Origin of the sequence: Paenibacillus wenxiniae (genome assembly GCF_039822605.1) — a bacterium.
GTDB lineage: Bacteria > Bacillota > Bacilli > Paenibacillales > Paenibacillaceae > Saccharibacillus > Saccharibacillus wenxiniae.
In genome coordinates, this window is sequence record NZ_JBCGUH010000002.1 from 288,358 (window position 1) to 346,028 (window position 57,671).

The window sequence follows — 57,671 nt, forward strand, 5'->3', positions numbered from 1 at the left end:
CCGATAATCGTACCTGCACCAGCCGCAGCTCCGATCCAGCCAAAATAACGTGTACGTTGTTCGGCAGACGTAATGTCGGCAAAATAAGCAAACATCGTTGCAATCGTACCGCCTGTAATCCCTTCAATGATGCGTCCGACAAATAAAATCCATAACGCACCGCCGATGCCAAATAATAGATAGCCAGCGACAGAACCAAGCAAGCAAAGTAGCAATACCGGACGCCGTCCGTACCGATCACTTAACGCACCAAGCCCCGGAGAAGCGATAAATACACAAATGGCATACACCGAAGTAAGCCAGGCGACGATGACAGCTTGTTGAGACGCATCGTGCACATAAGGCTGTACGAGAAAAGGCACGACCGGTATAACGATACCAAAGCCGATGGCACACAAAAACACAGATACAAATCCGAACAGTAAAGCTTTGCGATTCATGCTTGGATGGGATGGAGCAGGGGAAGAGGAAGAATGAATAGTCAATAGTAGTTCTCCTTTCAGAAGAAGGCGGATGGGTGAGTCTAGTCAAGCACAAACGCATGATCCATGATGCGAAGTAAAGCAGTCGCGAAGGAAAGAAGTTGCTAGGAAAAAAGTTCCTTTCTATTATTTGTATCGATCATTTGTATCGATCCGTGCTTTTTTGTTTTGCACCTATAGGCTCTTGCAGGATGGAGCAAAGCAAGATACAAGATATAGGTGTTTCTTTTTTTGTTTCCTAGTTGACAATAATATAAAGTTATTTTGTTTCCTTGTCAACAAAAATAAAAAAGACGCTTGCTCCCATCCGACATCGATTCGGAAGAGCAAGCGTCTGGCTATAGTGGATTGTACTAGGACGTATACGAGTTTGGGTATACCCCCTAGCTGTCGCTGTACATAGAGTACATAAACTGTGAATAGAGCAAATATACTGTACACAAAGACATAAACTGTGAATAGAGCAGATATACTGTACACAAAGACATAAACTGTGATTAGAGCAGATATACTGTACACAAAGACATAAACTGTGATTAGAGCAAATATATTAGGAATAGAGTACAGAGATTGCAAATAGAGTACATATATTGTGCATAAAGTACAGAGACTACGAAATAGAAATTTTTTATTTAACAAAGGATAGTCAGCGAAGCAAGGCAATAGATTCGTTCAGTATGACTGGCATCATCACAATTCATAGAGCAGCCTATATCGTATTGGTTATGCAACAAGTCATAATGGATTATTCATCGCGACCGATTTTTTTAATATGCTCATCCAGATGCTGGCTATAACTGTCGATAAATGTGAGCATGCGATCATACTGCTGATCGGTGATTGAAGCAAATACAGCTGCATCGCGCTCTTGAAACTCAAGGTGTAGCCGCTCATGAATATGTTCAATTTCTTTGCCCTGTTCTGTGAGCTGGAAGTAAATTTCTTTTTTATTGTCCGGCTTTTGATAACTTTTGATTAAGCCTTTTTCCAGCAACTTTTTCGTCATTTTACTAATCGCGCTTCGGGTCATGTAAAAGTGTTCTGCGAGTCGTGTTACATTGCAATCGGGATGCTTGCCGATATATTCGAGGCAGTGTACTTCAGACGGCTTATGATCTCGTAGTTGATCTTCCATTTTGATACGATTCAGCCATGCCATCTTCGTAAATAACTGTCTGAACTCCAGCATCACTTGCTCCTGTTTGTTCATCTACATGCTCCTTTACCGTGCGATTTGGATTGCTTTCAGTATAGATATATTTTGTGTCCTTTTCAACAATCGTGTCGATGGATAGTAACGTATGTATGTATAATGTGTCGATCTATAACTATTGATCTCTTTCTATAAAATATTCACCTCTATACATATCCGTACATATAAAACGATTGCTAACTGAAACGATCGCTAACGATACCCATGTATACGTATTAAAAAGGCTCCACCTATCCGCAACGACTGAATACCAGTCGAAAGGAAAGATGAAGCCTGGGAAGTAGCAATTTCCACCTGACGATTTCTATCCAACGATTAGCTTTGTCAGCTAATCAGCTATTACGTATTGCTGATCATTACCTACAACACTCTAAAGCAATCTAAAGCAATCTAAAGCAATCATTCCAACTGCATCCTTGCTTACCCAAACAAACGATTCAAACCCTATATATTCAACCGCTATATAAGTTTACAAAAATGACTCAAGCTCGATTTTTATTTTTGCTGTTGTTTTTACTCATCTTACTGATCACTTTCCATTTTTGCTTTTCCTGACGCTGAAGCTGGCTATTTTGTTTGCGCTCATTAAAGGCGATCTCGCGTTTGAGCTTTTGCCAGTTGATGTAATGCTTGCGAGACAATGTACCATTTTCCAGTGCTTCCTGTACCGCACAACCAGGCTCATCTTCATGCGTACAATCGCTGAAACGACAATGCTCACCTAGCTCATCGATATCGCTAAACGTTTCATCCAGGCCATCCGAAGCCGTACCTACGCCAAGTCCGCGCATCCCCGGTGTATCGATAACGATCACGCCATTAGGCAGCAGATGCAGTTCACGATGTGTGGTCGTATGTCGACCGCGTGCATCATCTTCACGGATGCCAGCGGTACGCATACGTTCTTCGCCTGCCAGTGCATTGACGAGCGATGATTTGCCCACACCGGACGAACCGAGTAGAACTATCGTCTGTCCCGGTTGAATGAGACTGCGCAGCTCAGCCAGACCGTTACCGCTGATGCTATCTACCGCATAAAAGGGGACGCCGAATCCGGCTGCTTCCAGTTCATTGCGATACATATCCAGTTGATCTGTCAGATCTGCCTTTGTGAGTACGATCACAGGCATAGCACCACTATTCCAGGCGACTGTCAAATAACGCTCCATCCGATTAATATTAAAATCATCATTCGCTGAGCTTACCAGAAAACAGTAGTCAAAATTAGCTGCAACAACCTGTTGACCGGCATTCGGATCCGGGTCATCCCGGACGAACAAGCTCGTCCGCTCCAGCACGGCATGAATAAGTGACGTATCGCCTGGATGACTTTCCAGTGCGACAAAGTCGCCAATTGCCGGACGCTCCATCCGATCGACATCGCGGAAGGAAGACGTTTTGGGACGGGCGAGACCTTCGCCATCCGCTGATACGACGCGAAGCACATGTTTGAATACAGCGGTAACGCGTGCAGGAATAAGATGTGGGGGCAGCTCCAATTCAGCAAAATGCCCTGCAAAATGATCATTATATCCGTATTTATTTAGTTCCAATGAAATTAGCTCCTTTTGTATACGGGAGCTGATGAATGTTTATCCGTTCATTACTCCCGATTTTGAAATGGTCACGAGTGTCAGACGGCTGCGAAAAAAAGTAATGGCTCTCATATTCATCATCCTTTCTTGTCGGGATTTCATGTACAGCATACCAGAAGCAGGAAAAAAAGTCATGAATAATTTGTCTCACACTGGAACGTAAACGCTATGTTAACCAAATGTGATCAAAAAGTACCAAATTTACCGCATATGCAAACTTAACCCTTTTCAGATAGCGAAAATAAGCTACAATTGATGTAATCATGTTCTCGTTTTGTAAAATAGATCAACGATAGGCAGCATCAAATGTAATGGTCTATGTTAACCTCACTTATGGATTCCATACCAATCGATCCCATTTTCAGCCTAAATCTGTACAACCCTATCAACATATGTGGATTTCGCAGCCTGTCTGTTCCTTTCAATGCAGAGTAGAAGGTCCGTAGAATGACGCAGTCCAAGTTGGATAGCATGTCATTGAAATTACGTTGTTACGTGTTCCATAATTCATAAGCATCGATATCGAAGGTTGCAGTCTAGGCGTATGCAGCATAGCCTATTTTGTGCTATGTGCTATGTGCTATGTGCTATGTGCTATGTGCTTTGCAACATAAAGGCAGTGTATGCTGTTCACTTAGGTCATCTACCGTGTACGTGTCGATTGGTGATGGAACTGCTATTTTGATTCCATTGACGATGACGATTATGTATGTATCGCTTACGACACATGATGTAATACGATATGACATATTATGTACAACTTACAGCCTGTTTGTTCTGCACAGCCACCGATCATCGTTATGCCTGAGGAGGAAGCGGATGATATTCAAGCGTACAGGTTCCAAGTTGCAGCGAAGCTATATGGTGTCGTATTTGTTGATTTTCCTCATTCCGTTGATCGTGATTACGATCTTTATTTATCAAAGTGCAGTGAAAAGTTTGCGTATGGAAATTGAGCAATCAAATGTGAATCAGCTCAATCAGGTGCGTATGACGATTGATGGACGGATGACGGAGTTACGTGATATTGCGATTCGTATGAGTTACGATAACAGCCTGACACGTTATATGGTCAAGCATCCGTATTACAGCAGCGAAGCGATTCGCAGGCTGGATCAGTATCGGGCGAATAGTGCCATTATTGACGATCTGTTGCTGTATTTTCATAATGATTCCGTCATTTATTCATCTGAAGGACTCAGTGGCTTGAACGTTGTGTTTGGTAAAACGTATACGTTTAATAGCTGGGATCAGCAGCAAATTAAGCGTGATCTGAATGAAATTAAGTATCCGTTTACAAGACCGGCAGATCAGGTGACTGTGAACTCGCGTCAATCCTCGATGCTAGTGCATATGGTGCCGATCAAGCCGACAGATGCGTATCCTTATGCCACCGTTGTGTATTTGATTAACGAGTCCAAATTGACCGGAATGATGGATTCTGTATTGAGTGATTTTAAAGGAAACAGTTATATTTTTGATAACAATGGGCATGTGCTCACCGCAAATAGTCATGATACGCCGCCTACACCGCTTGAGCTGGGAACATTATCGGAGCTAAAATCAGGTATTCACAGTATGGAGCTAGGCGGTAAACAACAATCGGTTGTGGCGGTAGAGTCTCAGGAAAATGGCTGGACGTATGTGACGGTGATGCCAAGCGATCAATTTTTTAGCCGCATCTTCCATATTCAAACATTAATTGTGCTGATTTTTGCACTGGTAGCGCTGGCAGGTATTCCGGTTGCATTGATGCTGGCGCGGCGTCAATATGGACCGCTGCGCGATCTGGTGGAGTTTGCACAGAGCCGCAATGCAGGAGTCGCAGCACAGGCTGAACGTCATTCAGCAGTCGGTCAGCCGCTCCATAACGAGTGGACATGGATTCGTGAGACACTGCTTCATTATCGGGATCAGGTAGGCTTGCAGCAGCCGTATGTGCGTCATCAATGTTTGCTGATGTTGATGAAGCATGGACAGCCAGACGACCCGGAAACCGCTCGCTTGATCGATGGACTTGGACTTCGTGGTCACGGATTGCAGTACTTTGTCATGATTGTATCGGGCGATACTTTGGTTCATCATGCTACAGATACAGTGACATCAAGTAATGTGGAACTGTTGGACGAGACGGTTAGTCCTTATCTGAGCTTGCCGGATGTGTTAAGCGAAGTGGCATTGCCGGAATTTGGGGCACAGCTGTATGGGGTAGAGTATTCGTCCAGCAATCGATTGGCCGTTGCTGTTTGCTGGCAGCTACAGCCAGGTCATGAGGCGGAGGAAAGCATGTCTGGCATTGTCGAGACCGTACGGAAGCTTGTGCATCAACATTATGGTACGGTTCCAACCGTTGGAGTGGGAACAAGCTATGCACAGCTGGAAATGATTAATCAATCCTTTATTGAGGCAGCTACGGCGATGGAATATCGCGTGATCGGAGAAACATCCAGTGTGACGTATTTCGATCAGCTGCATCAGGAGGAGCATCGTTCTGCTAGCAGTCAATTCTGGATTAGCAATGAATCGCTGCTCAAGCTGTCTCAAAGTCTCAAACAAGGGAATATTCAAGTAGCCAGTCATATGATTCATACGATTACAGCAGGCGTACATGCCCAGTCATTACCGCTACCACTTATGCGCTGTATTTTATTCGATCTGCTGAATACGGTACTGCGTGCGGCGTCAGATGCTGGACTGCTAGGCAGTTTGCGTGATATGCCGCAGGTGTCAGCCTTTGAGACCGCAGAAGAACTGGAAGGGCAATTGCAAATGCTCGCGATCCGCATTTGCGAATGTGCCGAGCACAAGCAAGAAACGGAACACGTATCGCTGCTGGATCAAATTGTCGCTTATGTAGAAGGGCAATATGCCGATTATGCTCTTAGCCTGGAAGGCATGGCCCAGCAATTTTCTATTTCCAGTTCGTACTTAAGCCGCACGTTCAAGGATAAAACCGGCTTAACCTTTTCTCAATACATCTGGCAATTAAGGCGAGATGAAGTGATTCGTCAGATTACGGAGTCCGATGAGCCGCTTAAAGATATTATCGTGCGGGTCGGTTATCTGGATACGGCTAATTTTATTCGTAAATTTAAAAAGGAAATGGGCTGTACACCAGGGCAATACCGCAAACTGCATCGTGGGGAAGAGCAGCAGGCAGCGCTGGAAGTTCGCGATTCGATCTCATAGCGTATAAAAAACCACCTTCAAGAGGTCAATACCAGCGGCGAATATGCTGGATGTTCTCGAAGGTGGTTTTTGTTAACTTTCTTTTCGCTTATACAATGTTACCTTATTTCAATTCCTTTATTTCAGCATTTCAATTCCTTTATTTCAGCGAGTAGGAGTTGGAAGCTTCCATAATATCTGCATAAGCCCAGTGGCTGGATGGTACATCTTTCCACGGTGTTGGACGAGCAGATAGTACCGCTGTTTTTTCCAAAATTTTATTAAGGATCGTGACTGCCTGTGCACGAGTTAACGGTGCATTCGGCTGGAAGCTGGATGGGCTAATACCTTGCATCAGACCTGCGGTGAGTACGAGCTTAATATCGCGCTCTGCCCAGTGTCCATTAATATCAGTTGCGAATGTCGTACCACCTTGACCGCTTAAACCTTGCCAGCGGCTCAAAATGATCGCCATTTCCGCACGTGTGATCGGTTTGGACGGTGCAAATGTACCGTTTGGCAAACCGCTCATCAGTCCAGCAGACTGCATCGCTTGAATCGCTTGATTTGCCCAGAAGCTAGATGATACATCTTTAAAGCTTTTTACTGCGCCTGTATTGCTGCTTGTTGCTTGCAGACGATAAAGCAGGGAAGCGAGTTCTGCACGAGTCAGACTGTTGTTTGGACGGAATGTACCGTCTGGATAACCTTCAATATACGCTGGTTTGACGACACCGCCTGTATTGGCAGGGTTTGTGCCTGTTACAGGTGTTGTCCCTGCATTCGTCGTTGTTGCACCACTTACACTCATAACGGTAAATGTACTGAATTTAGTCGTTGGGAATGTTACGGTCGCCTGGCCATCGTCACCGATCGTGATTTTTGGCTGTTGAATCACTTCTTTGGTGCCATCGCTGTGTTCTACATAAACGATAAGCTTGTTCACCACGGATACCGATGATTCAATTGCCGTGTTAGGAACCAAAATCGACATATCCACAAGCTTATTTTGGAAGTTTGTTGTAATATCGATTGGATTACCTACTACAGAAAGGGAGCCATTACCTACGATTTTTTGAATCGCCAGTAGATTTTCTGCGTTGGCTTTTTGCTGTTGAACATCTATTTTCGACGTGATTTTGTTAATACTGAAGGTTACATATTGATTCACATTTTGCAGTGAAGAAGGTGGAATAATCATCTGAACATTATCGGTGTTCATTTGAAGATTCATATTGTTGCTGCTAATCAGATTCGATACGCTAGTTGGCAACGTAATATTTGTTTGGACGTTAGCATTGCTAATCGTCGGAATGTTCAGACGTACATTCGTTTCATTCAAGCTTTTCAGCAGGTTGATTGCGCCGGGCATTTTGTCGGTATCCAGCGTAATATTACGTTGGATTTTGCCGTCGAATTGAATCGTGCGGGACTCCGTTGCTGTAGAAGGCACATACATTTTACCTGCTCCGCCATCTACACCAAGCGTTGGTGCGTTGTCGGTTTTCTTTTTGTCCTCTTTTTCAACGATCACCACATCAGGTTTGGCTGTTACTGTCACGGTAGCTGTAGCCGAAATTTCAGGCTGGTCGCTCACATACACATTGATGATCGCGCTACCCGGTCCGACTGGAGTGACCAGACCATTTTGCACAGTGGCTACTTCTTCATTGCTACTTTTCCATACGAGCTGCTGGTTTGTAGCATTTTGTGGCGAAATAGCAGTGGATAATTGTTTAGCCGCATCGCCCTGTGTAAAGCTCAGTGTAGTCTGGCTCAGCATCATGCTTAAAGCAGACACCGAATCCAGGAAACTCAGCTTGTCTAATGTTCCTGTAGATTGTACAGAGCTAGTGTAGCCTGTGCGATCCGGCAGGAAAATGACACCATAGGCGGAATTGGTTTTGCCCAGTTGCTTAAAGTTTAACGGTGACATCGGCAAGTTTTCCAGCTGGTAAGGCTCTGCTTTAGCCATGATAAACTGACCTACATTCACATATAGATTGCCTAATGGACTAATCGTCAGACCGTACACACGAGTCGGGTACGTAGCTACCAGCTCAGGATTTGTTGCCGAATCGGCAGGGAAACGCAAGATTTTGGAAACTACTTGCAGTTCATTGTCCATTTGCAAACCTATATACAGACGGTCGTTCTGATCAAAAGCTAAACCAGTAATCGATGTCCAATACGAATTATTGGTTGTATCTTGCGGTGCTTCATAATAAACCGTACTCGATTTGATCAGATTGCTTTCCGAATAAGGTAAGAACTCCGAATCATTCAGATACGAATGATCTAATTTGTAAATTTTGCGCTGATCGCTAAATGAGTAAAATAGATCGCCATTTTTGTTCAGCGCCACTGCGACCATACTATAGTCATCGCTTTTGGAAATACGGGTGACTTTAAATGTTTTGGTCGAAATTTTGTAAATACCACGATCGTAATCTGCATAATAGACATCGCCATCATGATAAGCGAGTCCGAAAGGACGTTTAACCAAAACATCGCTCAATTGCGATGGTCCAGGTTTAACGATCACGTCACGTGTTACTTCTTTGGCCACATACTGTGATGAAATCGAAGCATTATAATGAATAGTGTACGTACCCGGTACACTTGTATCCACACCTGGAACCGGGGAACCATTCAATGTATACGTCGTGACGGTTTGAAGATTCGTGTATTGACTTGGCGTAACGGTTACACCTGGATCATAGAAGCTATCATTTTGATTAACTGTAGTCGGTGAAGACCCATTCAGCGTAATGACTGGAATCAACGTAGATTTTGGATTCTTTTCAAAATAGGAACCGATATACGATGTACCATCTGGGGTAAAGAACATGCCATAACCGCCATTGTAATCATCGCCGCTAATATTCACGACATTGTTAGCATTGATAGGTAACGATTGAAGCGTGCTGGAATCGACACGATATACTTTGCTATTATCACCACTCGTATACAAGTTGCCCAGCGGATCAATGGTGAAGCTGGTAAAGTAGGTCGAGAAACCGCTCAATACGACCTGTGGAGTAAGTGAATTGGCTGGCAACTTGAGAATACCTTTGGAACTGTAATCTGAGAAGTAGATATTGTCTTTGCTGTCAAAAGCTAAACCATAAAAGAAGTTGTATTGATTAGAAGAGAAATACGCACTCTTTTTAGCCGTAAAATCACTCTGGCTTAGAGGTAGATTGTTCAAATCATTGTGATTCAATTTGTAGATGGTTGAGTCGCTATCAATGGTATAAAAAAGATTACCGGACGAATCGAGCGCTACCGCCATAAACGATTGGCTGGAGCTAACAATCGTTTCGATTTTGCCACTGTACAGGTTGACGCGGGCTAATCCTGTGTCACGCTGTGCAACATACACATAATCTCCGTAATAAGCCATTCCGTAAGCATTAGGCACGTTAACACTGGACAGGTCGGTATAATCGCCAGCATTTACAATCGTTACGGTACGTGTAGCTTCATTAGCAACACGATTGTCTGATGTTGTCACATTATAATGAATAACATAGGTGCCTATTGCATTCGTGTCGATGGAATTAACCGGCTGGCTATTAAGTGTATACGTCACCTTTGCGGAGAGGTCATTATATACATCATCCTGTACCGTTGTGCCTGGATCAGCAAATGTTGTACCGATCTTCATGCGCACATTGCTGTCGCCGATCAGATTGATAACTGGTTTGTTCGTTGTAGAATTTGTGTTTACTGTACTACCGCCTCCGGAAGTCGAAGTATTCGTGTTGTCGGTGGACGTTGTAGAATTGTTTGTTGAGTACGTATCCGATGAAACGGTACTGTTGTTGCTAGTTGTATTACTGTTTGTCGTATTCGCCGTATTGTCATCGGCATAGACAGGTGTAGCCACTGCGCTCGGCAAAGCGATCATGATCGCCAAACACCAGATCATCCATTTTTTCATGTGCTGTCCCCTTTGCTGAATATTTAATCTTTTTCCCGCAAATCTATTATCGGTTGTTAAGTGAGTTTCAGTTAATGAATTAAACTATTTTTTTGCACTGTTCCATATTGGTATGTTGGGACGGCACATCGGATCGATTTTTTTATGTAAATAGAGTCATTGGATCATCGTCTGTCCATTGGTTAAAGCTTCTTTAAATAAGGCGTTAAGACAAGGCGATAAGCACAGCGAAAGGCAGTCCGATTACGGACTGCCTTTCGATGAATATGCCGATACATCATTGTACGTATCGTTGCTTCATGGGCACAATACGGAATCCATTGGATAATTTATTTGGCTTTTTTGCATGTTTATGCAAATCGATAGCTAGTATTAGGTAAGGCTAGTGAAGCTGTAATACAAAAATTAACTATTTTTCCAACGATCATAGGCGGTCTGGTAAATCTCAATCATGCGGTCGCTACCCATTTGCTTAACGGTGGCCAAATAATTATCCCAGCCGGTTAAAGGTTCCTGACCGGTGACGAATTTGGCTTCCATTTGTTGAATGTACGTATCCATATCGGCACGCAGGCTAGAGATTTCCGCCTGTTCTTCCTGTGTTAGATATAGGATGGGGAATGGCGGCTGCGGATCGTATGCGAGAATCTTTTCTTCATTTTGCTTGTCGACCCACAGGTCGAAATCTTCTTTCAAGCCCTTTTGCAAATCTGGACTGAGCAGTGTAGGAGCCGGTGTACCGTAGTTTGGCGTCAACGTACCACGATAATCTTCACGGCTGTTATACTGGCTCGGTAACGGTTTCCATTTTTTCGTATGATCTTCTTTGTTAACGGTTTCGTACATCAGGCCTTCAGGTCCTTTGTCAAACAACATGGCGCCATCATAACTGTACATATAATCGACCCAGCGCAGGGAAGCTTCCGGTGCCGGATTGCTTTCCGTAATCGCAAATGCGCCCGTCGATAACCCTGGATGCACAGCTACAGCAGGTTTGTCGACCGCATCGCTTTTCACCGGAACAAACATCGGATCTTTGGTCGTCGGTTTGCCACCGTGCGTAAAGTACGCATGCCAGTCCTGGAACAGACCGAGCTGATTGTTCGCACCTTTAGCTTTTTTCTGATCCGGTGTTTGCGAGAACGTTTCATGATCAAGCAAATTGTCCTTCCATAGACGGTTCATGTAGGTTAAAAATTCACGATAACCCTCTTCGGTACGGGCAAAATGAACGTTGCCGTTCGCATCATTGTAAATATCTTCCCCGTAGATGCCCCATGCACCGAGCAGCCATGAACGAATATCGTCCAGCTTGACGGAAGCGAGCGGAATTTCATCCTTTTTGCCATTGCCGTTCGGATCTTCGTCACGGAAACGGACAAGCAGATCGTACAGCTGTTCAGTCGTCTTCGGCAGATCGGTATCTTTCACTTTTAACGCTTCCAGGAAGTCACCGTTATACCACATCGGGCTGCGATACCAGATACTTTGCTGATTAATAACGGGCAGGGAGTAAATATGACCATCCGGTGTAGTGATCGATTTGCGAATTTCCGGGTGTTCATCAAGTAGCTTTTTCAAATTAGGCGCATAGCCATTATCGATTAGCTTCTCTAGCGGCAGCAAAATGCCCTGACTGCCGTAGTTGACTTCGTCTGCCTGTGTTAGCGAAGAAGCGTAGAAGATGTCGGGATATTCACCGCTAGCGAACACGAGATTCTTTTTCGTTTCAAAGCTGTCTAGCGGTGGGTTTTCAAACTTGAACGAAATATTGCTTAGCTTTTCCATTTCTTGAAAAGCAGGCATGTCTTTCCAGTTTTGCATGCCCACATCAGGACCCATCATACTAAGTGTGATCTTTTCTTTTACGATGGGGAAGCCTTCTTTGTTCACATTCGCTGCGGATTCAGCGCTGCCTACCTGCGGTTCTGTGGAGCCGGAAGAACAGCCAGCCAAAATCGATGTACCGAGCACAACAGATAACACGAGCGCGGCGGTACGGTGCGCCTTCAAACGACGTAAAAATGAAGTGGACGAGCCAGAACCGGTACGGAATGAACCTTTCATAGTAAGCCTCCTTCAAATTAGGAACTAACAAACCCCAACTAAGCCAGACTGTGACGTCTACGTACGGCGCGATATCTACATTGCCATTCGTAGCCTGCCCGATGACAGCTTAACCTTTTACTGAACCAATCATGACGCCCTGTACAAAATAGCGTTGCAGGAATGGATAGATCGCAATGATCGGCAATGTTGATACGATAATGACTGCGTATTTCAGTAGTGCTGCCGAATCGGCGCGTGCATTCATCGCCATTGCCGATTCACCGCTAGTAGCAGCGCCGATACCGCTACCCGTCATTTCTTGCAACACAAGAATTTGACGCAGTACCATTTGCAGCGGATACTTGGACTCATCATTCAAGTAGACCAATGCATTAAAATAGCTATTCCAATGTCCTACGCCGTAAAAGAGTGCCATCACAGCGATAATTGGAGCAGACAGTGGAATGACAATTTTCCAGAACAGACGCAAGTTTGTACAGCCATCAATATGCGCGGCTTCCTGCAATTCTTTTGGAATCGTCGATTGGAAAAAGGTACGAGCAACGATAATATTCCACACCGAGGCGGCACCCGGTAAAATCAAAGCCCACATCGTATTGACCAGACCGAGATTTTTCACAAGCAGATAAGTCGGAATCAGGCCTCCGCTGAAAAACATCGTGACCAGAAACATCGCCATAAAAAATCCGCGTCCGACAAAGTCTGAACGACTGAGCGCATAAGCAGCCGGAATCGTAACGAGCAAATTGACCAGCGTACCGACAACGGTGTACAAAATCGTATTTGCATACCCCTGCCAGATCGATTGATTTTCAAATACGCGCTGGTAGCCTTCAAATGTAATGCCTTTTGGCAGGAGCCACATTTCACCTGAGCTGACATAGGTAGGTGAACTGATCGAGGCGCTTACGATATACACAAGCGGATACAGTACGCAGATGAGCGCAATTGCCAGGTACACATAATTTAGCAGTAAAAAGATGCGGTCGGATCGACTTTCTTTGATTACAGCAGCCATTCATCCATCTCCTTTCTAAAGTTCATCCTATAACTCATGCGTCAAAATAAGATGGGTCAGATCATCTTTGCAGATAGGCACATCGTAAAGAAGAATCGGCGATAATGAAAGTGAAGTGACTATGATTGATCGATTATTGCATACACATATAGACATATTGCATCGGTAACGACTGTGTTCTCGATTGGAATCTGATTTTTGAAGGAGCCGACGTATTTTACGCTAGCGATATCGATGCTTTACCACAAACTATGCTCACTCGTCTTACGAGCAACCTGATTGACGGCGACGAGCAACGCGGCGTTCACAACCGAGTTGAACAACCCGACTGCGGTAGAGAAGCTATACTGTACATTGAGTAGACCGGTGCGATATACAAACGTGTCGATTACATCGGATGAACTCATATTGAGCGGATTTTGCAGCAACAAAATCTTTTCAAAGCCTACGCCCAGAATGCTGCCGACATTCAAAATGAGCAAAATCGTGATCGTTGGAATGATCGTTGGAATATTAATGCACCAAATACGTCGCCAGCGACTGGCACCGTCTACAATGGCAGCTTCATGTAGCTGTGGATCGACAGCTGACAGGGCGGCCAGATAAATAATCGTTCCCCAGCCTGTACTTTGCCAGACGCCGGATAATACATACATCGTTTTGAACCATGCGGGATCGGTCAAAAAGGCAGGTGAACTAAAGCCCATCCATTCAATCATTTTGACGATAATTCCGGTTGAGGGAGATAGGAACGTAACGATAATCCCTGCCATAACGACCACCGATATAAAATGCGGTGCATAGGTGACTGTCTGCACCGTGCGCTTGAACCAGCCGTTCCGAATTTCGTTAAAAGCAAGTGCGAGCAAAATCGGTAGTGGAAATCCGACAATCAGTTGATAAAGTGAGATCGTTAATGTGTTACGAATCAAATCCCAGAAATAATAAGAATTAAAAAAACGAATAAAGTGATCGAAGCCGACCCAGGGACTGTCGGTAATGCCGCGAGCAGGCAAAAAGTTTTTGAAAGCGATCTGGATGCCATACATCGGTCCATAATGAAAGATTAGAAAGTATAGGAAGGCGGGAGCAATGAGCAGATACAGTTCCCAGTTACGGGAGATTCGTTTCCAGAATGAATGTCGTTTGTCTCCGGCTGACACTTTGGACAGCCCTTCCACTTGCACTGAATCGGACATATTCTTTTGCATCCTATTCCTCCTTTAGTGCTTCTCATCCAAGCAGCTTGCATTAAGGCTTCAACGTTATTGTAGCGAGCGAGGATTGAGCTTTATTCGTTGTACACGTACAAGCGCTTATCGCTTTTCAAATGGTATAAAAAGGCGGATAGCTAGATTAGCTATAAGCAATAGCAGTAGCGCGATGTCTGTATTGTAAAAAGGTTCAACAGCTACGTAAATATGTAGAATGTGCTTTACCATTTGAAGGAGTAAAGCAGTGGCGAGGTAGACTTTTCAAGCTATAGCAATAGATGTGAGCTTAATGCTACAAAAAGAGTCGAAGATTGCCTGATCCGAACAGTAATATGTCAAATATGAGGTCATAATTGGCTTATTATGAACTATCCACAAAGCCGAATAACAACCACACTTAAAATGAAAACGCTATCATAAACAGCATATTTATCATGATGTTAGTTGTATGCGTTTACACATGTTAGGTCTACATCATAAATAACACAAATAAAAGATTAAAATGATGGACGTACAGTAAAACAAAAGTAGAAAATCGGTCGTTCCGTTTAAGCAAGCAGGCATTACGTCTAAGTATAGGTTATACACATGCACATTCGCATGAGCAGGTTCAACTACGATATTACAGCGAAAGTGAGTAGATCCTATGAACGATCCTTATAACAAAGTCATGGAAAAGATTATCGGTGTATTTGTAGATGAGAATCACGCGTTGCAAACGGTGCGTGATTTACGACAGGCTGGTTTTGAAGGTAGAGATATTTCGGTACTGGCAAAAAATCCAGGCGATGCCGCTGCGATCGAGCGCGAGACCGGTGTTGATATTGAGGCACAGCGACAGGCAGGCATGTCTGAAACAACCGTATTCGGCGGATTAGCCGGATTGTTGGCTGGATTTGCTACATTTGCTATTCCGGGTGTAGGTCCTATGTTAGCGATTGGTCCTATTGCCAGTATGTTCACAGGCGCTCTATTTGGAGCAGGAGCAGGCGGTCTAATTGGGGCGCTGATTGGCTACGGTTTATCGGAAGAAGAAGCTGGACATTATGAGGAGCAACTTGGACAGGGGAATATTCTTATTCTTGTCTCCGAAGCAACCGGACGAACAGAGGAAATTTACGATATTTTGCGCCGTAATGAGGCGGTTAATGTGAATAATCCGTGGAGCGAAGGTGCGGAAAGAAATCGTGAATAGTGTAGTATGCGAGTGCGGTATGATTTTGCAGGCAAAATTGATGTAGTAGACCACTGTTACACGGTCACACTAGTAGATGCAATTTTATTTCACATCAACGTATATCATTCGCAAGTATGGTTTTACGGTTAATTTTTCTAGGTAATTGTTACAATTCATATCGAGAAGCTTGTATTGCTTGTGTTAAAAGATGTTGTGTTACTTATGCTGAAAGATATAATGACTTTTTTGAGTTATCGATTGAGCTAAACAAATCGTTGTGTATGTTTTGAATTTACAACTAAGGTTAATAATGTAACAGGAAAGCGCAGAACATTACGTGATTATGCAAAGGAGGAAACAACATGTTGAACAACGGGCACAATCGCAATGAACTGGACAATGAGACACGTAAAATTGTAGGTGTATTTACAACGGAAGCGGAAGCGAGCAAGGCAATTCGCGATCTGAAGGATGCGGGATTTAGTTCCGATGATATTTCGATCGTTGGTAATAATAAAGCGGAAATGCGTCAACTTGGTGATGAGACAGGCACCAAAGCACCGGAAGGTGTAGCTACAGGTGCTACCACAGGCGGTGTCATCGGCGGTGTAGCTGGACTGCTCGCAGGACTGGGGATTGCAGCGATTCCTGTATTTGGACCGATTATGGCAGCTGGACCTATCGCTGTTACACTGGCTGGCGCAGCGGCAGGTGCTGGTGCAGGCGGACTGGTCGGCGGTCTGATCGGTATGGGCATACCGGAAGAAGAAGCAAAAGAATATGAAGCGAACGTCAATGAGGGTAATATTCTCGTTATGGTCGACAGCGCTGCGGGCAACCGTAGTCGGATCTACGATGTATTCCGTGCCAATGGAGCAACAAACAGTCGTTACTATGATGCCCCATTGAACACGAGTGTGAATAGGGATACACCACAGCAAGGCACTGATCGTGTGAACGGTGTATTCACAACGGAAGAATCACAACAACGTATGGTTGATCGGGAAGAGCGTATGGTAGCTGATGAAGATGCTGGTGCATTAGGCACTACTCGTACAGATGCGACATTACCTGAACGCGATGTACAGGCAGAGCAACAGCTAGGTGCTACGAGCGATGAACAACGGCTCGATCGCAGCGGTCAACCGACTGTAGGCGATGATTCTGTACAGCGTGCAAGTATGGGCACAACAGGTGCAATGGGTACCAATATGGCCAATACAGGTCCGCTTGATCCAATGGATCATAACCGCAAACGTACAGAGGATACACATGATGAATCATTGAAGGAAAAAGGTAAAGATCTGGTAGAGAAAGGACGCGAGCAGATTGATCGCATGCGTCGCTAACTGTACTTTTCATTCTAACCGAGTGAATTTCTAAATCACGAATGATAGTGGGTTAGTCCATTCGTTGCATAATAGAGCCGCAAAAAATTAGTATTTTTCCCATCAGCGTTTAAATGAGTATGGGCTGAATACAATCAAGTAAATAAAAAGACAAGTTACAGATGGAAGTATATGGATGTATTAATTAAATGGCAAGCCTGCATTGGAGCGATCCGTTGCAGGCTTGTTTTTATTTGATCATTTCACGTTCTATGGAACCTATGCCTTAGTTCATATTCCAATAGCATTGATAGGATATTTATGGAAATAGAAGTGGATTATCCCATTTTTTATTCATGCTGGGTAAGTTAATAACAGGTTGGGTAATAGCAGATTAGCAGTCAACAATGAGTCAGGGGGCGGACTATGATAACTTTTAATGGCGTGTCGAAGCAATATGAAGACGGCACCATTGCTGTACAACCGATGGATTTACATATTGAACAGGGCGAATTTTTTGTGCTGGTCGGACCGAGCGGATGTGGCAAAACAACGACATTAAAAATGATTAATCGTTTAATCGAGCCGAGCAGCGGCACGATTGAAGTGAATGATCATATTGTGCAGGATATGCAGCCCCATGAGCTACGCCGCGGGATCGGTTATGTGCTGCAACAGATTGCGTTGTTTCCGCATATGACGGTAGAGCAAAATATCGCGATCACGCCGGAATTGAGTGGATGGGATCGAGCGCGTATCGATAAACGCATTGATGAATTGCTGCATATGGTAGGACTGGATCCAGCTGTATTTCGCACACGCAAGCCATCCGAGCTATCCGGGGGGCAGCAGCAACGCATCGGTGTACTTCGTGCACTCGCAGCTGATCCACCAGTGATCTTAATGGATGAACCATTCAGTGCGCTTGATCCTATTGCACGGGAACGACTGCAAAATGATCTGCTGGAACTGCAAGCGACGATTCGCAAGACGATCGTTTTCGTGACGCATGATATTCAGGAGGCAATCAAGCTAGGTGATCGTATTGGCTTGATGCAGGATGGACGCATGCTTCAGGTAGATACACCGGATATGCTGATGAGTCGTCCAGCGAATGATTTTGTGCGCGAATTTTTTCAGGCGGCTGCGCCGACAATGAATCCGGCTGTAATGCCCCATTCCACTGCTAATATGTCAGAGCCTAACACAACGGCAGCCGATTCGTTTACCCACTCATCTGTGAACAACCCGTCTGCCCGTCAGCAGTCGGATGATGAAGGGAGACGAGGCGAGTGAATATGTGGAACAATGTAGTGGATGTGTGGGTACAGCGTCAGGATCAATGGGTAGAGGCGTTAACGCAGCATATTCTTATTTCCTTTATCGCATTATTATTTGCGCTAATTATCGCGATTCCGCTGGGCATTTATATTTCCAGACATCTGAAAATATCCGAAGGTATACTTGGCATTGCAGCAGTGTTACAAACGATTCCTTCTCTGGCGTTGCTTGGTTTGCTCATTCCGCTGCTCGGTATCGGCATTGTGCCTGCGATTGTAGCGATTGTCATCTATGCACTGCTGCCGATTTTGCGTAATACCTATACCGGTATTCGACGGGTTGATCCGTCTTTATTGGAGGCAGCCGATGCAATGGGAATGACACGTGGGCAGCGTTTGTTCAAAGTGGAACTACCGCTTGCTTTGCCTGTCATTATGGCGGGTATCCGGACAGCGATGGTGCTTATTATCGGAACGACTACACTGGCTGCACTGATCGGCGCCGGTGGACTCGGTGATATTATTTTGCTCGGGATCGACCGGAATGATACCGCATTGATCTTGCTGGGCGCGATTCCAGCAGCGCTGCTTGCGATTATATTTGATCTGCTGTTGCGTGTGATTGAGCGCGCCAGCTTTAAACGTGCGGTATGGATGCTTGCGCTTGCCGCAGTGGTTGTAGTGTCGGCCACAGTAATTCCGCTTGTCAATCAATCGCAAAAAGATCTGGTCATCGCAGGTAAGCTGGGAGCTGAACCGGAAATTCTCATTAATATGTATAAAGAGCTAATTGAGCAGGATACGAATTTGCATGTGTCGCTTAAACCAGGACTTGGTAAAACATCGTTCTTGTTCAATGCACTGCAAAATAACAGCATCGACATCTATCCTGAATTCACCGGTACTGCAATTGCAGAATTTCTGCGTACCGATGCGGTCAGTACCGATAGTGCTAAAGTATACGAGCAAGCTCGTGATGGCATGAAGCAAAAGTTCCAGATGGAGCTATTGCCACCGATGAAATATAACAATACGTATGCACTGGCGGTGCCTGAAGCTTATGCAGAGCAAAACGATCTGACCACGATCTCTGATTTGCAAAAAGTAGCTTCCAGCATCAAAGTTGGTTTTACGCGCGAATTCGCCGATCGTAATGATGGCTATCTCGGTATGCAAAAGCTGTACGGTTTACAGCTACCTAATTTAACGACGATGGAGCCAAAGCTACGTTACAGTGCGATCGAAGCAGGCGATATACAACTGATTGATGCCTATTCCACCGACAGTGAGTTAGCGCAGTATAAGCTGCGCGTACTCGAAGATGACCGCGGTCTGTTCCCACCGTATCAAGGTGCACCGCTTATGCGTGAGGAGACCTACAAAAAGTATCCTAAAGTGGTCAAAGCACTGAACAAGCTAGCCGGTCAAATTACAGACGATGAGATGCGCGAAATGAACTATCGCGTCAATGTCGGCGGCGAATCCGCAGCCGAAGTCGCACGCACCTTCCTACAACAAAAAGGATTGATTGATTCCTAGCGTTTGGCACCATAAACGCGAGGTTCAATGAAAAAGTCATTTTTGCGCAGCAAAATAGGTTACATTTCAGCGTTTGGCACCATAAACGCGAGGTTCAATAAAAAAGTCATTTTTGCGCAGCAAAATAGGTTACCTTCTAGCGTTTGGCAGTATAAACGCGAGGTTCAATAAAAAAGTCATTTTTGCGCAGCAAAATAGGTTACTTTACAGCGTTTGGCACTATATTTATTTTAAAATCTATTTCCCTACATGTACTCCATCCGTTATAATATAATGATGCCAATCGTACGAAGAGCAGGTCCGAGTTTAACGCTTGGGATACGATATTATTTAGCGGGTGGGGGAATTACAAGCTTGAGCACATATCCATTTACATTTGATCCGTCGCGTCCATTCGTACAGCAAGCTGGCGAATGGATTGCTGATGTGTTTTATGACATTTTACCTGAAGCCGGATTAGAGCTACGGGATGAGCAGATTTACATGGCGTTTCAGCTGGAAAAAGCATACGCCGAGAAGAAAACGATTTTTGCTGAAGCTGGTGTCGGAACGGGCAAAACACTCGTCTACCTGCTTTATGCAATCGCGTATGCGCGCTATACGCGTAAGCCTGCGATTATCGCCTGTGCAGACGAGTCGCTCATTGAGCAGCTCGTTAAGCCGGAAGGTGATATTCACAAGCTGGCACGTTATCTGGACTTGCAGGTTGATGCAAGGCTCGGGAAGTCGCCGGATCAATACATCTGTCTGAACAAGCTGGATGCAGTCCGCGCTGAGCCGCTGGAAGATGATCTGTATCGCGATATTTATACCGATTTGCCAGAATTTGTGCATTATTCGGATACACTGCAACGCTTTTATCCATATGGGAATCGTAAAGATTATCCAGAACTGAATGATGAGCAGTGGAACAAAATCGGCTGGGATGTATTTCAAGATTGTCTCGTTTGCTCCCAGCGTCATCGCTGTGGACAGACGCTATCGCGTGATCATTATCGCAAAGCGACCGATCTGATCATCTGCTCTCATGACTTTTATATGGAGCATGTATGGACGTATGAAGGACGTAAACGCGAAGGGCAGTTGCCGTTATTGCCAGAGCACAGTTCGGTAGTATTTGACGAAGGCCATTTGCTGGAAACGGCTGCGCAAAACGCTTTAACGTACAAGCTCAAACAAGCACTGTTTGAAAGTATCGTAACCCGTCTACTGGATGGAGAAGTGCGCGAAACGCTGGCGCTCGCTGTAGAAGAAGTGATCGTGCAAAGCGATATGCTGTTTGAGATGCTCGGTCGATCCAGCCATCCGGTGCCTGGTTCGAATCGCCGTGATATTGCTTGGAATGATGAGCTACTCCAGCAGATTGCAGATGTGAAACGGCATATTGACCTGATCGAGGAAGAGCTTGTATTTGAAAGCGGCTTATTCACGCTTGACGATTACCAGCTCAAAATCGTAGAGGAACATCTGGAAATGATTCAGCTTGCACTCGATTTATGCCGTCAGCAAGATCAACTGATCTCCTGGGTGGAAGGGGAAGGCACCGATCTGACACTTGTGATCATGCCGAAAAAGGTAAAAGAAGTGCTGGGTGAGATGGTATTTGATAAGCAGATGCCTGTTATATTCTCCTCCGCTACACTTTCGGTCGATGAATCGTTTGCTTACATTGCAGACAGTCTTGGCATTGAAAAGTATCTATCCTTCTCGGTCGCTTCTCCATACGATTACCAGCAGCAGATGCAGGCAGAACTTTTCCAAACGCCATTAACGATAGATGGAAAGGCGACTACAGCCATCGTAGGAACGCCAGCGTATCAGCGTGTGCAAACTGAACAAGTATTGTCGCTTGTACAGCAGAGCGGCGGACGTTCGCTTATTTTATTTTCTTCGATGCAGGAACTGACAGCATTCCGTCAAATAGCCGAGTCGATCATGGCACATACCGAGTCATGGCCATATCGGATGCTGTATGAAGGAACAGCAGAGATCAGCCATTTGATTTCTGCATTTCAGCAGGAAGAGACGAGCGTGCTTTGTGCAGTAACATTATGGGAAGGGCTGGATATACCGGGACCGTCATTGTCCCGAGTAATCGTCTGGTCATTACCATTTCCACCAAATGATCCTGTGTTTGCATCCCGTCGTGCCGAGTCGACCGATCCTTTCCATGAAGTGGATCTGCCGTATATGCTGCTTCGTTTGCGTCAGGGGATCGGTCGTCTGATTCGTTCGCGTGATGATGGGGGGCATGTATCCATTTTTGGACATGAACTGTCTCGTGATGAAGTACACCAAGCGGTTACGCATTTGCTGCCATAAGGGTACGGCATCATGATCATTTGCGAAATGAGCAGAATATATAACCGTAAGCATGAAGCAGAGCGATGCCGTCACAGTGGATATTGATTAGAGTCCCGTCCAATTCCGGTTTCCGATGATAGGGAGCCGGAATTTTTATATGCTTTTTTATATGCTTTTAATGAGACGAATCGTCTGAACTTGGTCTATCTGAACGGGTTGTAGTATAGTTGAAGCATAGCGTTTTCGCTTATTTTCAACTATTCTATAGGAGTATGTTACTCCAATTCATGCATAATCGAAAGGAATGAATAAACCTATGCGTTTAACTACAATGTTAACAAATGCTTGCCTGCTTGGTGCAGTTGTCACCGTTACATTATACGGACATACCGGTGCTGCATCAGCCCAGACGATCACACCTGTGCTGCTTCCGCCAGGTAAACCCGCTTCACAGATGACAACGCCAGCACCAGCTCAGAGCACTACGAATAATGCAGCTAATGCAGCGACTTCGTCCACACCGTCTACATCCACGGCACCTGCTGCAACGACGCAACCATCGGTTCCATCCGTTACGGTTACAGAGATGACAGGAGAATGGGGCGGTGTGACCAAGCTTAATAGCACGACCGCTATTCCGCTTATGGTCGAAGCGCAGAAGCGTTACGCCTATGTGATGGCTGGTGGGCAAGTCGAAGCGAATGCGGGCACATTCCAGCTCAAAGGGCAGACGTATCGTTATCTGTCTGACGATATCGGTACCAGCGTGAAGCTCAGAAACTATCTACAGCAGACATTTACCCGTCAGGCAAGTGACGCACTGATAGGTAAATATTTTATCCAGTATAATGGGCGCACAGCGCAACTGGACGCAGATGGTGGCAGCTTGCTAGAGTGGAATCGCTCTACAGCCAAAATGCTAAGCATGACCGATACAGCGCGTGTATATCGTCTGACCGTGCCTTATGCAGGCAACGCACAGCCAGTAGAACGGATCGTCGTCAAATTTAGTCTGGTAGATGGACTATGGAAAATAAACACCGCTCCGCATCTGATCTTTTAAAGATGAATCGCCGTTTCGAACAGCATCCTGTCGTTCGATGGATTGGCATGAATGCGATGAGGGTAAATTGTGGTAGAGACTATTTCGAGGAGGGGTCACCATCATGGCAATAACACTCAAAAAACTTAAGGACCAGGTTATCGTAATTACCGGTGCATCAAGCGGTATCGGTCTGGTGACAGCAAGAATGGCAGCAGCTAAAGGTGCGAAGGTCGTACTGGCTGCGCGTAATGAAGAGGCTATTATTCAACTGGCTGCTGAGCTTCGCGGCAAAGGTTATCCTGCAACATGGGTTACAGCCGATGTAGGTAAAGAAGAAGATGTGAAGCGTGTAGCCGAGACAGCCATTCGTACATTTGGCCGTTTTGATACATGGGTGAATAATGCAGGTGTATCGATCTTTGGCAAATCGACCGAAGTTAGCATTGATGATATGAAGCGTATGTTTGATACCGTATACTGGGGCGTTGTGTACGGCTCGCGCGTAGCGGCGCAGCATTTTATAGAGCGAGGTGTACCCGGTGCACTGATCAATGTAGGTAGCGTATTTGGCGATCGCGGTGTCGTGCTGCAATCGACATATTCTTCTGCCAAATATGCTGTACATGGCTGGACAGAAAATCTGCGTATGGAGCTGGAAAAGGACAAGGCGCCCGTATCGGTAACGCTTGTGCATCCAGGCCGGATCGATACACCATACAATGAGCATGCACATAGCTATCTCGACAAGCAGCCTGCCCATCGTGGTATGATCTATCCACCAGAATCGGTAGCACGTGCGATTTTGTATGCAGCAGAGCATCCAAAGCGTGATATGTTTGTCGGTTCACAGGCACGTCTTGGTGCGATGTTTGGCAATGCGGCACCGCGTCTGACAGATATTCTGTTCGAATCGCTCATGTTCCGCGGTCAGCAGTCGAAAGAACGTCCATCTATTCCGCAGGAAAAGAGCGCTTTGTACAACCCAGGCTATGGCCTGCATGAACGTGGCAGTCAGGAAGGACATGTTCGTAAAGGCAGCCTGTATGTCGAAGCTAATCGTCATCCGGTGATCACTACACTTGCTCTGGCAGGACTGGCAACACTCGTCTTTGCCTTTGCCAAAAATAAATGTGATCGCGACACAACAACAACGGTACGTCTGCCGCTGGAAACGATCGATCATGATGCACCGCAATAAGTGTAATCCAACACTATAGGTGCAAGCGATGCAAGCCATCTGACATACACAACTAGCCTATCGAAATGGTAACAGCAGCGTATATAGAAGCATAGCGTGTTGTTATTATAGTTGCCTATATGCCCATTAAGGATGTGCTCCCGTTTTTCCTTAGAGTCTTGGGGAGTAACGTTCTCTGATCATGTACGAGATGATCGTATTCATGTAGGATAAGATGATCGCATCAGGCACACAAAGAACAGCGCAACCGTATCATGACCATAGACATCATCAACACAAAATAGCCTCTTCATCTGCTTAACGGCAGGAGAAGGGGCTATTAATGTTAATGTCATCTAGTGTATGTTATTTTGATCCTTGCTACGGCAATATCCAATGTGCTCTCGTTTACACGTATGATAAGTATAGATTTTCTCAACAAGCATATTCATAGTTCTGTATACACCATACTAGCATCTCGATAACGGTAAAATTAAAGAACCCCCAAACCTCTACGACAACGCTGATTCTGCCGCTTCTTCCGTGACCTGCCTATGCTGAATACGGAAGCGAGAAGGGGTAATATGACAGCGTTCTTTAAATATACGATAAAAATATTTCATATCGTGCACGCCAACTTCTTCAGCAATTCGCTGCACATTCCAATCGGTCTCTAACAACAGTTCACAGCTTCGCAGCACACGGCAGTGTTGCAGCAATTGGATAAATGTAAATCCAGTTGCCTGCTTGAGCAGACGCTGTACGTGCCGCGGACTAATTGCGAGCCAGTCACATAGCTCTTCCAGCTTCACCGGCTGACGGTAGTGCATACGAATATAGCCTAATGTGAACTCGACCGGATTTTCGATATCCATTCGTGTGTGTGGGAATTGTACCTGATGCTGTACATATAGCGTATGCAGCAAATCGAGCAGTAAAATATATTGTTTATGACGATAGCCTGGCGGCTTATTCATTGTATTAATATGCATACCGTATAAAATGCGTGCCAGTTCCCCATTTTGCTGGCGATAACTGAGCCAGCTTTCAGTCTGTCGGAAAAATGCAGCCATATGCCCAAATTCCTCATCCCAGATTAAAGCATGGGTATCTATTTCTGGGCATAATACCTCGGATTTTAGCAAACAGTTCATCATTTGTAGTGGCTCTTGAGCATGCTCTGGCTTTTGCAGCATATGTGTAATTCCCGGTGGAATGAAAAATAGCTCGCCCTGGTGCACTTGAAAACATTGCTTTTCGATTAACAGCAGTCCGCTGCCTTCTGAAATATAAATAATTTCATAAAAATCATGGGCATGCTGCTGGTACGAATGATCGGCATCGATATCAATTATCATAAAGGCGAGCGGATTATTTTCTTCAAATGAATGTCTGGCTAATGGTGCAAGCGCAAACGGCGTAGGTGGAGTATATCGTGTCATCGTAAGTTCTGCCCCTTTATAAGCGTAACGTAAAGAAATAGCATGTAAATGAAATTGCAATTTAAAAATGACAGGACAATGTCGCAATTGCCCATAAAGCTGTCGTCTTTAACTATATTTCAAATTTTCACAGTTGGCTACAATAAATAAAGCAAGTGCATGGATATCGCATAAAAATGCGGTATTCAGGCGTTAGTAGCCTATTTCACTATTTGGAGGTTCAGGATGACTACACCATTAACTACCCATTTACCACATGAGAAAATGCCTTATTTGCTTCGCCGAGGTGAAGGAAAGCGATATTTGTTCGGTAATCAAGTGGCGACCATTATCGCAGATGCAGCTAGCACCGGACAGATGCTTTCAGCCGTCGTAATCGGTGGGGCAAAAGGAGAAAGCTTTCCACTACACACCCATACCGCTGCTTATGAATCGATCTATGTGCTGGAAGGAAGAGTACAATTCATTATCGGTTCAGAGAGCTATATGCTATTGCCGGGTGATTATGCACATATTGTACCTGGTACTGCCCACGCGTATCAGATGCTCGGTCACCGCAACCGCTTCATCTCCTATTCAATTGGTGCCGATCTGACAGCAATCTATCCTTTGCTTGGTGAAGTTCACGAACCGATCGAATATTTACCTTATTCATCGCATCGTGTTACCGACCAGCAACGTCAGCTCGTAGAACAACAGACCGATATTAGATTTGCGAAAGAAGATACGATATTTCCACAACAATATGAGCTTGTTAGCAATGCTGAACTACCTTCAGCGGCGATCAGCTATGTGCTGGAAAGTGGGGAAGGAGTACGTCTGTTGACCGGAGATCAGGTTCATCGACTGCTTGCTACACAGGCGACGACTGATGGCGAATATATCGTTGTTGCTAGCGATGGACCTAAAGGGGATGAAATCATCTCGCATTATCATGAGCATCATACGGAAACTTTCTTTTGTACACAAGGTCATATGACGATGTGGGCGAATGAACAGGAGATCAAGCTATTCCCAGGCGATTTCTTGCATGTGCCGGCAGGGACGGTACACTCCTATCGGTTGGAGGATCATTTTACAAAAGTGGTGGGTGTGCTTGCCAGCGGACTATTTGAACCATTTTTCCGTTTATTAGGTGATCCATATGAACATTATATGTTCCCAAGTGAACCTGGAGCCGCCCGAATTGATCGACTGATGGAACATATCGATCAGCTCGATTTGAAAATTGTTGGCCCGCCTAATGCTCATGCAAAATAAGCGTGATGAACACTGACGAAGTGAATTTGATGAGCACTGATAAAGTAAGTCTAACGAGCACTGACGAAGTGAATTTGATGAGCACTGATAAAGTAAGTCTAACGAGCACTGACGAAGTGAATTTGATGAATACTGATGAAGTAAGCCTAACGAGCACTGACGAAACGAATTTGATGAATACTGATGAAGTAAGCCTAACGAGCATTGACGAAACGAATTTGATGAGCACTCATGAAGTAAGTCCAATGAAAACTTACGAAGTAAATTTGATGAGCATCGACGAAGTGAGTCTAACCAGTAGTAACAAAGCAAAGCTAACAATTTTTAATATATCGGATGAGTATAGTCATATTAGAGCGTCATCTCGTCGTTGGACGTAGATGTGATGGTGCTGAACAGTAAGGTAGATGAATGATGAAAATTATTGTAATTCTGGCGTTTTCTATGGTTTTATCGGTTATGAACTCGACGATGTTTAATGTGGCATTACCTGCATTACGAGCAGAATTTGAACTGACTAGCTCGCAGGTAAGCTGGGTTGTGACCGGTTATATTATTATTTATGCGATCGGTTCTGTCACGTATGGCAAGCTTGCAGATCGATACCGCTTAAAAAATCTGCTTACATTTGGCTTGTTGTTGTTTGCGGTTGGTTCTGTGCTCGGTTTTACCGCTAGCAACTATGCGATGGTCGTAGCCGGGCGAATTTTGCAATCGGCTGGTGCATCGGTCATTCCAGCAGCATCGATGGTGATTCCGATTCGTTATGTCGATGCATCGCAGCGTGGTCGTGCGTTAGGCATTACGTCATCAGGCATGGCATTAGGTACCGCGCTGGGACCGATTGTGGGTGGGCTAGTAACGAGCTTCGCAGATTGGCGATATTTGTTTGCGATCAGCCTGTTGTCGCTCATTACCATTCCTTTTTTTCGAGCTTATTTGCAAAAAGACGAAGTGCGGAATGTGCGTATTGATTTGCCGGGCGGTGTATTGCTGGCGCTGGCGGTAACGCTCGTATTACTGGCAATCACAACATGGTCGTTCATACTCGCTGTGCTCGCCTTGTTTATGTTTGGTGTCTGTATCGTTTATATTCGACGAGCGCCGCAACCGTTTATCGATCCTGCTCTATTCAGCAATCGAGCGTATACAGTTACGATGCTCATTGCCTGTCTGCTGCTTGTGTTTAATCTTTGTGTGCCGTATTTGATCCCACAGTTATTAAGTACCGTGAATCGTTTAAGCTCGTCTACGATTGGGCTTGTCATGTTTCCGGGAGCTTTGATTGCGGCTATATTCGGAATCATCGGTGGACGTATCGCAGATCGACATGGCAATATGCGCTTACTCCGTATTGCTGCTACATTACAGCTGCTAACGTATGGATTGATTGCGCTATTCACCGGTGGCTCGTATATCGTCATCATGCTATTGCTCATTGTAGGCAATACAGGACTAACTTTTGCTCAGATTGGACTCGCTAATGCAGTCTCTCGTACATTGCATGGGACGCAGGTTGGAGTTGGCATGGGGATGTATATGATGCTTAGCTTTATTAGCGGAGCAATCGGTACGACGGTGCTTGGATTGCTGCTGGATCGAGGATATGATAGCTGGTCGCCTAATATGCTATTTTTTAGTGGGCAGGGCAACCTGTTCAGTATAATCTTCTTTGTATTTATGATCTGGATGGCGCTGGTGTGGCTATTCGGTTTTCGGCAATTACGCAGATCATGAGTTATTGATACGATAAGGCTGACATAAAAGCCAAACTGTAACTGTACAGCCTACGATACACCATTCGAAGAAATACTGAAACACAAGTACAGGTAGAAGCATAAGTAAAAGGAATACATGAAAGCACAGGTTACAATACAAGTACAATACAAGTACAATAAAAGTACAAGTATAAAAGAAGAAAAATTGAATACCTGGCGATAGAGGAGCAGAAGATTGTATTTCTGTTCCTCTATTTACATTTCGCATATAATCAAATTTATATTGCAAAATGCATATCAAAACATACATCCGATTTAAATTTGTATATATTTCAAATATAAACGGGCGTTAAAAGTTTATTTATTTTTGATTATGTCCGTTTATTATTGACATTACCCTGGTAAAGATTTAATCTAAAGATAGTATAAGAGATTAAACTAATGCTGTTTAATACAAGCTACCGTATCTCACTGCTATAACCTGACTTCATGCAATATAAGGCAACCATTTTTAAAGATATATGTGAAAAAAATAACAATGTAGCCATAAGATCATTTCCATTAAAGGGGCGAATACGATGAGTACATTGAATAACCATCACACAATAGCCTGGCATCATCCATTGGACATCCCGTTCATACACGAAATGGCGAAAATCACGTTATGTATGTGGCGTTCAGGCTGGGATGAGCGCAATGGAGGAAATATTAGCTGTATTTTGGATGAGCAAGAGGTGGCTCGTTATCTGGACATTACGCATGTAAAGCGAACGCTGGAGCCTGCATTTCCAGTGGCAGAGCTGGCAGGGAAGTATTTTATCGTTACCGGTTCGGGAAAGTATTTTAAAAATGTGATGGATGACCCGGAGAGCAATCTCGGTGTAATACGTGTATCGGCGGATGGACAGCAGCTTGAAGTGTTATGGGGATTGCATAATGGTGCTGTACCGACGAGTGAATTGCCTACTCATTTTATTACACATAGGGAACGATTGCACATCGATCCACAACATCGGGTCGTCATTCATAATCATGCGACCTATACGCTGGCAATGACGTTTGTGCATGAACTGGATGAGCGGCAATTGACCAGAACATTATGGAAAATGTGTACAGAATGCATCGTTGTCTTTCCCGATGGTGTTGGCATCGTGCCGTGGATGATTCCAGGTACGAGCGAAATCGGACGCGCCACAGCCGATAAGATGCAACATTATCGTGCTGTCATCTGGCCACAACACGGCATTTTCGGTACGGGCAATTCAATTGATGAAGCATTCGGCTTAATCGAAACGATCGAAAAAGCGGCACAAATCTATATGCTGATCGCGCATTTGCCCCGACGTCAGAACATTACGGATGGTGAGCTGGCTGCGCTGGCAGCAGCATTTGGCGTAACGCCGCGACCGGATATTTTGCAGCTATAACCCGGATAGGAATGAACGAAATGAATACAATTGAACTAGCATAGATAGCTACAACAAACCCACCAGATCACATGCGCACTATCATTTCCGGCGCATGTGATCTGGTGGGTTTATAATTTGCTTCTTTATGGCTATAAACGAAACGCCATATGATATGTGTTTAATATTTTAATAAAACTGTGCAAACTTACATAAGTATAAAACATACAGAACGAAGACCAGAAAATAAGAGCATAAGAAAATGAGTGCAAGATTACACGGGCAATCGCACGATAAACGTACTTCCTTGCCCTGGCGAACTGTACACCTGAATCGAACCTTGATGCGCTTCGGTAATCCAGCGTGCAATCGACAACCCCAATCCATAGCCTTCAACCTGACGCGTGCGCGATTTATCGACACGATAAAAACGATCAAACACATACGGCTGATCCTCTGCCGGTATGCCAATTCCAGTATCACTTACTTTGATCAGCACACCATATGGCTTTTCATATATCCATTCCAGTGTGAGCGACACGTGTCCACCTGGCGGTGTATATTTGACCGCATTATCGAGCAAAATAATAAACAGCTGACGTATACGCTCTGCATCACAGCGAATAACGAAGGCATCCGCTAGATCATAATGTAGTTCAATCCCTTTAGCTACGGCTAGCGGACGAATCGACTCGACCGTGCGTGCTGCTTCGGTCTCCAGATGATGCTCATCCAAGTGTAACTCGCTATGACCTGAATCCGAACGTGCCAGTGTAAGCAGACTGCCAGATAGCTGAATCATGCGCCGAATCTCTTCTTTCATATTGTGCACGACTTTAGCAGCAAACGGATTCTGTTCAACCGATTCTTCCATTTCCAGCGTATCAATCGAGGAGAGCAGCACGCTGAGCGGAGTACGCAGTTCGTGTGAAGCATCGGCGGTGAATTTGCGTTGCTGTTCATACGATGCAAAAATCGGCACCATCGCTTTCGCTGCCATCCGGTAACTAAAATATACAGCCAGCGCACAAAAGAGCAGAAATGCCGCCCCCAGCCACATCATTAAATTGAAAAATTGATGATACGAGCCGGTGACATCTTTACCTACATACAGTGTACCAATCGGCTTGCCTTTGCTGTACAGTGGTTCTCCAGTAATAATCATCCGAATGGGCTGTGGTTTTAAAGCATCATTGGAAAACGACTTTAGTTTGGGCGCATCGTTGTCCTCGTCCTGTCGCTGTTCTGGTAAGCGAATCGCACTGCCTGCAAGTAACACATGTTGATTGCGATTAACCGGAAGTTGCGTTCCATGTGCCCGTGCTTTTTGAATGAGTGTTTTGAGGCTAGCAGAGTAGATCGAAGTACCGGTTTTGATCTCACCGCTCGGTTCAATTAACACATTGCCCATCGCATACGTATCATACAGGGTGTAGTATTCGATATATTCATCGAGCGAATCGTCGCTATCATCCTGACGATCCTGCATCAATCCGTGTATTTTCTGTTCCATCGTTTCGCGAACATCAATCGTTGGACTGAAAATCAGCAAATAGTAGAGCAATCCATACAAAATAAGGACGAATAAGAGCAGGAAAGCGATCAGAATCATACTATATTTCCAGGTTAGATTACGCTGTGTTTTTTTGAAAATATTGTCGTTCGGACGGCGTCTGCGCAGCCATCTATTTGTCCACTTTATAACCGAGTCCTCGTGCACTCTGGATCAGCTCCTTGTTGTCCAACTCGGCAAGCTTACGTCGCAATAGCTTGATTGTAGCATCAATCGTTTTCGGTCCCACATCGCTTTCCATTCCCCATACCCGATCCAAAATAACCTCACGTGTTAGTACAACACCACGATTTTGTACAAGCAGATCGAATAGTTGAAATTCCCGCGGCGTGAGCTGTACCGAACGAGAATCGAGCGATACACTTTGTTCGGTGCGATTGAGCACAAGTTCACCGAATTTCATTTCCTCTGTCTGAATAGGTGCATAATTACGCCGGGATAATGCGCGTAATCGTGCCAACAATTCTCCGATCTCAAATGGCTTAACGAGATAATCATCCGCCCCCGCATCCAAACCATCAATCCGATCCTGTAGTGCATCGCGCGCGGTTAGCATCAGAATCGCGCCTGTATAACCTTCTTTACGAAGCCGTAAGCATAAGTTTAACCCGTCACCATCCGGCATCATCCAATCCAGAATCAAAATCGAATAAGAGCCATATTCTACATGGGCGTAAGCATCATTGCCCGTTGTAACCCAGTCTACCGTATAGCCTGCCTTTTTTTGTAACATGTGTACGATCAATTCGCCCAGACGCGTATCGTCTTCAGCCAGCAGAATATGCATCGCATTCCCTCATCTTTCTATCGTGTAGTCCATCCTAATTTCAGCATATCATGTTGGAGTGAAAATGGAATGAAATTCAGAAGCCTATCGTTTGTTAGCGGTGTCCGCCTGGTATTGATTTTTATCATAGTAGCTAAAAAAAAGATATCAACCGTCACAATTTCACCATAATTTCACCATTGCCGATTACACTCAGTACCATCAAGTAGCTGCAACGCGGCACGAAAAGCAGCGAACTACGAATTAAAGTCTTGCTTCCATGCACGAATTGAAGTTTTGCTTCCATGTATGAAAGTCTTCTTTCCATCCTACAATAAAGGAATGTGATCATGATGAAAAATCAAACATTAATTAAATGGGCTACCGGTGTATCAAGCGCACTTGTATTTACAGGCTTTGTCGGCTTTATCGGATATACAGGCAAAACAACCGCTTCCGCCGCAACTACGAATGATACGACTACAGGTACGACAACGGCAGCAGCAGCGACGGATCCAGACCAGCAGGTGTCCGCTTCACTCCAAAATCAGTGGAAACAGGAAACGAATAATCAAGCGAATCAGCAAAACGGCAGCTATGTAGACACGATGACAACCGCACCGACATTTACAGCGGCTAAGCATCATGATCAGATGGCACACCGCACAGCCCATTCGGATACGACGAGCCAAAAGTCAACCACATCAAAGCACAGTTCAACAGGTGCATCATCTACGAATAGCGGCTCTTCAAGCTCATCATCGAAACAGCATACAACCGTCGCACCTGAATCATCAGCTGCAACTTCTGCTTCTCAGGAAACAACGGTTCGTCCGCGTACACATGCTTCGTGATGGAGAACGGCGATATCGTCATGTGATAACTCATCTTTTTAAAGATACCGACATGATTTTCAAAGCTACCTAAAGGGAGTCATGTAAACAGTCGTTAGCACTATGAAGATGCTTTGATCGACATCAGCGGTCAAGACAGGAGGAAACGATATGCATCGTTTTCAAGCAATGAATTCGAGCTTTCATACAGCCGGTTTACGGGCGGGGCATGAGGTAGAAGCAGAGTCATGGTTTGCTTTTGTGGAGCGACATTTGAGTCGCTTCAAGCGGGATAGTGAATTGTCCCACTTAAATGCGCAGGCAGGCTATCCATTTTATGCTTCAGCATTAATGTATCAGGCGGCAAGAGAGGCACTGCATTTTTACGAGCAAACAGACGGTTTGTTCAATCCGTTTATGGGACAACGATTATGTCAGCTCGGTTATGACCGTATTATGGATTGGGAACGTTCTTCAGGGCATCAGTCCACACTTCAAATGATTGCTGATCCGCAACAACAGGAACAAAAGCAACAAAAAACACAAAACGTACAAAAAGCTCCATCAGCTATAAGTTTGATTTCGACTGGAACCTTCGGAAAAAGGCTATATACACTGGATCCGATTTTGCAAACGATTCATCTGCATCCAGACGTACAGCTGGATCTAGGCGGCATTGCCAAAGGCTGGAGCGCAGCCCAACTAGCGATGATGTTACAGGAGCAAGGGGAAAGTAGCGGTATGATTGATGCCGGTGGTGATCTCGTCATCTGGGGAAGCCAGCAGCGAGAATACCATGTAGAGATTGCTGATCCGTGGGAAAGTCATAGGACAGCAGCAACGATAGAGCTGAATCAAGATGCCGGTATCGCAACGAGCAGCACGCTGCGGCGTAGCTGGCAGGGCAGCGATCAGCGTTCGTATCATCATCTGCTTGATCCGCGTAGTGGAACATCGGCACAATCGGAATGGGTACAAATGACGGTGATCAGTCCATCGTTAACCCTTTCCGAAGTCTATGCCAAATGTGTACTCATTTTAGGAGCAGATGAAGGTCCAGGCTGGCTACGTCGACAATGTTCTGATGCAGCGATGATCGGTATTCGTAACGATGGCATATGTGTTATTGATGGGCCTATTGCTCACTATGGACAATTTTACAGGCAAGGAGAGTGGATCACTTATGAGCAACATATGGCATGAGATCGGACAATATGTAAGTGTATGGTATACATCGCGAGCAGCAGGATTAACAGCATATTTGCTGTTATTCGTAGCCGTCAGTGCAGGCTTACTGCAAGGCAGCAGCTTTGCCAAAGGCAAACGTAAAGCAATAGTCAGTCTCATTCACCAGTGGTGCGGCTGGTTCGGTCTATTGTTTGGTATGGTGCATGGACTGGTGCTTGTATTTGATGATTATATTCACTATTCAATCTGGAATATATTGATTCCGTTTACGGCTCCATACAAACCAATCTGGACCGGGCTTGGAACGATGACATTGTACCTGTTCCTGATCATTATGCTGAGTTCAGACATGATGAAAAAGGTAGGGAAAAAGGTCTGGCGTGCTATTCATTTTCTAGCATTGCCTACGTATAGTATGGCGCTCGTGCACGGTATGCTGCTAGGCACAGATGTAAAGTCTGCACCAATTTTCTGGATGTATGTGGTGACCGCTACCATTACGTTCATCCTGCTGTATGCACGTATCTTTTTGTTCAAAAAGCCAACAGCTCGTAAACTGGCGGCATCCAAGCCAACAGCTGCGGCATAAACGTCAACATAAAAGCTTCAATAGTAGCTCAAAATAAACAAGGTTTTGTTTAAATAATATAGACGCATAGAGGAATCCAGGACTGCATCAGCAGACCGGATACCGTCTGTGCGTTTTTGCGTCTGAGTATGGTATAATGCTGGCAATGTTAAATTAGTATTAGAACCTGGTACTAAGACGTGCTATACTATATAGAACACTCTGGACGATTGAAACCATTTGAACATATAAAGGAGTAATGAAATTGAATTATCAAGATTGGATCGCACCCGAACGGTATAATATCACCTCTGAAATGGAAAAACATCCGTCTGCACGCCTTGCTTTAAAATGGTTAGATGAAGCAGGCAACCATGAAGATATCACATATGGCGCACTACTGGAGCAGGCGAATCAATTGGCAAACGGCTTGAAGCAGCTTGGATTACAGCAGGGAGACAAGGTGCTGGTCATGGTACCAAGACAGATTATCGCTTATGTTATTTATCTGGCCTGTCTGAAAAGCGGCATTATTATTATTCCATCCTCTGAGATGCTACGTGCTAAGGATCTAGCGTATCGTCTACGTAACTCTGGTGCACGGGCCGTGATCGCCTGGTCCAGCGTAACATCAGAAGTGGATAGCATCGATGAGGAATTGCCAGATTGGGCATGGAAGATCGCTGTGTCTGCGGATCATGCAGAAGTATTAGAGGGCTGGCATGGACTGGATCAGCTCATGGAACAGCAACCGTCCAGCTTTACTGCTGCCGATACACATCGCGATGATATGGCAATTCTGGCGTACACGTCCGGTACAACCGGTAATCCGAAAGGCGTAGTGCACAGTCACGGCTGGGGCTATGCGCATCTGCGTATTACCCGTCCCTGGCTTGACATTCGTGAGCAGGATATCGTCTGGGCAACAGCAGCACCGGGCTGGCAAAAGTGGATTTGGAGTCCGTTCCTGTCTGTATTAGGCTGGGGCGTAACCGGGCTTGCATATAATGGTAGTTTCAAACCGCACCGTTATCTGGAGCTGCTGCAAGAGCATGAAGTGAATGTGCTTTGCTGTACGCCGACAGAATATCGTTTAATGGCAAAAACAGAAGGTTTGGAGCAATATGACCTGTCTCAGCTTCGCAGTGCTGTATCGGCAGGCGAGCCGCTCAATCAAGAAGTGATTCATACGTTTGAGCGTCATTTTAATATTACGATTCGAGATGGATACGGACAGACGGAAAGCACACTCATTATCGGTAATCTAAAAGATGCACCTATTCGTCTGGGCGCGATGGGACAATCGATCGCACCCGGACTTGTCGAAGTGATCGATGAAGATGGCAAGCCGCTTCCAGCCGGCGAAGTAGGGGATATCGCTGTACGTACAGATATGCCAGCCTTATTCCACGGTTATTATTTGGACCCTGCGCGTAAAGAGGCAAGCCTACGTGGCGATTACTTTGTCACCGGCGATCGTGCCAGCCGTGATGAAGAAGGGTATTTCTGGTTTGAAGGACGCGGAGATGATATTATTATTAGCTCAGGTTATACGATTGGCCCATTTGAAGTAGAGGAAGCACTGATGAAGCATGCTTCTGTCAAAGAATGTGCTGCCGTGGCAAGTCCGGATGAGATTCGCGGTAATGTAGTCAAAGCCTTTATCGTGCTGCGTGATGGTGTAGAAGAAAGTCCAGAACTTGTTAAACAATTGCAAAATCATGTCAAAAACTGGACAGCTCCATACAAATACCCACGCAAAATCGAATTTGTAGCCGATCTTCCTAAAACTAGTTCCGGTAAAATACGCCGGATCGAGCTACGCGAAGCGGAGAAGCGTGCGTTCCGCTCTGAGCAGGGTTAATTTGCCCGAATAGAGCGATCTCATATTCGTCCGTATTTCAGTCCTGGGTTCGCCATGCCGATTGCACAACGATTCCAACGACAAATAGACGAATACTGCAAATATTCAATATAAGAGCATCTTTTGTAGCGATAGATGGACTGGCTGCAAAAGATGCTTTTTTATGTTTAATCTGACAGTTTAAATCATGCTGTACATAAATTTGTGAATATAGCCGAAAAATGCAATAGATGAAAAATTTAAAATAGTTAAAATAAGTAGTCATCTCCTACATCATCCATATCCATCCATATTTGTACTTGCAAAATGAGCCTGTCACAAACGGCATAAAGAGTATCGAAAAAGAATTCATATAAGTAAGCAGATTAGATATTCATTTTAATGCGATTTTGTTCGATAACTATCTTAAGTCGTGTATGTTGTTGGAGGACAAGCTGATGTATATTTTCCTAAATGCCATATTATTATCTTTTATTCCATTTGTTCTGCTCGGTTTTCTGGCTGTTGAAATATTGTTACGCCAACCTGAACATCGTTTACATCAATTAACGATGTTGTTAATTAGCGGCTTATCGCTTATATTTCTATCTGATTTTTTAACGCAAGTATTAGATTATGACCTTGTGCGTATGTTTAATCCTGATGCTACGTATATATTTAGCTTTATCGCGATGAGCTTACTTATTTACTTTTTTGCGATGCTTAGTCGAATTAGCTTTCCAGCTCTATTGCTGCATATTTCTGCGGCACCTCCCTGGATTGCGATTGTATTGATGATAGTGAAACCGTCTACGTTTGCAATTACATTGAAGCAGGGAGAGTATTGGAGAGCGGAAGTTCACAATCCTAATTTTGATACGCTATTTCTCATTGTGGCTGGGTATTCATTGAGTTACTTATTGTTAGTCATGCTATTTGGGTATAGCAAGCTTAAGCGACAGAGAAAATATCAAAGTGAGCAACGGATGATGCTAACGATTATGCGTGGCAGCAGTCTCGCTTCCATGTGGCTGGTCGTTTCTTTTGTGATTAGTGGGTTGAATGAAGAAAGCTCCATCGTGCCACTCGACAGCTTGCCTACTTATGCTGGTCTCATTCTAGCGTGCACGTTGCGTATAGCGATGAAAAAGCATCAGTTTCTTGCGGTTTCAGAGCAGCGTTATAAACTGTTATTCACCTTATCCAGCAGTGGTATCGCGTTAGTTAATTCAGAAGGGATTACCGTAGAAACGAATCCAGCATTCAATCAGCTTGCCGGTATAACGAATCAGAAAGAAATGAATCTGATCGAAATTATTCCACCTGAGAATCATGCGCGCTATAACGACATTATGCGGCAGGCTTTTATGGACGGAAAAATGCAGCAAAATTTGCAGGTGCAAGTAGTCAATCTTCAAGGCATACCGTACACGGTGGAAGTGAGTAGTGACTTTTTGGAGATCGAAGGTGTATTACATTGTTATCTTCTCGTCCGAGATATTACGCAGCAACAGGAAAATGAAGCACGACTATTGGAACTAGCGTATACCGATTCATTGACCGGTCTGGCTAATCGTTATCAATTCAATTTACGTTTGCAGGAAGCATTGGAACGCTCCCTCAAATATCGCACTCGTGTTGTCGTGATGCAGATGGATCTGGATCATTTTAAATGGATTAATGATACGATGGGCCACTCGGCAGGCGATCTGTTGCTGATCGATGTGGCAAGATTGATTCGTTTACAGGCGCCCCCTAATAGTGTAGTTGCACGTATGGGCGGAGATGAGTTTGCATTACTGGCTGAGCTTGGACCGGGTCAGGGAGATACGGTAGCTGCCCATATTGCCAATCAGATTTTGCATGGCTTTGAGAAACAGATCGTACTGCGTGATAAGCATTATCATGTTTCCTGTAGTATAGGCATGTGTACGGCTCCAGAAGATGGTCAGGACCCGGAAACATTGCTGCGTAATGCCGACACAGCTATGTATGCGGCAAAGCGTATGGGGCGCAATCAATATCAACTATTTAATGAGACGTTAAAAAGCGCTGCCGAGCAGTATTTGCTTATGCAGCAAGGATTGGAAACTGCACTGGCACGAGAAGAATTTTCGCTCGTATACCAGCCACAAATCGATAGCCGTAGCGGTGCGGTAATCGGTGCGGAAGCATTGCTACGCTGGAACTCTGCCGAGCTGGGGTTTGTCTCTCCGCAGGATTTTATTCCGATCGCAGAACAAAATGGGATGATTCGGCAGATCGGAGAATGGGTGATGCTGGAGGCTGTAAGGCAAGCAGCAGCATGGATTAACCAGGGCGGCTACGATAAGATGCAGATTTCAGTCAACGTTTCCGCCAGTCAGCTCAGTGATCCAGCCTTTTCGTATAAGGTCGCTAGTGTGCTACGAAGCACTGGATTACCACCAAGACTGCTCTGTTTGGAGTTTACCGAAAGTGTAGCGATTCGCGATGAAGAGCATATTATCGCCATGTGTGATGAGCTGGTGAGTATGGGTGTTACACTTGCTGTGGACGACTTTGGATCAGGATTTTCCTCCATGCGTACCGTAACCGCGTTCCCATTCCAGTTTATCAAAATCGATCGCTCACTTATTTATGATATTGACCGTAATCCGCGCAATGAAGCTGTGGTGCGTTCAGTGCTTGAGCTTGCTGACCGGCTCAATATGTATGTGCTTGCCGAAGGCGTAGAGAAGCTGGAGCATGTAAATATGCTGCAACAGCTTGGCTGTTATTATATTCAAGGCTATTATTATGCACGCCCGATGGCGTTAGAAGTGTTTGAACAGTGGATGCAGAATCGTGAAATCAATATCAAGTACCCTTCCTGATGGGGAGTAATAAACATCTCCTTTTCAGGAAAGGTATTGGATATGGCGAGCAACTATTGGACATGAAGAGCAACGCCAACAACAAGATTGAATTTAGAACGTCAGCGGTGCAATGCTATTAAATGTAGGATTACTATAGCTAAAGCTCATAGGTATATAGTTAATAGCGATAAGACGGTAACAGTGGGCAGGAATAGATGCCAGTCAAAGAGAAAGAGATTTGAGTAATAAAAATTAGCAACGGATATAGAAACAGAAATAATGTATACCGTAAAAGGAACCGGTTTGTATGATGCCAGGCGGTTTCTTTTTGTGGTTTTTGGTGTTGTTTTACTGCTTAGAGGGCATAATACTTAAAATCGTAATGATGAAGGATGGTAATACATACTTAAGCATTACAATTTTAAGTACGGTAATATCTAAGGATGGTAATACACTAAGGATCGTAATGCCTTATGTTCGTTTTACATATAGCTGGCGGGTTTAGTAGTACAGGCTACCTTCATGCAAACTCACTGGTTGGAATCATATTTTGCAAGCAAAGGCTTGGATTGTATAGTCTATCTATGCTACGATAACTCCGTGTTACGATAGAATGAGTCTGCCCTGGACGTGAACGGGTAGGTCGCCAAGTCAAAGGGGGAACGGCATTGACACTGCAACAGCTCCGCTATGCGATTGAAATCGCGAATTGCGGCTCGATGAACGAAGCCGCCAAGCGGCTCTTTATTTCCCAGCCGAGTTTGTCCAATGCCATTAAGGAATTGGAAAATGAATTGGGAATCTCGATCTTCGACCGAACGAATCGGGGAATTAGCATTTCGGTAGAAGGGATGGAATTTCTCGGCTATGCGCGCCAAATTATCGAGCAGGCCGAACTGATCGAGAATCGCTATCATGGCAGTAAGCGCAATCTGATTCATTTCTCTGTATCGACACAGCATTATGCGTTTGTCGTCGATGCATTTGTGAAGCTGATGGAGCAGAGTGATATTAACGAATACAATTTGCATTTACGGGAAACGCAAACGTACAACATCATTGAAGATGTGAAAACACTACGTAGCGATATTGGCATTTTGTATATTAATGAGCGCAACTTTAAAGTCATGAACAAATTGTTCAGCGATGGCAACCTGATGTTTACACCATTATTTAATACGAGTCCGCATATTTTTGTGCGTTCCGGACATCCGCTGGCGCAAAAGGAATATGTGACCACGCAGGATGTGAGTGCGTATCCGTACATTACATTTGATCAGGGAGCGAACAATTCACTGCATTTTTCCGAGGAAATGGTCAGTTTCTCCAATGTAGTAAAAAGTATCAAAGTGAACGATCGCGCCACACTGGCGAATCTGTTGGCCGGTACGAATGGGTATACGATCGGGACAGGGATTCTTGTATCGCAGTTTAACTATGAACAGCTAATCGCTGTACCGCTACAGACGACAGAAGACTTCACCGTTGGCTGGATTGCACACAAAGATCGTAAGCCAAGCGATATCGCTTCCAAATATATCGATATCCTGAATGATCTCGTATCCAATAGCTATTTGAATATGAATCAATTTTTATTATAGGAGGAGCATATGTCCATTCCAATGACAGGCACACGCAGAATTCATCCTCCATTTCGTTGTGATATCGTGGGCAGCTATCTGCGTCCGGAGACACTGCGGGAGGCAAGATTTCAATTTGAAAGTGGCGAAATAAGCGCGGAACAGTTGAAAGTGGTGGAGGATGAAGAAATTACTCTGCTCGTCAACAAGCAAAAGGAGATGGGGCTACAAACGGTCACCGATGGCGAATTTCGTCGCGGCTGGTGGCATCTCGATTTCTTCTTTGGTGTGCAGGGCACAGAGAAAATTGGACTGCCTACGGCTGGTATCGATAACCGCAATCGGGCAGAGAGCTTTCGAGTCGTTGATAAAATCTCATTTGGCGATCATCCGATGCTGGATCATTTTCGCTTTTTGAAAACGCTGGCAGGCGATCGCGTAGCGAAAATGACGATTCCATCACCGGCACTGTTCCATTTTGTAGAGAGCTATAATGGCAATGAAGTGTACGATGATCCAGAGGAATTGTATCGCGATATTATCGCTGTCTACCGCGATGCCATTCAGGCGTTTTATGATGCAGGCTGTCGCTATTTGCAGCTCGATGATACAACATGGGGCACGCTATGCAGCAGCCGTCATCGGATGTTAATTCGCAATCGCGGACAGGACCCGGATCAACTCGCTCGTGATTATGTGCGCTTGATTAACGAGAGTATCGCTGAGCGTCCAGACGATATGACGATTGCGCTGCATGTGTGTCGTGGCAATTTCCGCTCTACCTGGTTTGCCGCTGGTGGGTATGAACCTGTGGCGGAAGAGCTGTTCAGCCATACGAAAGTAGACGCTTTTTTCCTGGAATACGACAACGAACGTGCTGGCGATTTCCATCCGCTACGTTATATTAAGGATCAGTTTGTCGTGTTGGGATTAGTCACGACCAAGCACGGAGGACTGGAAAGCAAAGATATGCTCAAAGAGCGCATCGCCGAAGCGACAGGCTTTGTTGATCTGGATAAGCTCTGTCTAAGCACACAATGCGGCTTTGCTTCGACCGAGGAAGGCAATATGCTAACTGAGGAAGAGCAATGGAATAAGATTCGCCTTGTACGTGAAACGGCGAATGAGGTGTGGAATAGCAACTCGGTATAATTGCTTACTAATTTTCAATCATATTTCTAAATAGGGATGACTAGATATGGGACATGAACTTAAAAATTGCATTGCAGTAATTTTGATAAAGTACAGTGATCCTATATAGTACTGCAACCCTGCATCTTTCTAGTGGAATCTCTCTACAGAATGTATGGAATGTAGTCTTCTCCTTATAAATGAGTTTAATAATGTAACTTCTCTAAACGCTTCTAATTGCAGAAGCGTTTTTATTTTTGACTGGGATGACAGACGCAATTGTAGCTTTGAATGTGATGAGCCAGTCCTCCATTTGAAGCGTCTTTTCGAAAAGGTTAAAATAATGAGCACAATCAACATTTTATGAAAATAACATACCAGCATAGTGGGTAATACAGCATATACAACGAATGGAGTGTGAACATCATGGCACTGGACCCAGAAGTACAAGAAATGGTAGACAATTTCAATCGTTTGCAGATTCCTCCGATTCATAAAATACATCCGAAAATGATTCGTATCATCGAAGCGAGAATGGCGCGCAAGCAGGTAACTCATCCCACACCATTGTATGATGTGAAAAAGGAGAAGATCAAGCTTCCTCATCGCAAACTCAAGCTGCGCATTTATACACCAATAGCGAATGAAAGTGGGATACCGCAACCGGCGATTGTATTTTATCATGGTGGTGGCTGGGTGATTGGTAGTCTCGATTCGCATGATGAGCTATGTCGCCGTTTAGCCATAGGATCAGGCTGCTGCGTGATCGCCGTCGATTATCGACTTGCCCCGGAGCACCCGTTTCCAGCAGCGATGCAGGATGCTTATGATGCGTTCAATTACATTACTGAACATGCTGAGCAATGGCAGCTCGACCGTTCACGTATTGCCGTTGCAGGGGATAGTGCAGGCGGTAATCTAGCCACGGTCGTCTGTTTAGCCGCCAAAGATAACGGCACAACAATGCCAGCTGCCCAGCTACTTTTTTACCCCTCAACAGGTAAAGGCGAAGGGACACTATCTTACCAAGAAAACGGCCAGGGCTATATTCTGACCGCGGATATGATGAGCTGGTTTGAAAAAAGCTATTTTACCGGCGCAGAAAATGCTAAAGAACCATACGCATCGCCACTACTTGCAAACGACCTAACAGGCATGCCGCCAGCAATTATTATTACCGCCCAGTACGATCCCCTGCGTGATCAAGGTGCCAACTATGCAGAACGTCTTAAAGAAAGTGGTAACGAAGTCCATTACGAATGCTACGATGGCATGATTCACGGTTTCGCTTCCCAACTTCAACTGCACCGCTCCGCCGAAGCCGTGCGCAAAGCTAGCCAACAGGTGGGGGAATGGTTGAGGATTTCAGAATAACGAGCTTGTCAATATGTAATCAAAATGAGGATTGAAATAGGAGAGCAGGCAAAGGGTCTACTATGATTGCTGTTAATGAAAAAGAATACCTTTGAAGCATAGGAATCTACACTTATCTCTAATCAGTAGGTTTTTATGCTTCAACCAGAGGTGTTTCCTTATTGCTTTTCGAAGTGATGGCACTCTGTATAATCATTATCTTATATAACTTTATGTAATAAGAATTAGACTCTACACATCTGCATACAAATTTAAATCCCCTACATACTTGAACTAACAAGTCTGTAGGGGTTTAATCATTAACAGCAATATTCAATTGTAAACGATCCTCCTATAGAACAATCCACATGCCTGACATGGTTACTTTCGCCGTCCATGCTGCCGATTGTCGTTGCTCTGCAGACGCAGACAACCGTTTAGCGATTGTTTTCATTGATGTCATAGCTTACTTTTCGGATGCCGATGCATCGCGAAGGCTATGCTTGCTTCACAGCCATTTTCTACAGGCGTGTGAGCGATCTATGCTATTCAATCCACTCGACTCGGATTGAAGCGTAATTTCGTCCGTACATTTCCATTACATCATCCATGTCTTTGCATATGGGATGATTTCCAGCATACCACGTCTTCACGAAAAACGTTGTCACATTCGTTTTTCTAGCGTGAACTACGCTCTAGTATGCATCGCTAACCTGTTTCATTGGAATCCTGCTCCCTTCCTAACAAGTAACTACATGCTTGCTCGAAAATAGCATTTTTCTCAGTTCACAGCCTTTCTTCATAATGGAAAACAGTTAATCGATCATTTCATTCCATACATCACTTAATCGTACTTCATGTTTACCGCAAATCCATTGTACCTGTACATTTTACTCGAGAATCCATAAATCATTCATTATTCAAAAACATCATTCACAAAATTGAATTTCGTTTTGCTTTACTTGTTTTACAAAAACGTACTTCAACGAGTTACTGGTTTCGCATGAGATGAGTTTCCCACATACCCACGAACTACGAAGAATGTTTTCACGGACATCCTTCTATATGCAGTCGATTACAGTATGCTTCGCTTTCGTTATTGCAATGGAATCCTGCTCCCTTCCTAGCAACCAGATGAGTTTGCTTGAAAACAGTTCATTCCTTACCTACTTTCCATTGGTTCAATTTCAGCAGTGCAATTTCTTCACCTTATGCGTTCCCGCATACTCCCATTTCACGAAAAACGCTGTCACTACGCTTTCCTTGCGTGAAATCGTGCCGGTATGCTTCGCTAACCTGTTTCAACGGAATCCTTCCCCTTTCGTGCAAGTCATTTCTTGCTTGTCTTGCTTGAAAAAGTGTGTCCCTTGTTTCGTCCAATGGTCTAAGTTGTGCGGTCAACCTATTCCTCAATCTGCGCATCGAGCGTTTTCACGGACGCCAATTTGTTCTGCAGTTGAGCGAATAAGGGGCAATAACTTACGCCACTAGACGATTCTCTCCTTTCCTAAAGCGTAGGAATTGATGGAGTGAATCACCTGCAACAATGCTTGGTGTCTTGCGTTAAAGCGTTGCTGTTTGGTGATGTCTACATCATATACCGTGTCATCGGAAAATGAAAGCGGTGTAAAGATCGTTAAATCAGTGTAAAATCCGATTTATGTAAAATAAATCCCGTTTGCGTGCAAATCCAGCTTTTTCCTTTTGTTTATGAAGATTTACGTGAAAATTGGTCATTCACTCGCTTGTAAATTCATCTGACGATAGAGAGGGAAGAGTAGCTAAACCGTTGGTGTATAAGGCTTTTTAAGTAAAAGTACCAACAGCAAATAAAAATAATGTTGACAAGAAAAATTTAAAAACTAACAAACAAGTATTTTGGAACATGTTCATTTGTAAGTTGAAATGAGCAAATGTGTAAAATAGTAGTGTTAACAATAATGAATGAAGATCTGTATTAGTTGAGCTTGAATCGCGTGCATAACATGTACATAAATAGTTGTATATTTTCCTGGCTACTAGCTATAGATCGTCAAAGCTACATATCTTTATCTCTAATCTTTATCTCTAAAAAATTGCCTAATCATTTCACATTTTCGCACTATGTGTGCGGTATACATCATACATTGCTCATGAGCCTAAAAACAGGCCGAAGTATTTGCGTCATACCCCGGTGATAATTGGGTAATACATGATGTACAGCTACGGAAAAACGTGAAGGATAACAACATAGAATGTAGCAGCACAATCAACATGGTAAAACACATAGCAGCATATCCAAGCGAATGGAGGAGATCCTGTGAGAAACCCGATCAAAGAATTAATGGGCATCAAGGACAGCATTAATGATGTAAAAGGCACGATGGATGAGATCAAAGCGATGCTTGACGATGTGAAAGGGGATGTAGACGAAGCTCAGCAGAAGCTGCAAGGTACGATGGAGCATGCCAAGTCTACTTCTGAAAAGGCGAAACTATCTGCGGATCAATTGAAGCAGGCGCTAGGTGAGGTGAGTGTCGGTCTTGGTGCATCCAAGCAGCATATGGAATCAACCAAAAAAGATATTCAACAAACCGCTTCGGTTATTAAAGGCTTGTTTGGCAACGTATCCTATAAATCTAACACTTCGCTGCCTACGGGAAAACAGGATATGGCTTCATCCGGCACGATGACAAATTCCAATACAGATAGCTGGCTACAGGATATAGAGGGAGCACAATTATTCAAAGAAGGCCCGGCTTATTTTGTAAAGCGTGGTGGACAAATCATCGGCGAAATTACGTATATCCCAGGTCCTGAAAACGATACATGGACGCTGAATCATACGTATGTTGATCCACAATTCCGTGGTGGCCGCATCGCTAAAGGGCTATTAGACACCGTTGTACATGCAGCACGGTTAGAAGGGAAAAAGATTTTCCCAACCTGCTCGTATGCGCTTGTACAGTTTAAGCGTGATCGTAGTTATCACGATGTATGGTTACGCACCTAATAATCAAAACAGTTAAAGCTGCACATACACGATAACTTCAGAACGTGTGAACCAGGATAAAAAAGATCAAGATATGATTGTATATATACTATTTTATTTCTATACGGAAGGTGAGCATAAATGAAAAAGACAATAGCAGATGCGGTAGTCGAGACACTTGTAAACGCTGGCGTAAAACGGATATTCGGCATTACCGGAGACTCGCTTAACGCGATCATTGATGCGGTGCGCCGCTCCGGTAAGATCGAATGGATTCATGTACGCCATGAGGAAGTGGCTGCATTTGCTGCTGGAGCGGAAGCAGAGCTAAGCGGAACGATTGCGGTATGTGCAGGTAGTAGCGGTCCGGGGAATTTACATTTAATTAACGGTCTGTATGATTGCTATCGTAATCGTGTACCTGTACTGGCGATTGCTGCTCATATTCCAAGTGATGAGATCGGCAGCGGATATTTTCAGTCGACCCATCCAGAACAGATTTTTCAGGAGTGCAGTGATTTTTGCGAAATGATTACGACGGAGAAGCAAATGCCACGCACGCTGACGATGGCGATTCAGACGGCGATCGGTAAATCTACCGTATCGGTCGTCATCTTGCCGGGTGATATTGCCAGTCTGGAAGAATCTACGCATCCGGTACCGCAACGTGTTGCCTATCCTGCCAAGCCGATTGTACATCCATCGGCTGATGATTTGCAATTGCTTGCAAACTATCTGAATGAAGGCAAAAAAATTACGTTACTTTGTGGCGCCGGTTGTAAAGGTGCCCATGCTGAATTGATGGATTTATGTGCACGATTGCAGTCACCGATGGTTGTCGCTTTGCGCGGGAAAGAGTATCTCGAATATGATAATCCTTATTTTGTTGGATTGACCGGTCTGATTGGCTATGCTTCAGGTTATCATGCAACGATGGATTGCGATGTGTTATTGATGCTCGGTACCGACTTCCCGTATCGTCAGTTTTATCCAGAAAAAGCAGCGATTTTGCAGGTGGATATTAATGCTGCAAATCTCGGACGCCGTGCTCCGCTCGCCCACGGCGTATGTGGAGATGTAAAAGATACGGTACGTCAGCTATTGCCATTGTTGCAAGATGAACGCAGCAGCACTCATTTGCAAAAATCCGTTGAGCGTTACCATAAAGTACGTGAAGAACTGGATGAGATGGCGGTGAAAGGCAATAGCGTAAAAAATGGTATGCATCCACAGTATTTGACGAAAGTCGTCAGTGATGCGGCTGCACCGAATGCTGTCTTTACGGCAGACGTGGGAACACCGACGGTCTGGGCTGCGCGTTATTTGCAAATGAATGAGCAACGTCGATTGATCGGCTCATTCAACCACGGTACGATGGCAAATGCATTACCACAGGCGATTGGTGTGCAGGCGACCGAGCGCGATCGTCAGGTCATTTCTTTTTCCGGCGATGGCGGTTTGAGTATGCTGTTAGGTGATCTGATCACGTTAAAACAGCATAATCTGCCCGTTAAAGTCGTTGTTTTCAATAACAGTGCCCTTAGCTTCGTAGAGCTGGAAATGAAAGCAGGCGGGTATCTTGAATCAGGTACGGATCTGCATGCGACTGATTTTGCAGCGGTTGCGAATGCGCTTGGCATTCAAGGAATTCGGGTAGAAGATCCGGAAGAGTTGGAGGATGCTGTCGCACGAGCGATGTCTCACGATGGTCCTGTATTGCTCGATGTACTTGTAAATCGTCAGGAGTTATCGATGCCGCCAACGATTACGATGCAGCAAGCTAAAGGCTTTTCCCTCTGGATGGCTAAAGCGATTATGAACGGACGCGGTGATGAACTGATCGATCTGGCGAAAAGTAATCTGTTCCGCTGATCGATATCGTTAGGCGGATCGCCATGTAAATACACGGTGATAGAAGCAAGAGACTACGGGTGAATCAGATTGCAGATGAGTCAGACCGCAGGTGAATAGTTGGAATGAACGATGTCCTACTGGTTATTTGATAAAGCGTATGCGAACTAGCTCATTCATGTGAGCCAAAGCATGTATACATGCCATTCAGACCGACCAGATCTATGAATTTTGATGTATATAATAAATTTTGATGTATATAATATATGAATTGCTATTTTCATCATCAATTATATGTATCATTAACGATCCTAAGTATTAATAAGTATTAAATGGTATACAGATTCGTCTCCGTACATGTAGAGTGGCTAAGTGGAGCACTATAAGTATGGGGCGAATCTGTTGCTATTTTAAGCTTGAATGTAGGCTGGTTCTATAAGAAATAGAGATATGAAAGCGAATGAAATGACCTATACACAAATACATAAAAAATAATTTAAAATTTCAGTTCATTTGTGAAAAAAATCACATTCTAATAAATTAGAATCGTTTATGATGAAGGTGTAGAAAATACAAGGAGATGATTAAGATGAGAACCAACGTCAACGAGAATTTTACTAAATATTACATGGATCTGTGTTACAACTGTCAGGAAGCAGCGAAATGTCAGGATGAAGAAACATGTCTCGCTTGCTGGGCGGAACAAGGAATGTTCGATGGTGAGAAGGATGATACACAGCAACTGCTCAATGCCTATTATGCTTAAGATGTATATAACACGTATTAGCATGAATGGCGAGTGTATACAGCAGTCTACTATATGTCTATCGACTATTAGGTCATTTCAAACGGAGAGAGAACGAATCATCGGTAGCTCTTAAACCGCTACACTTCATGAGATTGAGAAGTGTAGCGGTTTTTGTATATTCGCTTTAATTTAATTCAACGCAATATAATCCCCTTTCGCTCCATTTAGTGATGATCAATAAAAAGCTATTACAGGACAATGCCGCAAAAATGGATCGATACATATATAGCAATACATACAGTAACGTTTCGCAAGTGTAAAAGACGTTGAATAGTGCTTATAGAGCAAGCTATATCCATTCATGCAGAACTCGCTTTCCTATGCTTGAGCAGTTGTCTGCGCTAGAATGGATACTCATCATTGTATAGAGACATCAATAACAATACGTCGTCGACAAAAATCGAACAATGGAGGTAACAACATATGGACTACACATCAAGTACAGTAATTGTAACTGGAGCGGCACAGGGGATTGGGCGCGCAGTTGCTGAAGCATATGCTGAGGCTGGTGCGACGGTATTTCTGAGCGATATGGCAGAATCGGAAGGAGCAGCTGCGGCGGCGTCTATTCGGGAGCAGGGTGGACAGGCGTATTTTCTACCATGTGATGTGCAAAATGAGGAGCAGATCAAGCATCTTGTACAGGAGGTAATCGGCACAACGGGACAGATCGACGTGGTCATTAACAATGCAGGCATCGGACACTGGGTTTCCCCGTATGAATTAACGGTTGATGATTGGGATCGGGTGATGAATACGAATGTGCGTGGCTGTTTCCTGTTATCACGTGAAGCAGGCAAAGTCATGCGAGAAGGTGAGGGAGGCAGCATCGTTAATATTTCCTCTACACGTGCCCATATGTCGGAGCCTAATTCTGAAGCTTATGCAGCGTCCAAAGGCGGTATTACAGCGCTGACTCATGCACTGGCGATCTCGATGGGAGCAGACAACATTCGGGTCAATTGTATTAGCCCGGGTTGGATCGAGAATGGCGATTATACAGCTTTGAAGTCTGAAGATCACAAGCAGCATCCAGCAGGTCGTGTCGGTAAGCCGGATGATATTGCGCGCGCCTGCATGTTTCTCACTTCCAAAGACAATTCATTTATTACAGGAGCAGAGCTTGTTATCGATGGGGGAATGACTCGTAAAATGATCTATATCGAGTAGAAAAGTAGGCGGACGATTATACAATACAGCCACATACAAGCTAAACAAAGCAGATTCAAAATCATATAATCAACCAGGCAATAAATAACAAACAGCCCATCTGATTCTATTGGTCAGATGGGCTGTTTGCCTATATGCACATAAAGATTAAAATTATACATCATAATTGAAGGTGATACAGCTTCATTCGCTCTTTTGCATTACTATTATGATTGTGCTGTCGCTACCTGTTCCTGTTGAACAGCACGCCGATTCCATTTTTCCTTAAACAGAGGAAGTGTACTTTCGCCAAAAATGGCTGCTTCCTCCAGATGCGGATAACTTGATAAAATAAACGATGTCACACCTGCTTCGGCATATTCAAGCAAACGATCGGATACTTGATCAGGAGTGCCGACAAACATCAGTGCTCCACCTGAGCGCACATTGGACAGACCTGCCCATAAATTAGGTCCCACAACAAAGTCGTTCGCTGCGGCTGCATCACGAATCTGGTTTTGGCGGTTTTGTCCGGTTGCGCCTGTTTTGCTAAACGCAGCTTTGGCACGTTCAATCGTTGCTGGATCAATATCCTTGATCAGATTACGAGCAGCTTCCCATGCTTCTTCTTCTGTATCACGTACTAGTACCTGTGCACGCATGCCGACGCGCAGCGGACGAAGTGTTCCCGTACGTTCTGCATGTTGACGCTGGGATTCCTTCAATTCTTCGATTTGCTGCTTGATCATATCCAGCGGCTCTGACCACATTAGGAATACATCAGAATATTCTGCGCCTACGCTTTTTGCCATAGGAGAGCTACCGCCGAAGTAGATCGGTAAGCCAGGTTCTTGCACGGTAGCAGGGCGACTTTTACCACCATTAATCTCGTAATAATCGCCTTTATAATGCAACTTGTCATCCGTAATAGATGCTTCTGTACCGGCTCCAAATTCGGTCGAAGAAAGCCCGGAAGCCTGTCCCCATACCCCTTTAATAATGTCCAGATATTCGCGTGTACGTGCATATTTCTCATCATGTGCACGGGCGAGCGGATCGCCAAGCTCTTCCAGATCATCAGGAGAGCTACCGGTTACGATATTAATGCGAGCGCGTCCACCAGAGAGCTGATCAAGTGCAGCTGCCATACGCGCAGTCAGAACAGGTGCAATCAGACCGGGTCGAACTGCCACGAGCGGCTTCAATGTTGTCGTTGCGCCAATGATAGCAGAGCCAACGACCCATGAATCGATACATGCGCCGCCTGTTGGAATCAACACAAATTCAAAGCCCGACTTCTCAGCTGTCTGCGCAACATCGGTCAAATAAGATAAAGTGGGCTTGCGCTCAGAATCACGCCCGAGACTGGTGCCATCACCCATCGTAGGCATAAACCAGCCAAACTCAACTTGATCACGATAAATGGAATCAGAAGACATAATGATAGCTCCTTTATATAGAGAGAAGTAATAGTACATGAATGAAAAACAGACTTTGCGGTCATAGTTTCTCATAGGAAAATTGTTAGAAGATTCTTGTATGAGATTCTTGCATGAAATTCTTGTGTGAAATTCTCAAAAAATTTTATGCAAATATACGGAAATTCAGCGCAAAAAAGTGGTGAATAGGTCACGAACTAATCCGACAAACATACTTGGTATAAAAATACTAGCATGTTCCTTCTAGTGTGTCAACGCTCTAAACCGAGTAAGTCAGTGTGCAATGATATGCAATGTAAATGTTCAACATAGAATATAAAAATAATATAAAAACGATATAGAAACGAAACGAAACGAAACGAAACGTATATGTATTTGGAAACAAGCTTTCTATGTTGTAAAATGGTGCAAACGACGAGCTTCCGGTAAGATAAGACTGACCAGCTAAAAATACTTCTTGCTCCGTCATAAGAACGAGATTTGCAGCACAAGTGACGATCTTTTCTCCACGTATTCGTTTAAACGGATATTCATGTACAGGGAAATCCAAACTATGTATGTAATCAAACTGCATATGCAATCAAACATAGACATTAAAGCTAACACTACAAAGTATATCCAAAAAATGCATCTAAAAAGTCGAACAAAAAGCCCGACAAAAAATAAACTCAAAAAGGAGAACAAACCTATGAGCGATTCATCTTCTGTTGCTTCGCAACAAAAACAACGATCATCGACGTCAGTAGCATCCTCTCAACCATCTAATAAGCAACAGTCAGCGATAAGCGATGAGACGCAACCATCGACAACAAAGCAGCAATTACAGCCAACATCAGCCCAACTATCGATTGGAGAAGTAGCGGATCGACTTGGACTTAGCGTGCATTCTTTACGCTTTTATGAGCGCGAAGGATTAATGCTGACGTTAAAAGTATCGCGCGATGGAGGAGGCAGACGCCGTTATAGTGAAGTTGATGTAGAGTGGCTGCGCATCTGTATCTGCCTGCGAGCTTCTGGTATGCCAATCGCGCAGATTCGACGCTTTGCTGATCTGGTACGCCTCGGACCAGGCAACGAGCATGAACGACTCGCTATTTTAAAAGAGCACCAGCAACGTGTGGTCGATCAGATGCAGCATCTGAACGAATGCTTGGATGTGATTACAAATAAAGCGAATGTATACGAAAACTATATCTCCAGCTCGCTGCGTGATTCATAATTAATGCGTAATGCGTAATGCGTAATGCGTAATGCGTAATGCGTAATGCGTAATGCGTAATGCGTAATGCGTAATGCAGAACAAATAAATTGAAATGGAGTGCTTGACCTAGAGTGAACTCTAGGTTGTAAAGTAAATGTGTAATCCATTTCCAATATGCAGGATGAGAGGAGAATACACGTTATGACACAAACATATCAACAAACACCACAGGGCAACATCAATTCAGGTTTTGGCTATCGCAGCACAGCAGATGAGGTACTGTCCGGGATTGATCTGTCCGGTAAGCTTGCCCTCGTTACTGGTGGCTATTCCGGTCTTGGTCTGGAAACGACACGTGCACTTGTAAAAGCAGGCGCACAAGTTGTTGTACCTGCACGTCGTCCGGATACCGCCAAAGAAGCATTGGCAGGCATCGAGAATGTAGAGGTGGATGAACTGGATCTGTCTGATCTGGATAGTGTGCGTGCTTTTGCACAGCGTTTTCTGGATAGTGGACGCAGCATTGATCTGGCGATTCTGAATGCTGGTATTATGGCTTGCCCAGAGACACGCGTTGGCCCAGGCTGGGAGCTGCAATTTGCTACCAATCATCTAGGACATTACACGCTGATCAATCTGCTCTGGCCGGCATTGAAAGCAAACGGTGGTGCACGCGTGGTGGCTACCTCTTCCACAGGTCACCATCTCTCGCCAATTCGTTGGGATAACCTGAACTTTGAAGGAAACTACCATAAATTCGAAGCCTACGGTCAATCGAAAACGGCGAATGCCCTGTTTGCCGTAGAGCTGGATCGACTCGGTGCCGAGCATGGTGTGCGTGCATTTGCTGTTCATCCAGGCGGAATTTTGACTCCATTGCAACGTCATATGCCAAAAGAAGAGATGATTGCACTCAAATGGATAAGTGAAGACGGTGAAACGGTCAATGAAGCGTTTAAAACACCAGAACAGGGCGCAGCAACTCAAGTCTGGGCGGCAACTTCGCCACAGCTAGAAGGCAAAGGGGGCGCTTATTGCGAAGATTGCAATATCGCTGAACCTTTCGATCCAGACAAACGCTCGGTTGGCGTTAAAGATTATGCTATCGACCCAGAGCAAGCACAGCGTCTATGGAAGCTGTCTGCCGAGTTAACAGGTGCAGATTTGTCCAAGTTATAATCGGTAGATCAAATTCATAGACAGACGGCAAAATCATACATTGGTAGCACGTCGAGATTGGGTGATTCTGGTATACTAAGCTTATGCACATCAGATGGAGCAAATAAACGAGGACAGCGATTGGATGGTTTATTTTCTAAATAATGGAAAATTTCGATTCAATCGAGATACGCAAGGGTACATTAAAAGATGTGATATACTTTCATTTACGGGAGGAATGTAGTCATGTTAACCCAACCTTATCGTCCAGTTGCTTATCGCAATGAGCACGGGCATGCCCGTATGGATCAGACACTGACTGAGCCGCGTTCGGGTCAGATGATGAACCCGTCCGTAAAAGATTCAGTTGTCCATTCCGGCGGAAGCCAGGATCACCTTACCACTCGTGAAAAGCTACAGGAGAAAATGGGACTGGATGGATTGTTTCATATGTTACCAGGACGTGAATCGAAAAATAGTGTGTATCGTGGCAGATTGGAAGCAACAGGCGAGGATCATTTTGTGATTCGTCATTCGCATAATGGCCAGCGCGAAGTATTGTCATTGTTAGAGCTAGATCACGCTGTATTTTCAGAATCGACTTCGGCGTATACGAACATTTCCGGACATGCTGCACCAGCAAGACAAAATACGCCTCCACAATAACGTAGCCTGACAATTCCTTTATAGGGCATAGCATATATGAATAAATAAAACGCCGATCATGCGGAAACTTTCCGTATGATCGGCGTTTTGAGTTGGGAGAAATAGGCGTATCGGCGAATAGGAGTGTAACGCTTGCTAGTATGCGCAATCGTCTTTCGCTTAGCGCTTATTATCGGCTTATCACTCCGTATTCATCGTTCGATATTCATAGCCTGTCATCAAAAGCCTTTGATTGCATGCTCGCTTACTGTGTTACCGAATCATTATAATCTTGCAGTTTTTGGGTGATTTGAGCGGCTGCATCGTCGAGTGCTTGTTGTGGTGTCTTTTTGCCAGTCAATGCTTCTTCAATCGCAGTTTCTGTCAGCTGACGTGCTTCTGGGAAAATACCCATAACAGCACCCTGTGTAGCCGGGTCGATCTTCGTATGGTGCAATTGATCAACGGCAGTCTGGAATTGCGGATGCTCTTTCAGGTTTTGTTTCATACTATCGACGTCATAAGCTTTTTTCGTAATGGGGAAGTATCCACTGTGTACAGACCAGTAAGCTTGATTGTCCGGTTCAGCCAGAAACTTAATAAATTTCCATGCTGCTTGTTGTTCGGCTGCTGGTTTGTTATTCGTAATCCACAAACTTGCACCACCGACAACCACGCCACCTTTATCCTTGTAAGCTGCGGACGGTTTCGTAAGTGGAGCTGTCCCCAGTTCAAATTTGCCTTTGGAGCCTTCTAACAGCTTAGTTAATGCGCCTGTACTGTTCATCGTGATGGCGGTTTGTCCTGCCAGAAACGCTTTGTCCGTATCGTCTGTTTTACGACCGAGGTTGAGCATTGCTTTTTCATCGACCATCTTTTTCCACCATGTTAGTGTGTCGACTGCGGCTTTGGAATTGATTGTCGATGCTGTTGCCGGTGCACTGCGGCCATTATCATTATTCAAAATCTGTACGTCCTGGTTCGCCATCAACTGCTCGAACAGCCAGCCATAGATCGGGAAGGAAGCTGGTGTACCTTTGGCAGCAAGCTTTTTGGCAGCATCTTCAAAGTCAGCAAACGTTGTTGGCGGATTCGCCGGGTCCAAACCAGCCGCTTTAAACAGGTCTTTGTTGTAATAGATTAATGGGTTAGATGTGTTAAATGGCATCGAGTATTGTTCACCATTGAATGTGTAATAGCTCAGTATATTTTGCTCAAAGCTGGACAGATCGAATTTATCGGCATTAATAAACTGCTGCATCGGTGTGATCGCTTTGGAGTCGATCATATAGCGGCTACCTACATCGTACACTTGAATGAGTGTAGGGGCATCGTTCGTACCGACGACCGTTTTAAACTTGCTCAAAGATGTATCGTAGTCGCCCTGAAATACTGCTTCTACCTGCACCTCTTTTTGAGAATCATTGAATTTTTTCACAAGATCGTTGACGACATTTTCCAGATTACCGCCCATAGAGTGCCAGAATACAACTTTAACCGGACCCGAGCTAGTCGTTGTTGCTTCACGATCGGCAGCGGCTGCTGGCTGAGAGCCTTGCGAAGCTCCGCCACCGCTACATGCCCCTAGAAACAGAAACAGACTTAATGCAAGCAGACTCCATTGACGCGTGAAAAACGATTTGAATGTCATGAGTAAATTTGCCCCTTTAACCTAAGTTGGTAGTTGTCATCAAACCATGATGCAGAATGAATGCATCGTTCAAAACATGCATTGCCTACTTTTACAACATGCTTGTGATATTGTCATCTTTTATTCCGTGCGTATTGATCGTTAGCTAGATAGACCGTATTCGTGATAATCTGTGCGTATCATATATGCAGATTATCTGCATGTAACGATGGCGCTGTGCCATCCGATACAACTGATTGTCGAAGTGTATCTCGTTTAGCATCTCGCAAGTGCAAGGAAGTTCAAAAGGAAATTCAAAAGAAAGTTCAACAAGTTAGCCTTTTAATGATCCGGCAGTCAGACCGCCGACCAGTCTGCCCAGTCCAACAGCAAGTAAAATGAGTGAAGGCAGCAATACGATCACAATACCCGCCATAACGACATTCCATGCAGTCACTTCGGCGAATTGCAGCATGCTAATTCCAATCTGCACAGTTCGCATACTTTCCGAGTTTGTAATCAGTAGTGGCCACAGATACATATTCCAATGTGTTAAAAATGAATACACACCGAGTGTGGCAAGCCCTGGGATCGACAGCGGAATGACGAGTGAAGCAAAGATGCGCAGATGACCACATCCATCGATACGCGCCGCTTCCATTAGTTCTTTGGGGAGTTGCATAAAAAATTGGCGCATTAAAAAGGTTCCGAATGCGGTAGCAAGGAAGGGCACCGTTAATCCGGCATAGGAATCAAGCCAGTTCC

At 44.6% G+C, this 57,671-nt stretch carries 39 protein-coding genes (2 of these 39 only partly in view); 26 read left to right on the forward strand and 13 right to left on the reverse strand.

The genetic code is table 11. The features are described 5' to 3' along the window. From AAHF22_RS04375 to rsgA, 3 genes are all read right to left on the reverse strand, one after another. Positions 1–440: the 5' end (the start) of an MFS transporter gene (locus AAHF22_RS04375; protein ID WP_347324102.1), read on the reverse strand. The gene continues 751 nt to the left of window position 1, outside the view; only the first 440 of its 1,191 coding nucleotides appear in the window; its start codon is at positions 438–440; the stop codon falls past the left edge of the window. 787 nt (positions 441–1,227) lie between these two features. Continuing rightward, positions 1,228–1,692 (reverse strand): MarR family transcriptional regulator, encoded by a 465-nt coding sequence (locus tag AAHF22_RS04380; RefSeq protein ID WP_347323750.1) that lies wholly within the window; start codon positions 1,690–1,692, stop codon positions 1,228–1,230. A gap of 485 nt (positions 1,693–2,177) precedes the next feature. Further along, positions 2,178–3,248, reverse strand: a complete 1,071-nt coding sequence (gene rsgA / locus AAHF22_RS04385; protein WP_347323751.1) for a ribosome small subunit-dependent GTPase A — start codon at positions 3,246–3,248, stop codon at positions 2,178–2,180. Positions 3,249–4,109: 861 nt separating this feature from the next. Between rsgA and AAHF22_RS04390 the strand changes: the two genes are divergently transcribed. Then, a complete protein-coding gene (locus tag AAHF22_RS04390; RefSeq protein WP_347323752.1) occupies positions 4,110–6,479 on the forward strand; it encodes an AraC family transcriptional regulator in 2,370 nt (789 codons plus the stop codon). Positions 6,480–6,618: 139 nt separating this feature from the next. Here AAHF22_RS04390 and AAHF22_RS04395 read toward each other — a convergent pair whose 3' ends face one another. The 4 genes from AAHF22_RS04395 to AAHF22_RS04410 form a co-directional block, all read right to left on the reverse strand. Then, positions 6,619–10,404, reverse strand: coding sequence for an S-layer homology domain-containing protein (locus AAHF22_RS04395; RefSeq protein WP_347323753.1), 3,786 nt, complete (start codon positions 10,402–10,404; stop codon positions 6,619–6,621). Between the two features lie 405 nt (positions 10,405–10,809). Continuing rightward, the gene (locus AAHF22_RS04400) at positions 10,810–12,471 is read right to left on the reverse strand and encodes a type 2 periplasmic-binding domain-containing protein (RefSeq protein WP_347323754.1); all 1,662 of its coding nucleotides are present in this window, start codon (positions 12,469–12,471) and stop codon (positions 10,810–10,812) included. A gap of 109 nt (positions 12,472–12,580) precedes the next feature. After that, complete coding sequence (locus AAHF22_RS04405) at positions 12,581–13,492, reverse strand: carbohydrate ABC transporter permease (RefSeq protein WP_347323755.1); 912 nt, start codon at positions 13,490–13,492, stop codon at positions 12,581–12,583. 239 nt (positions 13,493–13,731) lie between these two features. After that, positions 13,732–14,703, reverse strand: coding sequence for an ABC transporter permease (locus tag AAHF22_RS04410; RefSeq protein WP_371834015.1), 972 nt, complete (start codon positions 14,701–14,703; stop codon positions 13,732–13,734). A 649-nt stretch (positions 14,704–15,352) separates the two neighbouring features. Here AAHF22_RS04410 and AAHF22_RS04415 point away from each other — a divergent pair. From AAHF22_RS04415 to AAHF22_RS04445, 7 genes are all read left to right on the forward strand, one after another. Further along, complete coding sequence (locus AAHF22_RS04415) at positions 15,353–15,901, forward strand: general stress protein (protein WP_347323756.1); 549 nt, start codon at positions 15,353–15,355, stop codon at positions 15,899–15,901. Between the two features lie 344 nt (positions 15,902–16,245). Continuing rightward, positions 16,246–17,232 (forward strand): YflT domain-containing protein, encoded by a 987-nt coding sequence (locus AAHF22_RS23850; RefSeq protein WP_371834016.1) that lies wholly within the window; start codon positions 16,246–16,248, stop codon positions 17,230–17,232. A 405-nt stretch (positions 17,233–17,637) separates the two neighbouring features. Then, positions 17,638–18,507 (forward strand): ABC transporter ATP-binding protein, encoded by an 870-nt coding sequence (locus AAHF22_RS04425; protein WP_371834017.1) that lies wholly within the window; start codon positions 17,638–17,640, stop codon positions 18,505–18,507. Positions 18,508–18,509: 2 nt separating this feature from the next. After that, positions 18,510–20,030 (forward strand): ABC transporter permease/substrate-binding protein, encoded by a 1,521-nt coding sequence (locus tag AAHF22_RS04430; protein ID WP_347324104.1) that lies wholly within the window; start codon positions 18,510–18,512, stop codon positions 20,028–20,030. Between the two features lie 354 nt (positions 20,031–20,384). After that, the gene (locus AAHF22_RS04435) at positions 20,385–22,352 is read left to right on the forward strand and encodes an ATP-dependent DNA helicase (RefSeq protein WP_347323757.1); all 1,968 of its coding nucleotides are present in this window, start codon (positions 20,385–20,387) and stop codon (positions 22,350–22,352) included. 298 nt (positions 22,353–22,650) lie between these two features. Further along, entirely contained in the window at positions 22,651–23,397 is a 747-nt protein-coding gene (locus AAHF22_RS04440; protein ID WP_347323758.1) for a DL-endopeptidase inhibitor IseA family protein, read from the forward strand. 103 nt (positions 23,398–23,500) lie between these two features. Further along, positions 23,501–24,577, forward strand: coding sequence for an SDR family oxidoreductase (locus AAHF22_RS04445; RefSeq protein ID WP_347323759.1), 1,077 nt, complete (start codon positions 23,501–23,503; stop codon positions 24,575–24,577). A 491-nt stretch (positions 24,578–25,068) separates the two neighbouring features. On the opposite strand, the gene AAHF22_RS04450 is transcribed toward AAHF22_RS04445, so the two are convergent. After that, positions 25,069–25,998, reverse strand: coding sequence for a helix-turn-helix domain-containing protein (locus tag AAHF22_RS04450; RefSeq protein WP_347323760.1), 930 nt, complete (start codon positions 25,996–25,998; stop codon positions 25,069–25,071). Positions 25,999–26,223: 225 nt separating this feature from the next. On the opposite strand from AAHF22_RS04450, the gene AAHF22_RS04455 reads away from it, so the two are divergent. From AAHF22_RS04455 to rhaD, 3 genes are all read left to right on the forward strand, one after another. Then, entirely contained in the window at positions 26,224–27,258 is a 1,035-nt protein-coding gene (locus AAHF22_RS04455; RefSeq protein WP_347323761.1) for a quercetin 2,3-dioxygenase, read from the forward strand. 414 nt (positions 27,259–27,672) lie between these two features. Next, positions 27,673–28,995, forward strand: coding sequence for an MFS transporter (locus tag AAHF22_RS04460; RefSeq protein ID WP_347323762.1), 1,323 nt, complete (start codon positions 27,673–27,675; stop codon positions 28,993–28,995). Positions 28,996–29,554: 559 nt separating this feature from the next. Then, complete coding sequence (gene rhaD / locus AAHF22_RS04465; RefSeq protein ID WP_347323763.1) at positions 29,555–30,403, forward strand: rhamnulose-1-phosphate aldolase; 849 nt, start codon at positions 29,555–29,557, stop codon at positions 30,401–30,403. A gap of 253 nt (positions 30,404–30,656) precedes the next feature. On the opposite strand, the gene AAHF22_RS04470 is transcribed toward rhaD, so the two are convergent. Together AAHF22_RS04470 and AAHF22_RS04475 are read right to left on the reverse strand one after the other, a co-directional pair. Then, complete coding sequence (locus AAHF22_RS04470; protein WP_347323764.1) at positions 30,657–32,102, reverse strand: sensor histidine kinase; 1,446 nt, start codon at positions 32,100–32,102, stop codon at positions 30,657–30,659. Next, positions 32,068–32,742, reverse strand: coding sequence for a response regulator transcription factor (locus AAHF22_RS04475; protein WP_347323765.1), 675 nt, complete (start codon positions 32,740–32,742; stop codon positions 32,068–32,070). The genes AAHF22_RS04470 and AAHF22_RS04475 overlap by 35 nt, the downstream gene beginning before the upstream one ends. A 329-nt stretch (positions 32,743–33,071) precedes the next feature. On the opposite strand from AAHF22_RS04475, the gene AAHF22_RS04480 reads away from it, so the two are divergent. From AAHF22_RS04480 to AAHF22_RS04535, 12 genes are all read left to right on the forward strand, one after another. Beyond that, entirely contained in the window at positions 33,072–33,575 is a 504-nt protein-coding gene (locus AAHF22_RS04480; RefSeq protein ID WP_347323766.1) for a hypothetical protein, read from the forward strand. Between the two features lie 150 nt (positions 33,576–33,725). Next, positions 33,726–34,757 carry an FAD:protein FMN transferase gene (locus AAHF22_RS04485; protein ID WP_347323767.1) on the forward strand — a complete coding sequence of 344 codons (1,032 nt, stop codon included), beginning with the start codon at positions 33,726–33,728 and terminating at the stop codon, positions 34,755–34,757. Next, entirely contained in the window at positions 34,738–35,331 is a 594-nt protein-coding gene (locus AAHF22_RS04490; RefSeq protein WP_347323768.1) for a ferric reductase-like transmembrane domain-containing protein, read from the forward strand. Before AAHF22_RS04485 ends, AAHF22_RS04490 begins: the two co-directional genes overlap by 20 nt. Before the next feature lie 295 nt (positions 35,332–35,626). After that, on the forward strand, positions 35,627–37,174 hold the full coding sequence (locus AAHF22_RS04495; protein WP_347324105.1) for an acetate--CoA ligase: 1,548 nt from the start codon (positions 35,627–35,629) through the stop codon (positions 37,172–37,174). A 437-nt stretch (positions 37,175–37,611) separates the two neighbouring features. Then, entirely contained in the window at positions 37,612–40,008 is a 2,397-nt protein-coding gene (locus AAHF22_RS04500) for a putative bifunctional diguanylate cyclase/phosphodiesterase (protein ID WP_347323769.1), read from the forward strand. 650 nt (positions 40,009–40,658) lie between these two features. Then, positions 40,659–41,591, forward strand: coding sequence for a LysR family transcriptional regulator (locus AAHF22_RS04505; RefSeq protein ID WP_347323770.1), 933 nt, complete (start codon positions 40,659–40,661; stop codon positions 41,589–41,591). Positions 41,592–41,600: 9 nt separating this feature from the next. After that, the gene (locus AAHF22_RS04510) at positions 41,601–42,722 is read left to right on the forward strand and encodes a 5-methyltetrahydropteroyltriglutamate--homocysteine S-methyltransferase (RefSeq protein WP_347323771.1); all 1,122 of its coding nucleotides are present in this window, start codon (positions 41,601–41,603) and stop codon (positions 42,720–42,722) included. Positions 42,723–43,127: 405 nt separating this feature from the next. After that, on the forward strand, positions 43,128–44,075 hold the full coding sequence (lipP1, locus tag AAHF22_RS04515; RefSeq protein WP_347323772.1) for a LipP1 family hormone-sensitive lipase: 948 nt from the start codon (positions 43,128–43,130) through the stop codon (positions 44,073–44,075). Between the two features lie 2,278 nt (positions 44,076–46,353). Continuing rightward, entirely contained in the window at positions 46,354–47,046 is a 693-nt protein-coding gene (locus AAHF22_RS04520; protein ID WP_347323773.1) for a GNAT family N-acetyltransferase, read from the forward strand. A 120-nt stretch (positions 47,047–47,166) separates the two neighbouring features. Next, positions 47,167–48,897, forward strand: coding sequence for a ubiquinone-dependent pyruvate dehydrogenase (gene poxB, locus AAHF22_RS04525; RefSeq protein ID WP_347323774.1), 1,731 nt, complete (start codon positions 47,167–47,169; stop codon positions 48,895–48,897). Between the two features lie 568 nt (positions 48,898–49,465). Next, a complete protein-coding gene (locus AAHF22_RS04530; protein WP_347323775.1) occupies positions 49,466–49,642 on the forward strand; it encodes a hypothetical protein in 177 nt (58 codons plus the stop codon). A 465-nt stretch (positions 49,643–50,107) separates the two neighbouring features. Beyond that, positions 50,108–50,854: an SDR family NAD(P)-dependent oxidoreductase gene (locus tag AAHF22_RS04535; protein WP_347323776.1), complete on the forward strand. Its 747-nt coding sequence runs from the start codon at positions 50,108–50,110 to the stop codon at positions 50,852–50,854. Positions 50,855–51,060: 206 nt separating this feature from the next. Here AAHF22_RS04535 and AAHF22_RS04540 read toward each other — a convergent pair whose 3' ends face one another. Then, a complete protein-coding gene (locus AAHF22_RS04540; protein WP_347323777.1) occupies positions 51,061–52,272 on the reverse strand; it encodes an LLM class flavin-dependent oxidoreductase in 1,212 nt (403 codons plus the stop codon). A 688-nt stretch (positions 52,273–52,960) separates the two neighbouring features. Here AAHF22_RS04540 and AAHF22_RS04545 point away from each other — a divergent pair. From AAHF22_RS04545 to AAHF22_RS04555, 3 genes are all read left to right on the forward strand, one after another. Beyond that, complete coding sequence (locus tag AAHF22_RS04545; RefSeq protein WP_347323778.1) at positions 52,961–53,491, forward strand: MerR family transcriptional regulator; 531 nt, start codon at positions 52,961–52,963, stop codon at positions 53,489–53,491. Between the two features lie 183 nt (positions 53,492–53,674). Then, complete coding sequence (locus tag AAHF22_RS04550) at positions 53,675–54,652, forward strand: SDR family NAD(P)-dependent oxidoreductase (RefSeq protein WP_347323779.1); 978 nt, start codon at positions 53,675–53,677, stop codon at positions 54,650–54,652. A gap of 225 nt (positions 54,653–54,877) precedes the next feature. Further along, positions 54,878–55,297 carry a spore coat protein GerQ gene (locus AAHF22_RS04555; protein ID WP_347323780.1) on the forward strand — a complete coding sequence of 140 codons (420 nt, stop codon included), beginning with the start codon at positions 54,878–54,880 and terminating at the stop codon, positions 55,295–55,297. A gap of 244 nt (positions 55,298–55,541) precedes the next feature. Here the strand turns inward: AAHF22_RS04555 and AAHF22_RS04560 are convergent, their stop codons facing one another. Together AAHF22_RS04560 and AAHF22_RS04565 are read right to left on the reverse strand one after the other, a co-directional pair. Then, positions 55,542–56,927: an ABC transporter substrate-binding protein gene (locus AAHF22_RS04560; protein WP_347323781.1), complete on the reverse strand. Its 1,386-nt coding sequence runs from the start codon at positions 56,925–56,927 to the stop codon at positions 55,542–55,544. A 313-nt stretch (positions 56,928–57,240) separates the two neighbouring features. Further along, on the reverse strand, positions 57,241–57,671 hold the 3' portion of the coding sequence (locus AAHF22_RS04565) for a carbohydrate ABC transporter permease (protein ID WP_347323782.1). It continues 394 nt past the right edge of the window; 431 of the gene's 825 nt are visible here — the last part of the coding sequence; the start codon falls outside the window, past its right edge — the gene reads right to left on this strand; its stop codon occupies positions 57,241–57,243.

Bases quoted from the DNA above. Each gene is read 5' to 3' on its own strand.
- AAHF22_RS04380 (WP_347323750.1), bottom strand. From the start codon at position 1,692: ATGAACAAACAGGAGCAAGTGATGCTGGAGTTCAGACAGTTATTTACG.
- AAHF22_RS04390 (WP_347323752.1), top strand. From the start codon at position 4,110: ATGATATTCAAGCGTACAGGTTCCAAGTTGCAGCGAAGCTATATGGTG.
- AAHF22_RS04395 (WP_347323753.1), bottom strand. From the start codon at position 10,404: ATGAAAAAATGGATGATCTGGTGTTTGGCGATCATGATCGCTTTGCCG.
- AAHF22_RS04400 (WP_347323754.1), bottom strand. From the start codon at position 12,471: ATGAAAGGTTCATTCCGTACCGGTTCTGGCTCGTCCACTTCATTTTTA.
- AAHF22_RS04405 (WP_347323755.1), bottom strand. From the start codon at position 13,492: ATGGCTGCTGTAATCAAAGAAAGTCGATCCGACCGCATCTTTTTACTG.
- AAHF22_RS04410 (WP_371834015.1), bottom strand. From the start codon at position 14,703: ATGCAAAAGAATATGTCCGATTCAGTGCAAGTGGAAGGGCTGTCCAAA.
- AAHF22_RS04415 (WP_347323756.1), top strand. From the start codon at position 15,353: ATGAACGATCCTTATAACAAAGTCATGGAAAAGATTATCGGTGTATTT.
- AAHF22_RS23850 (WP_371834016.1), top strand. From the start codon at position 16,246: ATGTTGAACAACGGGCACAATCGCAATGAACTGGACAATGAGACACGT.
- AAHF22_RS04425 (WP_371834017.1), top strand. From the start codon at position 17,638: ATGATAACTTTTAATGGCGTGTCGAAGCAATATGAAGACGGCACCATT.
- AAHF22_RS04430 (WP_347324104.1), top strand. From the start codon at position 18,510: ATGTGGAACAATGTAGTGGATGTGTGGGTACAGCGTCAGGATCAATGG.
- AAHF22_RS04440 (WP_347323758.1), top strand. From the start codon at position 22,651: ATGCGTTTAACTACAATGTTAACAAATGCTTGCCTGCTTGGTGCAGTT.
- AAHF22_RS04445 (WP_347323759.1), top strand. From the start codon at position 23,501: ATGGCAATAACACTCAAAAAACTTAAGGACCAGGTTATCGTAATTACC.
- AAHF22_RS04450 (WP_347323760.1), bottom strand. From the start codon at position 25,998: ATGACACGATATACTCCACCTACGCCGTTTGCGCTTGCACCATTAGCC.
- AAHF22_RS04455 (WP_347323761.1), top strand. From the start codon at position 26,224: ATGACTACACCATTAACTACCCATTTACCACATGAGAAAATGCCTTAT.
- AAHF22_RS04460 (WP_347323762.1), top strand. From the start codon at position 27,673: ATGAAAATTATTGTAATTCTGGCGTTTTCTATGGTTTTATCGGTTATG.
- rhaD (WP_347323763.1), top strand. From the start codon at position 29,555: ATGAGTACATTGAATAACCATCACACAATAGCCTGGCATCATCCATTG.
- AAHF22_RS04475 (WP_347323765.1), bottom strand. From the start codon at position 32,742: ATGCATATTCTGCTGGCTGAAGACGATACGCGTCTGGGCGAATTGATC.
- AAHF22_RS04480 (WP_347323766.1), top strand. From the start codon at position 33,072: ATGATGAAAAATCAAACATTAATTAAATGGGCTACCGGTGTATCAAGC.
- AAHF22_RS04485 (WP_347323767.1), top strand. From the start codon at position 33,726: ATGCATCGTTTTCAAGCAATGAATTCGAGCTTTCATACAGCCGGTTTA.
- AAHF22_RS04490 (WP_347323768.1), top strand. From the start codon at position 34,738: ATGAGCAACATATGGCATGAGATCGGACAATATGTAAGTGTATGGTAT.
- AAHF22_RS04495 (WP_347324105.1), top strand. From the start codon at position 35,627: ATGGAAAAACATCCGTCTGCACGCCTTGCTTTAAAATGGTTAGATGAA.
- AAHF22_RS04500 (WP_347323769.1), top strand. From the start codon at position 37,612: ATGTATATTTTCCTAAATGCCATATTATTATCTTTTATTCCATTTGTT.
- AAHF22_RS04510 (WP_347323771.1), top strand. From the start codon at position 41,601: ATGTCCATTCCAATGACAGGCACACGCAGAATTCATCCTCCATTTCGT.
- lipP1 (WP_347323772.1), top strand. From the start codon at position 43,128: ATGGCACTGGACCCAGAAGTACAAGAAATGGTAGACAATTTCAATCGT.
- poxB (WP_347323774.1), top strand. From the start codon at position 47,167: ATGAAAAAGACAATAGCAGATGCGGTAGTCGAGACACTTGTAAACGCT.
- AAHF22_RS04530 (WP_347323775.1), top strand. From the start codon at position 49,466: ATGAGAACCAACGTCAACGAGAATTTTACTAAATATTACATGGATCTG.
- AAHF22_RS04535 (WP_347323776.1), top strand. From the start codon at position 50,108: ATGGACTACACATCAAGTACAGTAATTGTAACTGGAGCGGCACAGGGG.
- AAHF22_RS04540 (WP_347323777.1), bottom strand. From the start codon at position 52,272: ATGTCTTCTGATTCCATTTATCGTGATCAAGTTGAGTTTGGCTGGTTT.
- AAHF22_RS04545 (WP_347323778.1), top strand. From the start codon at position 52,961: ATGAGCGATTCATCTTCTGTTGCTTCGCAACAAAAACAACGATCATCG.
- AAHF22_RS04550 (WP_347323779.1), top strand. From the start codon at position 53,675: ATGACACAAACATATCAACAAACACCACAGGGCAACATCAATTCAGGT.
- AAHF22_RS04555 (WP_347323780.1), top strand. From the start codon at position 54,878: ATGTTAACCCAACCTTATCGTCCAGTTGCTTATCGCAATGAGCACGGG.
- AAHF22_RS04560 (WP_347323781.1), bottom strand. From the start codon at position 56,927: ATGACATTCAAATCGTTTTTCACGCGTCAATGGAGTCTGCTTGCATTA.